The sequence below is a fragment of the Pseudomonas sp. S3(2024) genome, assembly GCF_036861315.1.
Taxonomy (GTDB): domain Bacteria; phylum Pseudomonadota; class Gammaproteobacteria; order Pseudomonadales; family Pseudomonadaceae; genus Aquipseudomonas; species Aquipseudomonas putida_A.
The window spans coordinates 572,840-616,574 of sequence record NZ_JAZAQQ010000002.1 but is presented as its reverse complement, the minus strand read 5'-3'; the positions used below and the strand labels follow the sequence as shown (position 1 = coordinate 616,574).

Annotated in this window: 41 protein-coding genes, 1 tRNA gene and 1 pseudogene (1 of these 43 only partly in view); 17 read left to right on the top strand and 26 right to left on the bottom strand. The window is 59.4% G+C overall.

Annotation, left to right across the window (positions count from 1 at the left end):
- Positions 1 to 182 precede the first annotated feature (182 nt).
- Positions 183 to 650 (bottom strand): TlpA disulfide reductase family protein, encoded by a 468-nt coding sequence (locus tag VLA07_RS07535; protein ID WP_027612297.1) that lies wholly within the window; start codon positions 648 to 650, stop codon positions 183 to 185.
- A gap of 114 nt (positions 651 to 764) precedes the next feature.
- Here VLA07_RS07535 and arsC point away from each other — a divergent pair, with 114 nt between their 5' ends.
- Genes arsC through VLA07_RS07520 form a run of 3 tightly spaced genes read left to right on the top strand, consistent with a single transcriptional unit; the run spans position 765 to position 2,139 of the window.
- A complete protein-coding gene (gene arsC / locus VLA07_RS07530; RefSeq protein ID WP_247269681.1) occupies positions 765 to 1,118 on the top strand; it encodes an arsenate reductase (glutaredoxin) in 354 nt (117 codons plus the stop codon).
- Positions 1,115 to 1,711 (top strand): NAD(P)H:quinone oxidoreductase, encoded by a 597-nt coding sequence (gene wrbA / locus VLA07_RS07525; protein ID WP_115989123.1) that lies wholly within the window; start codon positions 1,115 to 1,117, stop codon positions 1,709 to 1,711. The genes arsC and wrbA overlap by 4 nt, the downstream gene beginning before the upstream one ends.
- Positions 1,712 to 1,713: 2 nt before the next feature.
- A complete protein-coding gene (locus VLA07_RS07520; protein ID WP_333988956.1) occupies positions 1,714 to 2,139 on the top strand; it encodes a DUF2069 domain-containing protein in 426 nt (141 codons plus the stop codon).
- A gap of 113 nt (positions 2,140 to 2,252) precedes the next feature.
- Here VLA07_RS07520 and VLA07_RS07515 read toward each other — a convergent pair whose 3' ends face one another.
- Together VLA07_RS07515 and ttcA are read right to left on the bottom strand one after the other, a co-directional pair.
- Positions 2,253 to 2,927, bottom strand: coding sequence for a DNA-3-methyladenine glycosylase I (locus VLA07_RS07515; protein WP_098965089.1), 675 nt, complete (start codon positions 2,925 to 2,927; stop codon positions 2,253 to 2,255).
- Between the two features lie 132 nt (positions 2,928 to 3,059).
- Positions 3,060 to 3,884, bottom strand: a complete 825-nt coding sequence (gene ttcA / locus VLA07_RS07510; RefSeq protein ID WP_007968702.1) for a tRNA 2-thiocytidine(32) synthetase TtcA — start codon at positions 3,882 to 3,884, stop codon at positions 3,060 to 3,062.
- A gap of 443 nt (positions 3,885 to 4,327) precedes the next feature.
- Between ttcA and VLA07_RS07505 the strand changes: the two genes are divergently transcribed.
- Positions 4,328 to 4,930, top strand: coding sequence for a Yip1 family protein (locus VLA07_RS07505; RefSeq protein ID WP_007917515.1), 603 nt, complete (start codon positions 4,328 to 4,330; stop codon positions 4,928 to 4,930).
- Between the two features lie 148 nt (positions 4,931 to 5,078).
- Positions 5,079 to 5,573 (top strand): SprT family zinc-dependent metalloprotease, encoded by a 495-nt coding sequence (locus VLA07_RS07500; RefSeq protein WP_041067555.1) that lies wholly within the window; start codon positions 5,079 to 5,081, stop codon positions 5,571 to 5,573.
- 110 nt (positions 5,574 to 5,683) lie between these two features.
- Here VLA07_RS07500 and VLA07_RS07495 read toward each other — a convergent pair whose 3' ends face one another.
- Both VLA07_RS07495 and VLA07_RS07490 read right to left on the bottom strand, forming a co-directional pair.
- A complete protein-coding gene (locus VLA07_RS07495) occupies positions 5,684 to 6,865 on the bottom strand; it encodes a CaiB/BaiF CoA transferase family protein (protein ID WP_333988955.1) in 1,182 nt (393 codons plus the stop codon).
- Positions 6,866 to 7,121: 256 nt separating this feature from the next.
- The gene (locus VLA07_RS07490) at positions 7,122 to 8,456 is read right to left on the bottom strand and encodes a dicarboxylate/amino acid:cation symporter (RefSeq protein ID WP_027612291.1); all 1,335 of its coding nucleotides are present in this window, start codon (positions 8,454 to 8,456) and stop codon (positions 7,122 to 7,124) included.
- Between the two features lie 350 nt (positions 8,457 to 8,806).
- Here VLA07_RS07490 and VLA07_RS07485 point away from each other — a divergent pair, with 350 nt between their 5' ends.
- Positions 8,807 to 9,805, top strand: a complete 999-nt coding sequence (locus VLA07_RS07485) for an AraC family transcriptional regulator (protein WP_333988954.1) — start codon at positions 8,807 to 8,809, stop codon at positions 9,803 to 9,805.
- Between the two features lie 111 nt (positions 9,806 to 9,916).
- Here VLA07_RS07485 and VLA07_RS07480 read toward each other — a convergent pair whose 3' ends face one another.
- The 3 genes from VLA07_RS07480 to VLA07_RS07470 all read right to left on the bottom strand — a co-directional run bounded on the left by VLA07_RS07480 (position 9,917) and on the right by VLA07_RS07470 (position 12,694).
- A complete protein-coding gene (locus VLA07_RS07480; protein WP_103368754.1) occupies positions 9,917 to 11,263 on the bottom strand; it encodes an ATP-binding protein in 1,347 nt (448 codons plus the stop codon).
- Entirely contained in the window at positions 11,260 to 11,937 is a 678-nt protein-coding gene (locus VLA07_RS07475) for a response regulator transcription factor (RefSeq protein ID WP_027612288.1), read from the bottom strand. Before VLA07_RS07475 ends, VLA07_RS07480 begins: the two co-directional genes overlap by 4 nt.
- Positions 11,938 to 12,088: 151 nt before the next feature.
- The gene (locus tag VLA07_RS07470) at positions 12,089 to 12,694 is read right to left on the bottom strand and encodes a membrane protein (RefSeq protein ID WP_027612287.1); all 606 of its coding nucleotides are present in this window, start codon (positions 12,692 to 12,694) and stop codon (positions 12,089 to 12,091) included.
- 141 nt (positions 12,695 to 12,835) lie between these two features.
- Between VLA07_RS07470 and VLA07_RS07465 the strand changes: the two genes are divergently transcribed.
- Entirely contained in the window at positions 12,836 to 13,627 is a 792-nt protein-coding gene (locus tag VLA07_RS07465) for a dienelactone hydrolase family protein (RefSeq protein WP_183784364.1), read from the top strand.
- Between the two features lie 139 nt (positions 13,628 to 13,766).
- Positions 13,767 to 14,492 carry a 4'-phosphopantetheinyl transferase family protein gene (locus VLA07_RS07460; RefSeq protein WP_223008286.1) on the top strand — a complete coding sequence of 242 codons (726 nt, stop codon included), beginning with the start codon at positions 13,767 to 13,769 and terminating at the stop codon, positions 14,490 to 14,492.
- Positions 14,493 to 14,609: 117 nt separating this feature from the next.
- On the opposite strand, the gene VLA07_RS07455 is transcribed toward VLA07_RS07460, so the two are convergent.
- The gene (locus VLA07_RS07455; protein WP_333988953.1) at positions 14,610 to 16,220 is read right to left on the bottom strand and encodes an ATP-binding protein; all 1,611 of its coding nucleotides are present in this window, start codon (positions 16,218 to 16,220) and stop codon (positions 14,610 to 14,612) included.
- Complete coding sequence (locus VLA07_RS07450; RefSeq protein ID WP_098965100.1) at positions 16,217 to 16,939, bottom strand: response regulator; 723 nt, start codon at positions 16,937 to 16,939, stop codon at positions 16,217 to 16,219. The genes VLA07_RS07455 and VLA07_RS07450 overlap by 4 nt, the downstream gene beginning before the upstream one ends.
- A gap of 851 nt (positions 16,940 to 17,790) precedes the next feature.
- Between VLA07_RS07450 and VLA07_RS07445 the strand changes: the two genes are divergently transcribed.
- Positions 17,791 to 20,685, top strand: a complete 2,895-nt coding sequence (locus VLA07_RS07445; protein ID WP_095137143.1) for a ribonucleoside-diphosphate reductase subunit alpha — start codon at positions 17,791 to 17,793, stop codon at positions 20,683 to 20,685.
- 756 nt (positions 20,686 to 21,441) lie between these two features.
- Here VLA07_RS07445 and VLA07_RS07440 read toward each other — a convergent pair.
- The 9 genes from VLA07_RS07440 to VLA07_RS07400 form a co-directional block, all read right to left on the bottom strand.
- Positions 21,442 to 22,827 carry an efflux transporter outer membrane subunit gene (locus tag VLA07_RS07440; protein ID WP_247269684.1) on the bottom strand — a complete coding sequence of 462 codons (1,386 nt, stop codon included), beginning with the start codon at positions 22,825 to 22,827 and terminating at the stop codon, positions 21,442 to 21,444.
- Positions 22,824 to 24,842: a MacB family efflux pump subunit gene (locus tag VLA07_RS07435; RefSeq protein WP_442969536.1), complete on the bottom strand. Its 2,019-nt coding sequence runs from the start codon at positions 24,840 to 24,842 to the stop codon at positions 22,824 to 22,826. Before VLA07_RS07435 ends, VLA07_RS07440 begins: the two co-directional genes overlap by 4 nt.
- Positions 24,839 to 25,999 carry an efflux RND transporter periplasmic adaptor subunit gene (locus VLA07_RS07430; protein ID WP_333988952.1) on the bottom strand — a complete coding sequence of 387 codons (1,161 nt, stop codon included), beginning with the start codon at positions 25,997 to 25,999 and terminating at the stop codon, positions 24,839 to 24,841. The genes VLA07_RS07435 and VLA07_RS07430 overlap by 4 nt, the downstream gene beginning before the upstream one ends.
- A gap of 190 nt (positions 26,000 to 26,189) precedes the next feature.
- Positions 26,190 to 27,506 (bottom strand): flagellar hook protein FlgE, encoded by a 1,317-nt coding sequence (gene flgE / locus VLA07_RS07425; protein WP_027612279.1) that lies wholly within the window; start codon positions 27,504 to 27,506, stop codon positions 26,190 to 26,192.
- A gap of 30 nt (positions 27,507 to 27,536) precedes the next feature.
- Positions 27,537 to 28,262 carry a flagellar hook assembly protein FlgD gene (gene flgD / locus VLA07_RS07420; protein ID WP_027612278.1) on the bottom strand — a complete coding sequence of 242 codons (726 nt, stop codon included), beginning with the start codon at positions 28,260 to 28,262 and terminating at the stop codon, positions 27,537 to 27,539.
- A 15-nt stretch (positions 28,263 to 28,277) separates the two neighbouring features.
- A complete protein-coding gene (flgC, locus tag VLA07_RS07415; RefSeq protein WP_003227217.1) occupies positions 28,278 to 28,721 on the bottom strand; it encodes a flagellar basal body rod protein FlgC in 444 nt (147 codons plus the stop codon).
- 3 nt (positions 28,722 to 28,724) lie between these two features.
- On the bottom strand, positions 28,725 to 29,132 hold the full coding sequence (gene flgB, locus VLA07_RS07410) for a flagellar basal body rod protein FlgB (RefSeq protein ID WP_007917581.1): 408 nt from the start codon (positions 29,130 to 29,132) through the stop codon (positions 28,725 to 28,727).
- Positions 29,133 to 29,499: 367 nt separating this feature from the next.
- Positions 29,500 to 30,327: a protein-glutamate O-methyltransferase CheR gene (gene cheR / locus VLA07_RS07405; protein ID WP_333988950.1), complete on the bottom strand. Its 828-nt coding sequence runs from the start codon at positions 30,325 to 30,327 to the stop codon at positions 29,500 to 29,502.
- 46 nt (positions 30,328 to 30,373) lie between these two features.
- Entirely contained in the window at positions 30,374 to 31,306 is a 933-nt protein-coding gene (locus VLA07_RS07400) for a chemotaxis protein CheV (RefSeq protein WP_103368760.1), read from the bottom strand.
- 82 nt (positions 31,307 to 31,388) lie between these two features.
- On the opposite strand from VLA07_RS07400, the gene flgA reads away from it, so the two are divergent.
- The 4 genes from flgA (at position 31,389) to VLA07_RS07380 (ending at position 33,992) form a co-directional block, all read left to right on the top strand.
- On the top strand, positions 31,389 to 32,150 hold the full coding sequence (flgA, locus tag VLA07_RS07395; protein WP_027612276.1) for a flagellar basal body P-ring formation chaperone FlgA: 762 nt from the start codon (positions 31,389 to 31,391) through the stop codon (positions 32,148 to 32,150).
- Between the two features lie 160 nt (positions 32,151 to 32,310).
- Positions 32,311 to 32,637 carry a flagellar biosynthesis anti-sigma factor FlgM gene (gene flgM / locus VLA07_RS07390; RefSeq protein ID WP_007917589.1) on the top strand — a complete coding sequence of 109 codons (327 nt, stop codon included), beginning with the start codon at positions 32,311 to 32,313 and terminating at the stop codon, positions 32,635 to 32,637.
- Between the two features lie 48 nt (positions 32,638 to 32,685).
- Positions 32,686 to 33,153 (top strand): flagella synthesis protein FlgN, encoded by a 468-nt coding sequence (locus VLA07_RS07385; RefSeq protein ID WP_007963060.1) that lies wholly within the window; start codon positions 32,686 to 32,688, stop codon positions 33,151 to 33,153.
- A gap of 92 nt (positions 33,154 to 33,245) precedes the next feature.
- Positions 33,246 to 33,992: a flagellar brake protein gene (locus tag VLA07_RS07380; protein ID WP_027612274.1), complete on the top strand. Its 747-nt coding sequence runs from the start codon at positions 33,246 to 33,248 to the stop codon at positions 33,990 to 33,992.
- Between the two features lie 178 nt (positions 33,993 to 34,170).
- Here the strand turns inward: VLA07_RS07380 and VLA07_RS07375 are convergent, their stop codons facing one another.
- The 4 genes from VLA07_RS07375 to VLA07_RS07360 form a co-directional block, all read right to left on the bottom strand.
- Complete coding sequence (locus VLA07_RS07375; protein WP_333988947.1) at positions 34,171 to 35,547, bottom strand: MFS transporter; 1,377 nt, start codon at positions 35,545 to 35,547, stop codon at positions 34,171 to 34,173.
- Between the two features lie 69 nt (positions 35,548 to 35,616).
- Positions 35,617 to 36,858, bottom strand: a complete 1,242-nt coding sequence (locus tag VLA07_RS07370) for a glutamine synthetase family protein (RefSeq protein ID WP_333989077.1) — start codon at positions 36,856 to 36,858, stop codon at positions 35,617 to 35,619.
- Positions 36,859 to 37,058: 200 nt separating this feature from the next.
- The gene (locus tag VLA07_RS07365; protein ID WP_333988946.1) at positions 37,059 to 37,751 is read right to left on the bottom strand and encodes a sensor histidine kinase; all 693 of its coding nucleotides are present in this window, start codon (positions 37,749 to 37,751) and stop codon (positions 37,059 to 37,061) included.
- Positions 37,748 to 39,352, bottom strand: a complete 1,605-nt coding sequence (locus VLA07_RS07360; protein ID WP_333988945.1) for a response regulator — start codon at positions 39,350 to 39,352, stop codon at positions 37,748 to 37,750. The genes VLA07_RS07365 and VLA07_RS07360 overlap by 4 nt, the downstream gene beginning before the upstream one ends.
- A gap of 114 nt (positions 39,353 to 39,466) precedes the next feature.
- Here VLA07_RS07360 and VLA07_RS07355 point away from each other — a divergent pair, with 114 nt between their 5' ends.
- A complete protein-coding gene (locus VLA07_RS07355) occupies positions 39,467 to 40,936 on the top strand; it encodes a lysozyme inhibitor LprI family protein (RefSeq protein WP_333988944.1) in 1,470 nt (489 codons plus the stop codon).
- An 81-nt stretch (positions 40,937 to 41,017) separates the two neighbouring features.
- On the opposite strand, the gene VLA07_RS07350 is transcribed toward VLA07_RS07355, so the two are convergent.
- Positions 41,018 to 41,094 (bottom strand) — tRNA-Arg (locus VLA07_RS07350).
- 294 nt (positions 41,095 to 41,388) lie between these two features.
- Between VLA07_RS07350 and VLA07_RS07345 the strand changes: the two genes are divergently transcribed.
- The gene (locus tag VLA07_RS07345; protein ID WP_027612268.1) at positions 41,389 to 41,619 is read left to right on the top strand and encodes a hypothetical protein; all 231 of its coding nucleotides are present in this window, start codon (positions 41,389 to 41,391) and stop codon (positions 41,617 to 41,619) included.
- A gap of 20 nt (positions 41,620 to 41,639) precedes the next feature.
- Positions 41,640 to 41,818 (top strand): annotated as a pseudogene (locus tag VLA07_RS07340) (PA3371 family protein).
- Here VLA07_RS07340 and phnN read toward each other — a convergent pair.
- Positions 41,793 to 42,362, bottom strand: coding sequence for a phosphonate metabolism protein/1,5-bisphosphokinase (PRPP-forming) PhnN (gene phnN, locus VLA07_RS07335; protein ID WP_333988943.1), 570 nt, complete (start codon positions 42,360 to 42,362; stop codon positions 41,793 to 41,795). The pseudogene VLA07_RS07340 and the gene phnN overlap by 26 nt on opposite strands.
- A 388-nt stretch (positions 42,363 to 42,750) precedes the next feature.
- On the opposite strand from phnN, the gene VLA07_RS07330 reads away from it, so the two are divergent.
- Entirely contained in the window at positions 42,751 to 43,077 is a 327-nt protein-coding gene (locus tag VLA07_RS07330; RefSeq protein ID WP_003178899.1) for an Arc family DNA-binding protein, read from the top strand.
- Between the two features lie 128 nt (positions 43,078 to 43,205).
- On the opposite strand, the gene mgtE is transcribed toward VLA07_RS07330, so the two are convergent.
- Positions 43,206 to 43,735, bottom strand: the end of a protein-coding gene (gene mgtE, locus VLA07_RS07325; protein ID WP_027612263.1) for a magnesium transporter. It continues 913 nt past the right edge of the window; the window shows 530 of its 1,443 coding nt (coding positions 914-1,443); its start codon lies off the right edge, out of view; its stop codon occupies positions 43,206 to 43,208.

Below are 43,735 nucleotides of genomic sequence, written 5' to 3'. Positions count from 1 at the left end.
CACAGGCTGCGATCTTTTTTCTGAACGCCAGTTACTGTGGCGAGGGAGCTTGCTCCCGCTCGGCTGCGCAGCAGTCGCACAACCGTTAACCGCGCGTTGCCGGAGACACCGAGTCAGCAGGGTTTGGGGCCGCTTCGCGCCCCAGCGGGAGCAAGCTCCCTCGCCACAAAAGCCCATTCAGCTCACTTTGTCGCCTGCAATGCCTCAAGCTTGGCCATCACCCCCGCCGCCGTCTGCTCGCCCATCAACTGCTCACGCACCTTGCCCTTGTTGTCGATGATGTAGGTCACCGGCAAGGCCTCACTGCGCGGCAGGTCGAACAGGTCGGCCGGATCCTGCGCCAGCACGGTGAACTTGATGCCCAGCTTCTCGCTGGCAGATTTCAGGTCTTCACCCTGAACGTTGTCGAAGTTGACCCCGAACACCCCAACATTCTTGCTCTTGAGTTCGTCCGCCAAATGATTGAGTTCAGGAATTTCCGTGCGGCACGGGCCACACCATTCGGCCCAGTAATTGATGACTACCCATTGCTTGTCCAGACGCTCGGACGCAACCTTCTGACCATTCTGGTCAATGCCGTAGTCATTGCCGCAGCCCCCCAGCATCAACGCCCCGATTATCGTCAATGCCGCTGCCAGTCGCCGTGTCATGTCATGTTCCCTGGTCAAAAATTGAAGGCGCCTGCGACCCATCGCCTCTGAAGGTTCTGGATTGCGCGCTGCACAGTTAGAATAGCCGCCACTTTACGCCAGAAGCGACCCGCCATGACCGATCTGACGCTTTATCACAATCCGCGCTGCTCGAAATCCCGCGGCGCGCTGGAACTTCTTGAGGCCCGTGGCCTGACCCCGAACGTAGTGCGTTACCTGGAAACGCCGCTGGACGCCGCGCAGATCAAGGCCTTGCTCGGCAAGCTGAACATCAGCGCGCGACAACTGCTGCGCACTGGAGAAGATGAATACAAAATGCTTCAGCTGGCCGACACGAGCCTCAGCGAAGCGCAACTGATCGCCGCCATCGCCGAACACCCGAAACTGATGGAACGGCCGATTCTCGAAGTCGGCGACAAAGCGATAATCGGCCGTCCACCGGAGCAGATCCTGGAGCTGCTGCCGTGAGCGCGCCGTACATTCTGGTTCTGTATTACAGCCGCAACGGTTCGACCAATGAAATGGCCCGGCAGATTGCCCGCGGCGTCGAACAGGCTGGCCTTGAAGCGCGCCTGCGTACCGTACCGGCGATTTCCAGCGAGTGTGAGGCGGTCGCCCCGGACATCCCGGAAGACGGTGCGCTCTACGCCACCCTCGATGACCTGAAGAACTGCGCCGGCCTCGCCCTTGGCAGCCCGACGCGTTTCGGCAACATGGCCGCGCCGCTCAAGTACTTCCTCGACGGCACCAGCAACCTGTGGCTGACCGGCGCTCTGGTGGGTAAACCGGCCGGCGTCTTCACCTCCACCGCCAGCCTGCACGGTGGCCAGGAAACCACCCTGCTGTCGATGATGCTGCCGCTGTTGCACCACGGCATGCTGATCACCGGCCTGCCGTACAGCGAGTCGGCGCTGCTGGAAACCCAGGGCGGCGGTACGCCGTATGGCGCCAGTCATCATGCCGGGGCCGATGGCAAAAAAGGTCTGGATCAGCACGAGATGGCGCTGTGTCGCGCACTCGGCGCACGCCTGGCCAAGACCGCGCAAAAACTGGAGGGCTAAGGGTGGCGAAGAAGCCGAAAGTCCTGCCCTCCGTCGAGTGGCTCGAACCTCGCGTCAAGGCGATGCGGATCGTCAGCCTGTTGTGCTTCTTCGGCCTCGCCGGGCTGCTCGCCGCTTACTACCTGGTATTCGCCGACCTGCACGGCGCCCGACCTTGGGTGATCCTGCTGGTCGAGCTGATCCCGTGGCTGATCCTTGCGCCGGGGATGCTGATGGGCAACACGCGTGCGCACTCGTGGATGTGCTTTGTGGTGAATCTGTATTTCATCAAGGGCGCACTGGCAGCGTATGACCCGAACCGGCAACTGTTCGGGGTGCTGGAGATGGCCGCGAGCCTGGCGCTGTTCTGCTCCGCGCTGCTGTATGTGCGGTGGCGGTATCAGTTGAATCGCAAACTCGCGGGCGAAGGCGAGATCAGCGTCGCCTGATCTGACGCCTTCGCGAGCAGGCTCGCTCCCACAGGATCCTTGTTGAATCACAATTTTGTGATCGACACAAAAACTGTGGGAGCGGGCTTGCTCGCGAATGGGGCGACGCGGTCTTAATGGTTGACGGTGTACGCGAGCATCATCGAAATCTGGCTCATCGGCCGCCCGCCACTCTGTTCATGCCACTGATTGAACGCGTTCTGCACAATCGCCAGATCGCGCAGACTGGTCGGCGCCTTGTCGACGATCTTCTGTGCATTCAGCGCCGCGACCACGTCGTAGCTCGGCACGAACGTGTCCTTGCCGACCATGCGCAGGAAGCGCGGCGCCGACAGCCCGCCCAACTGACTCCCGTGCTTTTTCAGGTAGGTCCACAGACCGACGATATCGGTCACCGGCCAGTCGGCGATCAGCGCGCCGAAACTGCCCTTGTCCTTTTCCACATCGAGGATGAACTGGGCATTGCGCGGCACGCTCTTGAGCTTGCCCAGGTGGCGGATGATGCGCGCGTCCTGCATCAGGCGTTCGAGGTGTTCGGCGCTCATCAGCACGACTTTTTCCGGGTCGAACCTGAAGAACACTTCTTCGAAGGCCGGCCACTTGGCGTCCACCAGACTGTGCTTGAGACCAGCGCGAAACACGCGCAGGGCCATGGTCGAGAGGTAACGATCGTCGCTGATCTTGCGCAATTGCGCGGGAGTCTTGGGAACGGGCAGATGGGCTTCCAGTTCTGCCGCCGAACCGAAGCGGTTCAGACAGTATTCGTGCAGCCACTTGTAATCGCGCATGCCCTCTCCTATTGAATGAAACAAAAAACCAATGTGGGAGCGGGCTTGCTCGCGAAGACTGAGTGTCAGTCGGCGCATATAGCGACTGATACACCGCCTTCGCGAGCAAGCCCGCTCCCACCTGGAATGGGTTTACAGATTGACGACGTTAACGAAGCGCGAAGCCGCCGTCTCGTCGATCTTCAGGCTGGTGAAGTCGAACAGGTTGCGGTCGGCCAGTTGCGACGGCACCACGTTCTGCAGACTGCGGAAGATGCTTTCAGTTCGGCCCGGAGTCTTGCGCTCCCAGTCCTGAAGCATTTCCTTGACCACCTGACGCTGCAGGTTTTCCTGCGAACCGCAGAGGTTGCACGGGATGATCGGAAATTCCTTGAAGTCCGAGTAAGCCTGGATGTCTTTCTCGTTGCAGTAGGCCAGCGGGCGGATCACCACGTTTCGCCCGTCGTCGGCGCGCAGCTTCGGCGGCATCGCCTTGAGGGTGCCGTTGAAGAACATGTTGAGGAAGAACGTCTCGACGATGTCGTCACGGTGGTGACCGAGGGCCATCTTGGTCGCGCCGATTTCGTCGGCGAAGGTGTACAGCGTGCCGCGACGCAGGCGCGAGCACAGCGAGCAGGTGGTCTTGCCTTCCGGCACCAGTTCCTTGACCACCGAGTAGGTGTCCTTCTCGACGATGTGGTACTCGACGCCCAGCTCTTTCAGGTAGGCCGGCAGTACGTGCTCGGGGAAGCCCGGCTGCTTCTGATCCATGTTCACCGCGACGATTTCGAACTTGATCGGTGCAACCTTCTGCAGGTGCAGCAGCACGTCGAGCATGGTGTAGCTGTCCTTGCCTCCGGACAGGCAGACCATGACCTTGTCGCCGTCTTCGATCATGTTGAAATCGGCGACCGCTTCGCCGGCCAGGCGGCGCAGGCGCTTTTGCAGTTTGTTCTGGTTGACCGTAAGAGTGCCCATGACGCGAAATCCGTGAGGTGTGACGAAAGGCGGGCATTTTACGCAAAAACCCGGGGAGCGCGAAGGGCCGTGGGTCTGTCCCTTTCAACCGATCCCCTGTGGCGAGGGAGCTTGCTCCCGCTGGGGTGCGAAGCGCCCCCAAACCTGCAGCCGCTATTTTCCTGACGCACCGAACCGCAGGGATCGGCGACTGCTGCGCAGCCGAGCGGGAGCAAGCTCCCTCGCCACAGAGATGATCCGGCCTCAAATGCGCAAGATCCTGCCGCGATTACGCCCTGTTTTTACAGCGCAATTTGCTCTAAGCCCCTAGTCCCTGTGCGGTTAAGTCCTTTCTATACTGCGACATAAGGTCGCACACGTCTGAAGACCTGAATTTGCTCGGCCACCTTGGCCCGTAGGCGCTCCGCTGGGGGGCGATGGCAATAACAAGAGGAGTGACTGGCATGATCCATCACGTAGTGGGACTTTTTACCCACCCCGATCAGGAATGGAAGGAAATCCGTGGCGACCAAGAGGAAAGCATCAGCCACATGTACCTGACGCACACGCTGATCCTGGCGGCGATTCCGGCGGTTTCGGCGTTTATCGGCACCACTCAGGTCGGCTGGGTGATCGGCAATCGCGCACCGGTGATGCTCACCGTCGAAAGTGCGATCTGGATGACCGTGATGTCGTACTTGGCGATGCTCGGCGGGGTCGCAGTGATGGGCGCGTTCGTGCACTGGATGGCCCGCACCTATGACGCCAACCCGAGCCTGGCCCGTTGCGTGGCCTTCGCCACCTACACCGCAACACCGTTGTTCGTCGGCGGGCTGGCGGCGCTGTATCCGCACATGTGGCTGGGGATGATCGTCGGCACGGCGGCCATCTGCTACACGGTGTATCTGCTGTACGTGGGGCTGCCAACGTTCATGAACATTCCGTCGGACGAAGGCTTCCTGTTTTCCAGCTCGGTGCTGGCGGTGGGTCTGGTGGTGCTGGTGGCCATCATGGCGTTCACCGTGATTGTCTGGGGCCTCGGCGTGGGGCCGGTGTATACCAACTGACAAGCTTCACCCCAGAGAAAAACAAGATCTGCCAATACAGGCCGCCGCAAGGCGGCCTTCTCGTTTGGCGGATGACCATTCGGCAGGTCAGCGATTCGCAAGTCCCAGAGGTTGCGGCATACTCGACGCCTCTGGAGATCCATCAAGCATGCCCGAGCAACTCAATACCCGCGTCGAAGACTGTTACCAACTCGCTGAAGCCTTTTTCAAACGTCATTTCCAACGCCCCGTCGTCAGCCTCAAGCTGCGCGGGCAAAAAGCCGGTGTCGCGCATCTGCACGAGAACCTGCTGCGCTTCAACCCGCAGCTGTACCGGGAAAACACCGAACACTTCCTCAAGCAGACCGTGGCCCACGAAGTCGCGCACCTGATCGCCCATCAACTGTTCGGCGACCGCATCCAGCCGCATGGCGAGGAGTGGCAACTGATCATGCGCGGGGTTTACGAGCTGCCGCCGGATCGTTGCCACACCTATGCCGTCAAACGCCGCAGCGTGACCCGCTATATCTACAAATGCCCGTGCGCCGACAGTGATTTTCCGTTTTCGGCGCAGCGTCATAGCCTGGTGCGCCAGGGGCGGCGGTATTTGTGCCGGCGTTGTCGCAACACCTTGGTGTTCAGTGGTGAGATGCGGGTGGAATAGGCGGTTTGGTGTTGTCGCCGCCGACGCCTTCGCGAGCAAGCCCGCTCCCACATTTTGAAATGCATTCCCCTGTGGGAGCGGGCTTGCTCGCGAAAGGGCCGGTACAGACGCTAGAGAATCACCTTGGCACGCCGCAACTCGGCAATCCGCTCAGCACCAAACCCCAACTCCCCCAACACCTGCTCCGTATGCTGCCCCAACCCCGAACCAACATGTCGCGGCGCCGGCAGCGCCTCGGTGAATTTCAGCGGACAGGCAATCTGCGCCTGGGTCGTACCGTCGCCACGCGGCACCTGGGTCACCAGCTCCCGCGCCTGCAACTGCGGATGTTGCACCGCCTCGCTCAGGTTCAAGACCGGTTCGACGCAGGCATCGACTCCGGCGAACAATTCACACAACTCGGCAAAGTCGTGCTTCTCGAATTCAACTTTCAGCGCATCCTTCAATAACCGCTGCTGCTCGGGTTTCGGCGACAAGCCCTGCGCCGCCAGCTCCGGCCGGCCCAACGCCGTACACAGTTGCTGCATGAACCCCGGTTCCAGACTGCCCACCGACAACCAGCGCCCGTCGCGGGAACGGTAGTAGTCATAGAAGCTGCCGCCATTGAGCATCTGTTCTTCCCAATGCGGTTCGTCGCCACAGGCCAGATAGCCGGCACCGACCATGGCGTTCAGGCTGAAGGCGCAATCGGTCATGCTCACATCCAGATGCGTGCCCTGCCCGGTCTGCTGCCGGGCGATGACCGCCGCCAGCAGGCCGATCACCCCATGCAGCGAACCACCCGCGATATCCGCCACCTGCATGCCCAGCGGCAACGGCCCGCTGTCGGCGCGGCCGGTGTAACTGGAAAGACCGGCCAGGGCGAGGTAGTTGATGTCATGCCCGGCGCGATCCTTGTACGGCCCGGTCTGGCCATAGCCGGTGATCGACACGTAAATCAGCTTCGGGTTGATCGCTTTCAGCGCCTCATAACCCAGGCCCAGACGCTCCATCACACCGGGGCGGAACTGCTCGAGGACAATGTCGTATTCGCCCAGCAACTGCCTGACCACCTCCAGCGCTTCCGGCTGTTTGAGATCCAGCGCCAGGCTGCGCTTGTTGCGATTGAGGTAAGCGTGGCTGGCTGACACACCTTGATCATGCGGCGGCAGCACCCGCAGCAGATCCATGCGCGTCGGTGATTCAATGCGCAGCACTTCGGCGCCCATGTCCGCCAGCAACAGCGAGGCAAATGGCCCCGGCAGCAGGGTCGAGAAATCCAGAATCTTCAGTGAGGCCAGCGGCGCGGACATGGGCGAACTCCTTGGGCGATGCACTCAGCCTAGGCAGCGCTGCCGCGCACGGCAATCACCGGATGCATCAGCGGCAGTGACCGTAATGCTCAAATCGCAGGCAATAAAAAACCCCTGTAGCGAGGGGATTCATCCCCGATGGACTGCGCAGCAGTCCCCTTCTATCTAAGAAGGGGCCGCTTCGCGACCCATCGGGGATGAATCCCCTCACCACAAGGGCTCTCAGACTCCAGCATTACACTGGAGCCAATTCAGATTACTTGACGTTGCTCGGAGTAGCACCTTCAGCCACACCCAGGTCATCTTCCGGACGGGTATCCGCGATACCGCGACCACCCGAAGCCAGCTCGGATTGCAGCACGTCGGTGTCCAGCTCTTTCACCCACTTGGCAACCACGATGGTCGCGACGGCGTTGCCGACCAGGTTGGTCAGGGCGCGGGCTTCGGACATGAAGCGGTCGATACCGAGGATCAGCGCCAGACCGGCCACCGGCAAGTGACCGACCGCCGACAGGGTGGCGGCCAGCACGATGAAGCCCGAACCGGTCACACCGGCGGCGCCTTTGGACGACAGCAGCAGCACCACCAGCAGGGTGATCTGATGGGTGATGTCCATGTGCGTGTCGGTGGCCTGAGCAATGAACACCGCAGCCATGGTCAGGTAGATCGCAGTACCGTCGAGGTTGAACGAGTAACCGGTCGGGATCACCAGACCCACGACGGATTTCTTCGCGCCCAGACGCTCCATCTTGATCAGCATGCGTGGCAGTACCGATTCCGACGAGGAAGTACCGAGTACGATCAGCAGCTCTTCACGGATGTAGCGGATCATCTTCAGCACGCTAAAGCCGTGCATGCGGGCGATGGCACCCAGCACGATCAGGATGAAGGCCAGGCAGGTGATGTAGAAGCAGGCCATCAGTTGACCCAGTTGCACCAGCGAACCGACACCGTAAGCACCGATGGTGAACGCCATCGCACCGAAGGCACCGATTGGCGCGAGCTTCATGATCATGTTGATGATGTTGAACATCACGTGGGCGAAGCGATCGATGAAGTCGAGGATCGGACGGCCATAGTCACCCAGGCGATGCAGGGCGAAACCGAAGATCACCGAGAACATCAGCACTTGCAGGATGTCACCGGTAGCGAACGCGCCGACGATGGTGGTCGGGATCACGTTGAGCAGGAAGCCGACTACGCTCTGGTCTGCACCTTGCTGCACGTAGGTCGCGACTTTCGAGGCGTCCAGGGTGCTGACGTCGATGTGCATGCCGTTGCCCGGCTGCACGATGTTGACCACGATCAGGCCCACCAGCAGGGCGATGGTAGAAACGATTTCGAAGTACAGGAGTGCATAACCGCCGGTCTTGCCGACCGACTTCATGCTTTGCATGCCAGCGATGCCGCTGACCACGGTGCAGAAGATGATCGGGGCGATGATCATTTTGATCAGCTTGATGAATCCGTCACCCAGTGGCTTTACCGCCACACCGAACTGCGGGTAGTAGTGACCAAGGGCAATACCGATGATGATCGCGACGATCACCTGGAAATACAGGGATTTGTACAGTGGCTGACGAGTCGTCATTGCAAGTGTCCTCAAGCGTCCCGCGGGCAACATCCATCTGTTGGGCGCAGAACCTGAATTGCGAACCCTCCTGCACTGGAGGGATTTGTTGTTGGAGCGGCGCTATTCCAGCGGAATAGACGCACACTTCTGTCGCTCTTATCGCAAACGCCGTGCCACTTTGGTGCAATTCGCTGCAAGCCTTTTGATATCAGGGGATGCAGGCTAATTTTTGTCACTGCCCGGTGACGCCAGTGTGGCGGATTTCCGCCAAGTCAGCGGATCTCGTCCTACAATTTGGCGGAAATCCGCCTTGTTGCCCTGCGCATGCCCCGGCTACCATCCAGCGCCTGAGGAAGGATCTGCCGCTTATGCGCGAACGTACCATCGCCAGTCATTTCGCCCGTGCCGCCCTCGGTGGCGCACGCCGTTCGGGGTTCGACTATGCGCCGCTGCTGCAGCAACTTGGGATCAGCCCCGAGTTGCTCGATGAACCTCGGGCGCGCATCGCCCCGGAGCAATTCACCCAGTTGATCCAGAGTCTGTGGCTGGCGCTGGATGACGAATACCTGGGCTTTGGCAACGCGCCGAGCAAGCCCGGCAGCTTCGCGATGATGTGCCACGCGCTGATCCACTGCCGCAATCTGGAGAAGGCACTGCAACGCGGTTTATTGTTTTATAGCCTATTCCCCGAGGCTCCGCGTCTGAGCCTGAGCCGCGAAGACGAATGGGTGCGCCTGAGCCTTGATGACTCGCAGTTATGGGACCCGGATCACTTTCTCAGCGAGAGCCTGCTGGTGATCTGGCATCGCCTCGGCAGTTGGCTGATTGGCCAGCGGATTCGTCTGGAGCAGGCCACCTTCAGTTATCCGAAACCGGCGCACGGTGCCGAGTACGACCTGTTATTCCCCTGCCCTTTGGTGTTTTGCGCCCAGCAAAGCAGCCTGTTGTACCACAGTCGCTATCTGTCGATGCCGCTGTTGCAGGACGAACGCACCCTCAAGCACTTTCTCGAACGCTCACCCGCCGACCTGCTATCGCGCCCGGACGACGGTGACAGCCTCAGCAGTCGCCTGCGCCGCTTGCTCAGCCGCGACAGTGCGCAGTGGCCGGATCTCGAAGCGGTGGCCGCGCAGCTGCACATCAGCCCGCAAACCCTGCGTCGGCATTTGCGTGAGGAAGGCAGCAGTTTTCAGGAATTGAAGGATCAGTTGCGCCGCGACATCGCGATCTATCATCTGGGACGGGCGGATCTGTCGTTGCAACAGATTGCCGAGCAGTTGGGATTTTCCGAACCGTCGGCGTTTCACCGGGCGTTCAAGAAATGGACCGGGCTGACGCCGGGGGCGTATCGGGCGCAGGAGCAGTAAGACCCGCGCTGAACTGACTGGCGCTATCGCGAGCAGGCTCACTCCTACATTTGAAATGCATTCCCCTTGTAGGAGTGAGCCTGCTCGCGATGACGTCAGAACAGCCAACACCTAAACCGCAGGAAACTGAATCCTGAACGCCGCCCCGCCCATCGGTGAATCCCCAAGCATCAGCTTGGCGTTGTAGCTTTCGATGATGTCCTTGACCACCGCCAGCCCGATGCCCTGCCCCGGATGCTGACGATCCAGACGCTCACCACGCTCGAGAATCCGCGCGCGCTGATTCGGCGGCACACCGGGGCCGTCGTCTTCGATGCACAACTCGATGCCGGCGAGGGTGTCGCGCACGCTGATGCGCACTTCGCCCAGGCACAGGCGATAGGCGTTCTCCAGCAGGTTGCCCATCATCTCCAACAGCGCGCCCTGTTCGATCGGCACGTAGCAGTGCTCCGGCAGATCAAACGCCACCCGCACGTGTTTGTCGCGGTAGACCTTGTCCAGCGTGTCGCACAGGCTTTTGAGCACCGGTTGCAGTCGCACTTGATGGCGCACCAGACCACTTTTGCGCAGGCTGGCCCGCTGCAGTTGATAGCTGATCTGCTGACTCATGCGCTCGATCTGGGTTTGCAGCACCCAGGCCTGATCGCGATCCTCCGGGCGTTGGGCCATGTCTTCACTGACCCCTTGCAGTACCGCCAACGGGGTTTTCAGGCTGTGCGCCAGATCATCGAGGGAGTCACGGTAGCGGCTGCGCTGCTGGCGCTCACTGTGCAGCAAACGGTTGAGCGAGCCGGTCAGGCGCAGCAGTTCGCGCGGGTGCTGTTCGGTGAGACTTTCGCGGGTGCCGCTTTCGATCTCGTCGAGTTCCTGACTGAGCCGACGCAGCGCCTTGAGACCCCAGGTCAGGCCGATCCACAACAGCGCCAGCAGCACCAGCAATGCGGCGCCGAAGCCCAGGTAGAGATTTTCGCGCAGGCCTTCGAGGGTATTTTCGTATTCGCGCACCGGTTGCAGAGCGACGATGCTGAACGCGGCACTTTTACCGCCGAGCAGTTTGACTTCGACGTCGTAGACGAAGAACTCCTGGCCATTGCTCTCGCGGATCCGCGCGAACTCGTTGCCCATGCCGTCGTAACGCGGCTTGTAGTTGATCTGCTCTTCCTGCGTGCCTTTCGAGCGCCAGACCAGTTTGCCTTCGCGGTCGTAGATGTAGCCGAGCAGGCGGTTGTCGGTGAGATTGAAGCGCTCATCCGGCAGCTGCGCCGGCATCACCAGATGGCCACTGTCGACGCGTGCCGCCGAGATCAGCGTGGTGACGTCCGAGGCCAGGCGCTGCTCGATCGAGTCCTGCAGCGCCAGGCTGAACGCGCCCTGCATGGCCGGCAGCAAGCCGAGCATGAACAACACCGCCAACGTGGTGGCAGCGAGCATCAAACGAACGCGAAGAGAACGAATCAAGTGCAGCGCTCATTGAACAGGTAGCCGAGACCGCGCACGGTGTCGATCGGCTTGAACCCGCCCGGTCCTTCGAGCTTGCGGCGCAGACGGCCGACCAGCACTTCGATCACGTTCGGATCACGCTCGTCATCATCCGGATAGAGCTGTTCCATCAGGCGATCCTTGGGCACCACTTGCTGGTGGTGGCGCATCAGGTATTCGAGGATGCGGTATTCGTAGGCGGTCAGCGCCAGCGGCTCTTCATCCAGCGACGCCTGCTTGCGATTGAGATCAAGCAACAACGGCCCGGCGACGATGGTCGACTGGGTGAAGCCGCTGGAGCGACGCAGCAAGGCATTCAGGCGCGCGTCGAGTTCCTCGAACTGGAACGGCTTGACCACGTAGTCGTCGGCACCGGCGGCGAGGCCTTCGACCTTGTCCTGCCAATTGCCGCGCGCGGTGAGGATCAGGATCGGAAACGTCTTGCCGCTCGAGCGCAACTGCCGGATCAGGTCCAGACCGCCCATGCCCGGCAGACCGAGGTCAATCACCGCCAGATCGAAGTTGAACTGCCCGGTCTGGTACAGCGCCTCTTCGGCATTGGCCACGGACTCGACCACATGACCGCTCTCCGTCAGGCGGGTTTGCAGGTGATGGCGCAACAGCGCTTCATCTTCGACGACCAACAGTTTCATAACGCTCTCCCGGGTAAATCAAAAACTCCAACAACGCACCTGTGGGAGCGGGCTTGCTCGCGAAGGCGATGTATCAGCCAACATTGTTATCGACTGATAGAAGGCTTTCGCGAGCAAGCTCGCTCCCACAGGGTCTAGAGCGAACCGCGCTTTAGAAAGCGTAGTTCGCCGACAGGTAAGTCTGGGCGCTGCTGGTCAAGTCCAGCGAGCCTTGCTTGCTGCCACCGCTTTCTTTCATTTCGGTGCTGGCGTTGCTCATCAGGTAACGGTAACCGAGTTCCACCGAAACGTTCTGCGCCACTTGTTGCAGCACACCGAACTGGCCACCGACGGCGTAACCGATGTCGCTGTCACGGCTATAGCCCGGCGAGTCCTGAGTCAGCTTGGTCAAACCGGCCGTTGCACCACCGAACAGTTTGGTGCTGCCGCCCACTGGATAGAACAGATCGTAGCTGCCCAGCAGGTTTTCCTGGCGCAGTTTAATGCCATTGTGCGAACCGGACACGTTGTCGTAGGTCGCGTAGTAACGACCTTGCGAGTTTTGCTGACCGAGGCGCACGCCGTAGGTGTTGTTGCCGTCGATTGCGCCGCTGGCGTCAGGGTGGCCAAGGTTGTCGTTCAGCGCGTGGGATTTTTTAACCTTGTCACTGGTCTGGCCAAAGGTCAGGCCGGCGAAGTTGCTGGTGTCATCGGCATGTGCCGCAAGGCTGGAGCCCAACAAGGTAAAAGCCAGCAGCAGTTTGTTTAGACGATTCATCGCGTTTCCTCTTTCACAGTGCTGTTTGGGTATGGCGCAAGGTTACTGACCCGCCCCTGTACCTGCCCTGAACACTCTCTGAACCTGCACTGAATCAAATCGACTAGGCTGTCCTGACCACTTTCGATAAGGAGACCGACCATGCGCCTGTTCCTCGCCCTCGTCTTGCTCGCCGCCAGCAGTCTGGCCAACGCCGCGATCAAGACTCAGGAGATTCCCTACCAGAGTGCCGACGGCACCAAGCTGATCGGCTACTACGCCTATGACGACGCGATCAAGGGCAAACGCCCGGGAGTCGTCGTGGTGCATGAATGGTGGGGCCTTAACGATTACGCCAAACGTCGCGCCCGCGACCTCGCCGAACTGGGCTACAGCGCGCTGGCGATCGACATGTATGGCGAAGGCAAGAACACCGAACATCCCAAGGATGCGATGGCGTTCATGCAGGCCGCGACCCAGGATGCTGCGGCCTCCAGCAAACGTTTCGAGGCCGGGTTGAACCTGCTGAAAAAGCAGCCGCAGACCGACGTCAATAAAATCGCCGCCATCGGTTACTGCTTCGGCGGTGGCGTGGTGCTCAACGCCGCGCGTCAGGGCGAGCCGCTGGCGGGCGTGGTGAGTTTCCACGGTGCGCTGGCGACCACCACCCCGGCGACGCCCGGCAGTGTGAAGGCGAAGATTCTGGTCGAGCACGGTGCGCTGGATAGCATGGTCACCCCGGACAACGTCACCGCGTTCAAATCTGAAATGGACAAGGCCGGCGCCGACTATAAGTTCGTCAGCCTCGACGGCGCCAAACATGGCTTCACCAATCCGGATGCCGATCGCTTGAGCCATGGTGAACACGGTGGCCCGGATATCGGTTACAACAAGGCGGCCGATGAAAAATCCTGGGCGGACATGAAGGCGTTCTTCCAGAAAATCTTTGGCTGATCAGATAGATTGCAGCGCGGCCTTCGCGAGCAGGCTCGCTCCCACATGGGAATGCGTTCCAAATGTGGGAGCGAGCCTGCTCGCGAAAGCCGCACCGCCGATCTCGACCTTGCCCCTGCGAATCGGCAAAATGCCCGCCATGAATTCCAGCCCGCCCCTCCCCGCCTGCTGCACCCCGCTCGACGCCCATTGGCCGTTGCCCAACGTGTTGCCCGAGACCGTGCTGCTCAGCACCCGTTTCGACCCGAAGCAACTGCTGGGCGATGACTTCCAGCGCAGCGCCATCGAGCCGCCGCCGAGCATTCAGCGCTCGGTGGCCAAACGGCAGGCCGAGTTTCTTGCCGGGCGAATCTGCGCCCGGGCTGCGCTGCAGCAACTGGAAGGCTCAAACGTGATTCCGGCGATTGGCGAAGACCGCGCACCGGTGTGGCCGGCGCACATCTGCGGCTCGATCACTCACAGCACCGGACACGCGGCGGCGATTGTCGCCAACAAGCGGCACTGGCGCGGCTTGGGCATGGATCTGGAAAACCTGCTCGAGACCGAGCGCGCCGAACGCCTGGCCGGGGAGATTCTGACGCCGCCGGAGCTGCAGCGCATGGCCGCCGGTGCGCGGGAACAACTGGCGCTGTGCGTGACCCTGACGTTTTCGGTGAAAGAGAGCCTGTTCAAGGCGCTGTACCCGATTGTGCAGAAGCGTTTCTACTTCGAGCACGCCGAGGTGCTGGAGTGGACGGAGCAGGGTCAGGTCCGGTTGCGTTTGCTGACTGACTTGTCTGGCGAATGGCGTCATGGCACCGAGCTGGAGGCGCAATTTGGTGTGCAGGATGGGCAGTTGTTGAGTCTGGTCAGCATTCCTGCCTGAGGATTTTTCGGCGACTGTTGCACCGCCTTCGCGAGCAAGCCCGCTCCCACCCTTGAAATACATTCCCCTGTGGGAGCGGGCTTGCTCGCGAAGGCGTCATTTCTGCTGACACAAAACTCAACGGCGCTCCTGATTCCTCGGCCAACTCAGACTGAAACAAGCCCCACCCAGACTTTTGCTCTTGTTGATCAGCGCCCGACCGTCATGCCAGTGAATGATCCGCCGCACAATCGACAGCCCCAGCCCATGCCCACCAGAGGCCCGGGTGCGGCTGTCATCCAGACGCAGGAACGGCGTGAAGATCCGTTCCCACGCCGACTCCGGCACGCCCGGCCCGTCATCCTCGACATCGACCCGACAGCGCAACTGCCCGACCTGATAACTCACCGTGACGTTAGAGCGCGCATGGCGCATCGCGTTGCTCACCAGATTCTGCAACGCCCGATGCAGGAAGCGCGGCTCGGCTTCGACCCAGGCGCCATCGTTGTCCGCCGCTGACAGGCACAACCCGCGCTGCACCGTGACCTCGGCACGCAACGGCGCCAGTTCTGCGATCACCTGATTGACCAGCGCATCGAGGTCAATGCGCTGAAAGGTCAACGCTGGCGAACCCTGTTCCAGCCGCGCGTAAGTGAGCATTTCGTCGACCAGCTTATCGAGATCCTCGATGTCGTGATCCATGCCCTCGCGGTATTTTTCCAGCGCCTGCGGGGTGGTGGCCGAGCCGATCATCTCCAGCCCGAAACGCAGGCGCGCCACCGGCGTGCGCAGTTCGTGGGACACCGCACGCACCAGCTCGCGCTGGATCGCCAGCAACTGCTGCAGATGCTCGGCCATGCCGTTGAACGCCGCCGCCAGTCGCCCGACCGAGTCAGCTCCGCGGGCCGGCACGCGGGTTTCCAGGCTGCCCTTGGCGATGCGCGTGGCCGCGGCTTCAAGTCCGCGCAGACGTCGTTCGAGCTGACGCACCAGCAGATATACGATCAGACCGATCAAGGTCAGGCCCAGGGCAGCGATCAACACCAGCCATTGCGGCGGATACGGATTCATCTGATACAGCGGGCCGATCTCCAGCACCCACGGCGTACCGACCATGCCGGCAAACACCCGGATCGAATCCCCGCCCTTGCCCAGCGCCATCACCGTATCGCCCTCGGACACGCGACGGCTCTGGTCTTCGTCCATGTCGGCCTCGTTGACCGTGACCAGCCGCAGATCAAAACCGAAGCCTTTCTCTTCCTTTAACTGCGCCAGTCGTTTGGGCTGTTCGCCGACCGGCACCCGTACCAGTTCATCGGCCAACAGATAAATAGTCGCGCGGGCCAATTGCTCGCTGATCTGTTGTACGTCACCGGTCAGCAGCAGCTGTTCCTTGTCGCTGACCAGCCGATAGACCCGCGCCGCATGCGGGCCGGTCTGCTCCACCAAGGCCTGACCGTGCTGCACCCGGGCGCGCTGAGAGAGATCCAGATCGGTCTCGGAAAACTTCTTCAGCGCCAGCGGAATCCCCAGCAGACGCTCCCAGACCAACAACGCCCGGTGGCGCTCGGTTTCGTTCATCGGTTGCAGGTTGTCGGCCATCAGCGAGAACGTGCCGTGGGCCAGGCGCTCGCGGTATTGCTCGCTGCGCACCTGATTGAGCAGGTGCAGTGCCAGCACACCGAGCACCGCCACCAGAATCAGCGCCGCGCACATGCCGCCATAGATGCGCAGGAAGATCGAGTTCACAGCGCCAGATCCACACACGCTTCAGGGACGAACAGATAGCCTTTGCTGCGGATGGTCTTGATCAGGCGCGGGTGATCCGGGTCGTCACCGATTTTCGGGCGGATGCGCGAGATGCGCACATCGATCGAGCGATCCTGGCCGTCATAGCCGATGCCGCGCAACGCAGTGAAGATTTCTTCGCGAGAGAGGATTCGCCCGGCGTTCGACACCAACAGCCAGAGCAGGTCGAATTCGGCGCTGGTCAGTTCGATGCCGCTGTCGCTGAGCCAGGCTTCGCGCAAGGCGTTGTCCACCACCAGCGGGCCGAATTGCAGGCGACGGCTTTTTTCCGCGATCGGTTCGGCGCTGTCACTGCGTCGCAGCAAGGCCTGAATGCGCGCGAGCAACAGCCGTGGACGCACCGGTTTGCACACGTAATCGTCAGCGCCTAGGTCGAGACCCTGAATCTGGTCAGCGTCGTCAGTGCGCGCGGTGAGCATCAGGATCGGCCCGTCGTAACGGTCGCGCACCTTGCGGCAAATGCTCAGGCCGTCTTCGCCGGGCAGCATCAGGTCGAGGATCACCAGATCCGGCTGCTCCTTGATGATCCGCGCCGCCGCCAGCGCGCCGTTGCCTTCGATCTCCACGCGCAATCCATTGGCTTGCAGGTATTCGCGGGTGAGTTCGGCCAGACGCTGGTCGTCCTCGACTATCAATACCTGCCAGGCTTCTTGCTCCACCGGTGACCTCTGCTTGCTGTTTTTATTAATAAGGAAGAATGCTCGGCCTGACTCAATTCCCCTGTGGGAGCGGGCTTGCTCGCGAAGACGGCGGCATGGTCAACATGGAAATTGCCTGACCCACCGCTTTCGCGAGCAAGCCCGCTCCCACATTTCTCCCGTCTTTTTGTCATCTTTCGGGAGGATAAGAATGGGTAAATACTGCCCGATTGTATAAACGGCGTACAACCAGAACACAAGTCGGCAAATGCGTTCGGACAAGGCGGTTTTTTGTGATAGGGTTCGCGCCCTTAAAAATCCGCTGAAGCGTTTTTCCCGAGTGAAAAACAGTGACAAACGGTCTAGCTCAGCAGGTTCGCGGCCTACACGGGAATCAGCCCTTTCGCACACAATTTACGCACAGGTTTATCCACAGGCTATACGTTGCAATACTCCCCCGAAACGCATTATCTTGTAGCCCGTGCGCAAAAAAACCCTACATGTAGGGGTTAGCGCTAAAAAACCAAACACAAACCGGACAGTGAATTCAAGGCTTTTTATTGCCATTGTCGGGTTGAACCAAACGTATTTTCGAAAGCCCAAACCGCGCCTGCGGATGGCTACCGTTTTTCGGTCGACCACGACGATAACGGTACGGGTGTTGCAGTGACGAATCTGCTCCCCGAAAGGAATGCGGTTTCACGCGTAAAGCGCGAACCGAAGACTTCGGCATGGAAGCGGCGCCCACAAGGCCCCCTTCCTGAACTGTCCCGAAGTCGTTATGCCCGGCGCGTGCCGGTTGTAGTGCTTCAGGACGGAACGGTGGGCACCTTCATGGTGCCCAAACAAACATAGAGAACGTGGAGACACCCATGCAAACCGACACAACTCGCGAGAACCCGCAGGGCACCTTGCCGCAGGCCGCCGATTCGAATTCGGATCTGGCCGCCACCGCGCCTGGTCAACTGCGCGTGATCAAGCGCAATGGCACTGTCGTTCCTTACACCGATGACAAGATCACCGTCGCTATCACCAAAGCGTTTCTCGCAGTTGAGGGCGGCACCGCTGCCGCTTCGTCGCGAATCCACGACACCGTTGCGCGCCTGACCGAACAGGTCACCGCGACCTTCAAGCGTCGCATGCCGTCGGGCGGCACCATCCACATCGAAGAAATCCAGGACCAGGTCGAACTGGCCCTGATGCGTGCCGGCGAGCAGAAAGTCGCTCGTGACTACGTGATCTACCGTGACGGCCGTTCGAAAGAACGCGCTGCCCACGCGCCGGTCGAAGCTGCGGTCGACGCGCACCCGTCGATCCGTATCACCCGCGCCGACGGCAGCCTCGCGCCGCTGGACATGGGCCGCTTGAACACCATCGTCACCGAAGCCTGCGAAGGCCTGGCTGAAGTCGACGGCGACCTGATCCAGCGCGAAACCCTGAAAAACCTGTACGACGGCGTGGCCCTGAACGACGTCAACACCGCGCTGGTGATGACCGCGCGTACCCTGGTTGAACGTGAGCCGAACTACTCGTTCGTCACCGCTCGCCTGCTGATGGACACCCTGCGTGCCGAAGGTCTGGGTTTCCTGGGTGTGGCCGAGAGCGCCACTCACCACGAAATGGCCGACCTGTACGCCAAGGCGCTGCCGGCTTACATCGCCAAAGGTATCGAGTTCGAACTGCTGAACCCTGTGCTGGCCACCTTCGACCTGGAAAAACTGGGCAAGGCGATCAACCACGAGCGCGATCAGCAATTCACCTACCTGGGCCTGCAGACCCTGTACGACCGTTACTTCATCCACAAGGATGGCGTGCGTTTCGAACTGCCGCAGATCTTCTTCATGCGTGTGGCCATGGGCCTGGCGATCGAAGAGAAGCAGAAAGAAGACCGTGCGATCGAGTTCTACAACCTGCTGTCCTCGTTCGACTACATGGCTTCGACCCCGACTCTGTTCAACGCCGGCACCCTGCGTCCACAGCTGTCGAGCTGCTACCTGACCACCGTTCCGGACGATCTGTCGGGCATCTACCACGCGATCCACGACAACGCCATGCTGTCGAAATTCGCTGGCGGCCTGGGCAACGACTGGACCCCTGTGCGTGCCCTGGGTTCGTACATCAAAGGCACCAACGGCAAGTCGCAAGGCGTGGTTCCGTTCCTGAAAGTAGTGAACGACACCGCCGTAGCCGTTAACCAGGGTGGCAAGCGCAAAGGCGCTGTGTGTGCCTACCTGGAAACCTGGCACATGGACATCGAAGAGTTCATCGAACTGCGCAAGAACACCGGTGATGATCGTCGTCGTACCCACGACATGAACACCGCCAACTGGATCCCTGACCTGTTCATGAAGCGCGTCTTCGATGACGGCAAGTGGACCCTGTTCTCGCCATCCGAAGTTCCTGACCTGCACGACCTGACCGGTAAAGCCTTCGAAGAGCGTTACGAGTACTACGAAGCCCTGACCGAGTACCCGGGCAAGGTCAAGCTGTTCAAGACCATCCAGGCCAAAGACCTGTGGCGCAAAATGCTCTCCATGCTGTTCGAAACCGGCCACCCATGGCTGACTTTCAAAGACCCGTGCAACCTGCGTAGCCCGCAGCAGCACGTCGGCGTGGTTCACAGCTCGAACCTGTGCACCGAGATCACCTTGAACACCAACAAGGACGAGATCGCCGTTTGCAACCTGGGCTCGATCAACCTGCCGAACCACATCGTCGACGGCAAGCTGGACACCGCCAAGCTGCAACGCACCGTGAACACCGCCGTGCGCATGCTCGACAACGTGATCGACATCAACTACTACTCGGTGCCGCAAGCGAAGAACTCCAACTTCCGCCACCGTCCGGTCGGTCTGGGCATCATGGGCTTCCAGGACGCGCTGTACCTGCAGCACATCCCTTACGGTTCCGACGCTGCCGTCGAGTTCGCCGACAAGTCGATGGAAGCGGTCAGCTACTACGCGATCCAGGCGTCCTGCGACCTGGCCGATGAGCGTGGCGCGTACGAGACCTTCAACGGTTCGCTGTGGTCCAAAGGCATCCTGCCGCTGGATTCGCAACAGATCCTGATCGAGCAACGTGGCCAGAAGTACATCGACGTTGACCTGAACGAAACCCTGGACTGGGCACCGGTTCGCGCCCGTGTACAGAAAGGCATTCGTAACTCCAACATCATGGCCATCGCACCGACCGCAACCATCGCCAACATCACCGGCGTATCGCAGTCGATCGAACCGACCTACCAGAACCTGTATGTGAAATCGAACCTGTCGGGCGAATTCACCGTGATCAACCCGTACCTGGTTCGCGACCTCAAGGCTCGCGGTCTGTGGGACTCGGTCATGATCAACGACCTGAAGTACTACGACGGTTCGGTTCAGCAGATCGAGCGCATCCCGCAAGAACTCAAAGAGCTCTACGCGACCGCGTTCGAAGTGGACACCAAGTGGATCGTTGACGCCGCCAGCCGTCGTCAGAAGTGGATCGACCAGGCCCAGTCGCTGAACCTGTACATCGCCGGCGCATCGGGCAAGAAGCTCGACGTGACCTACCGCATGGCCTGGTACCGTGGTCTGAAAACCACCTACTACCTCCGTGCCCTGGCTGCGACCAGCACCGAGAAGTCGACCATCAACACCGGCAAGCTGAACGCTGTTTCCAGCGGCGGCAACCACGGCGACGATTCGGTTCTGGCCGCTCCAGCCGGCCCAGCGCCAGTGCCAAAGGCTTGCGCGATCGACGAGCCGGATTGCGAAGCTTGCCAATAAGCTGAGCCGGGTCAGGCGTCGCGAGACGCCTGATGCTTCCAGGCAAAAGAAAACCCCCGACAGACTTCTGGTTTGTCGGGGGTTTTCTTTTGTCTGCCAAACACCAAGGCTCTAATGAACAGGGTTCAGCCGATACAAAAAAGGCCCCTTCACAGAAGGAGCCTCCTTATTGGTGCTTACTATCGGCAGCCGCCGTTATTGTAAGGACCGGCAACACGAACCCAGCCACTGGCTTGTGGAACGTTGCTGCACATAGTACGGCCGGTCGAAGCCGACTGATAAAGCCACCAGGAAGCCGGTGCAGCTTGAACGACGACTGCACCCAACAGCAAACTTGCGGCCAAAGTCAGACCAAAACCCATACGCAGCGACATAACGATCTCCATTTCAAATAAACGTCTCAAACGGTCGTCAGCGCAATAACTTCATAGATCATCATCTTGCCGACACAACCAGAGACAGCAGTAAGAGTGTTGCAAACCGAACACCCATCATTCATCAAGGCCCTGACGAAAGAGCGCGCACCTTACATTGCGAAACAACTAAAAACAATAAATAAAACCCCCACAACCAAAACTATTTATTAATTAAATCAACTCAAAAAAAATCAACAACCAGGCAAAGACCTACAACATTAATTGCATACAAACCACTGACCTAAATCAAAAAATACGCTAACTAAAACCAGACACGCGGCACAATCTTCCTTAATTAAAAACAACATCCCAATAAGTTAACGTTTGTCTGCGCAATAAATTAACGCGCGAAGCCTCCGCCCAGCGCCAGGTACAGTCCCATTTGCGCCTGCAGTCGCTCGAAGCGATTCTGCGCCAGTGAAATTTGCGCGGCACGCCGGCTCTCTTGCAGATCCAGCCACTCCTTGATACCCGTTTGCCCGCTGCGATAACGAATTTCGGCCAACCCTTCGGCTTTCATTGCGGCGACCAGAGCCTGCTCTCGCCGTCCCCCCTGATCAGCCAACTGCACTTGCGCCGACAGGGCGTCTTCAACTTCCGCCAGCGCGATATAAAGGCTCTGACGAAAGTCGATTATCGCCGCCTCATAGTCCACCGCCGATATACCCACTGTGTACTTGCGAACATTCCATTGCACAAACGGCAGACTGATACCAACACCCAATAGACCGACAGGGTTATTGAGCACTTGGCTTAACTCTCGACTACCGCCAGTAGCCAGACCGCCCGTCAGGGTGAACGAGGGATAGAAACTGGCACGCGTTGCGTCATAGTTCGACAGCGCCTGGCGCAATCGCCATTCAGCCGCCTGCAAATCCGGACGTCGATCAACCAGATCAGCCGGCAAGCCTGCCGGCACACTCGCCAATGCCGTCGAAGGTAATTGCACAAGTTCTGCAAACCGATGCTCGGGTGCCTGATCAAAGACAATGGCCAGTGCGTTGCGCGCCACTTCAAGTTGCTGCAAATAGTCACTCAATACAGCACGCTGCGTGGCCAACACCTGCTCGGCTTGTGCCTCTTCAAGACCCGTCGCCGCACCCGCCAGATGTTGAGACTGCACCAGTTGCAACGTCTGCTCGGCGTACCCGATACTTTCCCGCGCAGACCGGACCAGTTCGTTGAACAGGCCGATCTGCCAATACAGGCGCGCCGTCGTACCCACCAGGCTCAGCGCGCTGGCACGCCGGTCAAAGTCGGTCGCCAACAGCGACCATTGCCCGGCATCGCGCGTACTCGCCAGTTTCCCCCACAAATCGACTTCGTAACGCACCGTCGCGCTCGTGGAAAATCGACGCTGGCTTGAATTGTCTCGATGTAGATTCCTGCTCCAGTCCGCCCCCGCCCCCACGTCCAGATCGGGCGTGATATTGGTGCCGGTGAGCCCTGCCTGAAGCGCTGCCCGACGCACTCTGAGCGCAGCAACTGCAAGATCGTTATTGCGCGCCAGGGCGTCGTCGACCAAGGCGTTCAGACGTGGATCATCAAACGTTTCCCACCATCGCTCTCGCACACTCAATGAGCGCTCACGGGATGCGTCGCCAAACCAGAAGGCCGGCGTCTTCACTTGCGGTTGACGATATTCGCTGTGCAGCAGAGCGCTGCAGCCGCCCAACAACAAAGGCAATGGCAATGCCCAGATCCACTTGCGCTTGGTGTACTTCATTCTCTGGACAACGCCTGAATGGGATCAAGCCGGGCGGCATTGCGCGCCGGGATATAACCGAACAACACGCCGACCAGCAGCGAACACAAACACGCTGAAATCATGGCCAAAGCCGTGAATTCCATAACGATTGTCTGCACGAAATAGCCGAACACCTGGCTGATCAACAACGAAAGCAGGACACCCAACAAGCCCCCCAGCAGACAGACCAGCACCGCCTCGATCAAAAACTGCTGCAGGATGTCCGTGCGCCGCGCGCCGACCGCCATGCGGATGCCAATCTCCCGGGTGCGCTCGGTGACCGACACCAGCATGATATTCATCACGCCGATACCACCAACCAACAGTGAAATGAGCGCCACCGCAGAAATCAGCAGGGTCAGTGTGTCTGTGGTTTTCTGTACGATTTTAAGGATGCTGTCGCTGGAGCTGAGGAAAAAATCCGCGCGCCCATGACGTGCCACCAACAATGTTTGCAGTGCTTGCTCTGCTGCTGGACTGGCAACCTGCTCCCTGAGCCGAACCTTGATCGAATTGAAATGGCTCTGCCCCAACAAGCGCCCCATCACCGTCGTATAAGGCAGATAGACCTGCAGGCTTGGCCCTGAAAAACCGTCATCGCGACTTTCCATGACCCCTACCACCGTGCAAGGCAGGCCGCCCACCAGGATGACTTTGCCCAGTGGCTGCTCCCACTCCTTGAACAGCCGTTGTCGAGTATTGTGATCAATGATCAGGGTCTGGCCGCGGCGCATTACATCGCTGGCACTGAACACCGCCCCCTTGCTCATGCGGATGCCCATCACCTGGAAGTAATCGTGGCCGACACCATTGACGGTGGCACTGACATGCAGATTGCGATAGCGAATCGTTCGGCTGCCATTGACCATCGCCGAGACACTGTCGACCCAGGACTGCCCCTGGATGATCCGCAGATCCACAGGTTGCAGGGTGCGGATCGAGGCGGCCTGCTCATCCCCCCAGTCCTTGCCAGGATAAACATCGATGGTATTGGTGCCCATGGCGCTGATATCGCGCAGTACTCGGGTCTGCGCGCCCTGCCCCAAAGCGACCACCGACACCACTGAGGCGATGCCGATGATGATCCCCAGCATGGTCAGCAATGTACGCATACGATGGCTGCAGAGGGAAACCCAGGCCATCTTGAAAGCCTCGCTGAAGCGACGCCACTGCACCGCCGCTACTTCGCGCCCCTGATCTTGCGTACTTTCACCAGCCTCGGCGACCTGCGCCGCAGGCACTTTTCGGCTGGCATTCGATTGATCCGCGACGATCTCTCCGTCATGAATCTCGATAATTCGGTCAGCGTGCTGCGCCACCTGCACGTCATGGGTCACGATAATAATGGTGTGGCCGCTACGGTGCAGTTCACGCAGGATGGCCATTACCTCTTCACCACTGCGTGAGTCCAGCGAGCCAGTAGGTTCGTCAGCCAGGATCACCGCGCCACCATTGATCAGCGCACGGGCAATACTGACCCGCTGCTGCTGACCACCGGAAAGCTGCCCCGGCCGATGCTGCAGGCGCTGCCCCAGCCCCAGGCGTTGCAACAATGCCCTGGCCTGTTGCTGACATTCGATAAACGACTGGTCGGCGTAAATGGCCGGCACCTGGACGTTGGCCTCGGCGCTCAAATGCGACAGCAAATGAAAGCGCTGGAAAATGAACCCGAAATGCTCACGACGCAATGTCGCCAGCTCATCGCTGCTCATACCGGCCATGTCGAGACCGTTGATGCAGTAGCGACCGGCGGAGGGACGATCCAGACAGCCGAGGATATTCATCAGGCTGGATTTTCCGGAGCCGGACGGACCGATAATCGCCACCATTTCTCCGGCGCCAATGGTCAGATTCACGTCCCGCAACACTTGCGTTCTGGCCTCGCCATCAGCGAACCAACGCTGCACACCTTCAAGGGACAATAGCGGCTTGGCCGGCAACACGTCGTTCATCGCATCCGGCGTCAAGCCGCGAAGATCGTTCGCGCTGCTCATTGAGGCTCCGGCTCTTCGCCGAGGACAACTTCGTCATGCTCCTTGAGACCGTCCAATACCTGAACATTAAGGTCATTGCGCAAACCGGTTTTGACCAGCACCGTCTGCAACTGACCATCAACCAGTCGACGCACTTCATAGCGGCCATCCGCGGCACGCTTGCCCAACGCAGCCACCGACACCATTGTGGCTTTTGGCGCAGAAGCGAGCAGCACACTGACCTGCGCCGTCATTGATGTGCGCAACGAACGATCGTCATTGGGCACGTCAAACAGAGCGTTGTAGTACACCGCTGCGTCGGCACCGCCAGCAGTCGAGCCACCGCTACCCTGCATCGTGTCCTGCCGGGCAATGGACTCTGGCGCCGGTTCTACCGCCCGAATATGACTTTCAAAGCGCCGATCCGGATCGCCCAGGATACTGAAGGACACCGCCTGGCCTGGCTTGACTCGAACCACGTCAGCTTCGGATATCCGCGCCTCGACCGTCATCCGGTCCAGTCGGGCCAGGATCAGCAAAGTCGGGACACTTTGCGCGGAAACGACGGTCTGCCCCTGCCTCGTCACCACGGCAATGACTTCCCCGTCCATCGGCGCACTGATACGCGTATAGCCAAGGTTGACTTCGGCGATGCGGATTTCTATCTCCGCCTGGGAAATCTGCGCAGCCAGGGAAGCCAGTTCGGCACGTGAGCTTTGCAATTGCGCTTCGGCTATTTCCAGATCAGCCCGCGAACCGGCCTCACTGGCAACCAGACTTTGCTTGCGACGAAAATCAAGTTCGTACTGGCGAATCAGCGCCTGTCGAGCCTTATATTGTGCCCGGACACTGAGCAATGCTGCCCGTGACTTGAGCAATTCGTTCTGTGGCAACAACGGGTCAATCTCGGCCAGCAGCTGACCTTGGCGCACCGTATCGCCCAACCCGGCCTTCAGGCTCTGGAGTTGCCCGTTGACCTGTGCGCCAACACTGACTTGCTGGAAAGGCTTGACCGTACCACTGGCCAATACGGTTTCTTCAAGATCCTCGACGGTGACGGTCGTGGTCAGATATTTCCTTGGCGTGGCGCCCCAGCCCTGCCCCCCTATAAACCAGACCAGCAATGCACTGACGAACAACGTCCCGAGGACGATTCGGGAGCGAGAGAAAAAAACCATGGAGTGATCGTTACATCCCTGTCTGTGGTTGGGCGAACCGTTCATTGGCGCCCGGGTGTTGCCTGAGCAAGCGCATGAATACGCCGGCACAAATACGATGCCGCAGACGAGTGGCCCCCGGCGCGCGCATTAAACAAGAAAGCCCCTCAAAGAGGGGCTTTCCGTTACAGCTTTTTACAAAACATCGATATCAGGTCATCTGAATGATGGTTTGCATGATGGTGCTCTGGGTCGAAATGGTCTTCGCGTTCGCCTGATAGTTGCTCTGGCCCTTGATCAGGTCTACCAGCTCGTTGGTCAGGTTAACGTTCGACTCTTCCAGCGAGTTGGACTGGATGGAACCCAGGGTACCGGTTTGCGGAGCGTCATAACCCGGGATACCCGAGGCGAACGTTTCCTTCCAGCTCGTTCCACCGATCGCTTGCAGGCCCTGCTCGTTAGTGAAGCTGGCCAGCGCAACCTGGCCGATGGCCTTGTTCTGGTTGTTGCTGAAGTTGGCGAACAGGGTACCGGTACCGTCGATGGTCAGGTTAGTGATCTGGCCAGTAGCATAGCCGTCCTGGGTCGGGATCGAACGGGCGGTATCGGCGTTGTACTGGGTAGTCTGCGCCATCGAAATGGTAATGCCGGCCGTGTTCGCGGCGGCACCGTTAGGTTTGAAGGTACCGTTGACCACGTTACCCGGAACCCAGCCGCTGAGCTTCAAGTCGCTGCTGATCACCGGACCAGGCAGGGTGCTGACCTGAGTCAGTTTGCCAGCGGAGTCAAACGTCATGGTCGAAGGTGTCGGCGCGGTGACCTTCGGATCGCTACCGGTAGCGTCCGGGTTACGCCCGTCTACCAGGGTGTAGACCTTCCAGGTGTTGGCACCGGTCTTGACCACGTACTGATCCATCGGGTGCATGTTGCCCTGGCTGTCATAGATCGGCGTGCTGAACGATTTGGTGTAGGTCGCGAGGTTGGTCGGGTCGAATTTGCCGGCCGGCGCTGTGTCGTCGATCACCGGAGCGGTCGAGTCCAGGTTGATAGTCGACGTCACCAACGAGGTGGACTTTGGCGCCAGGTTCGAAGTGTCGATCTTCAGGTCGGTCAGTACGCCGTTGATGACCTTGCCGTTGGCATCCACACCGTAACCCTGCAGACGCGAGGTGTAGTCGGTGTTGGTGATGTAGCCTTTATCGTCGACCTTGAACGTACCGGCCCGGGTGTAAGAGATCGAGCCGTTGTTGCTCATGGTGAAGAAGCCCGAACCGTTGATGCCCATGTCCAGCACGTTACCGGTGTTGTTGATGTCACCCTGGGTGAACTGCTGGGATACGTTGGCCAGACGCACACCGTTGCCGATGACCTTACTGCCGGTACCCAGGCGAGTGGCCGAGTAGACGTCTGCAAATTCTGCACGGGACGATTTGAAACCGGCGGTCGCGACGTTGGCGATGTTGTTGCCGGTCACGTCCAGTTGTTTGTTGGCTGCATAGAGACCGCTAAGGCCGATATTGAAAGACATATTCCACTCCTTTGTGCCGGTTAGTCGGCTCTATATACCAATGGTTTGTACTTTGGACAGGGCGACGGTGCCCTTGCCGGACAGGTTGAGCATCAGCTCGCCGCCGGTCTGGCTGATGGTCACGCTGTTGACCGTGGCTGGCAGGTACGTTGCCAGGTCGGTCGCGGTGCCATTGATCGATGCGTTGGCTTTGACGGTGTAGGTTCCGGCCTTCACCAGATTGCCGTCTTTGTCCTTGCCGTCCCAGGTGAAGCTCGCGCTGCCTGCGGCGCGACTGCCCAGATCAATGGTTCGCACGATCGCGCCGCTGCTGTCGGTGATGGTGACCGTGCCGCCGGCAATCGACGACGGCACGGTGGCCGAACCGGTCATGCCCTTGCTCGGGTCGTCCATCTGCACGCTGTTGGTCTGCACGATCACGTTGCGACCGACCAGCGACGACGCCTGCAGCGCCTGTGACGAGTTGTAGTTGCCGGCCAGCGAGCTGACGGTGCTGTTGAGGGTGGTAATGCCCTCAAGGCTGCTGAACTGCGCCAACTGCGCCACGAAGGCACTGTTGTCCTGCGGATCGAGCGGGTTCTGGTTTTTCAGCTGGGTGACCAGCAGTTGCAGGAACGCATCCTTGCCCAGCGCCTGGCCGCCGGTGGCGCTGTTGGTGGCCGAAGCAATGCCACCGGTGGTCGAACTGGTCTTTTTCGACGAGTTCGCCAGGATGTCATTCATGCTCAGGCTGCTGGTGGTATCGGTAACGCTCATGGCAGTCGCCCCTTATTACTGACCGAGGGTCAGTACCTTCTGCATCATGGTTTTGGCGGTGTTCATCATTTCGGCGTTGGTCTGGAATGAACGGCTCGCGGAAATCATGTCAGCCATTTCTTCCACCACGTTGACGTTCGGGTAGTAGACGTAGCCTTTGGCGTCAGCGGCCGGATGGTTCGGCTCGTAACGCGCTTCGAGGTTGCTCTGGTCTTCGACCACGCCAAGTACCTGCACGCCCTGCCCTGCGGCGTCCTGGCTCTGGAACAGCGAGTTGCTGCCACTGTTCTGGCCGCCCTGGAACATGGTGGCAAACACCGGGTGACGGGCGCGGTAGGTCTGGTCGATGCTCGACGAAACGGTTTCGGCGTTGGCGATGTTCGAAGCCACGGTGTTCAGACGCGTGGTTTGTGCGCTCATGCCGCTGCCGGCAATGTTGAAAACGCTGGACAGGGACATGGATTACTCTCCGCGCAGGGCTGACACCAGCCCTTTGAATTTGCTGTTGAGCAGGGTGAAGCTGGCCTGGAAGCCGACCGCGTTTTCCGCGTAGTTCGACTGTTCAAGCTGAGCGTCCACGGTGTTCTGGTCGATCGAAGGCTGCATCGGCGTGCGATACATCAGCGACTCGTCGCCATTGCCCAGGCCTTCAGCTTCGATGTGACGGCTGTTGGTCATGTTCAGGGCGATGGTGCCGTTGGCGTTCTTCTGGGTCTGTGCTTCAAGCACTTTGGAGAAGTCCAGATCCCGAGCCTTGTAGTTCGGGGTATCGGCGTTGGCGATGTTGTTGGCCAACACTTCGGCACGCTGGGCGCGGAAGCCCAGTGCCTTTTCGTGAATGCCGAGCGCTTTATCGAAGCTGATGCTCATGTCGGGAACCTTCGGGTGACCGGTTTTTCGTACCTGAGCTTTAGCAAGCGCCGTGCCAAACAGAACAACCCCCATAAACCGGGGCTTTGCGAGGAGTCGGCAAAGCGGCAATGCCAGAAAAGCGGCAAACGGTTTCCGCTGGCTGCCGCTTTTCTGCCGCCTGTCCCCCCCCACCGACACCGTACGACTGTGGGAGCGGGCTTGCTCGCGAAGGCGTCATCTCAGTCAATATTTGTTTTCCTGACACACCGCCTTCGCGAGCAAGCCCGCTCCCACAGGGGATTTGTGGTGTGTGAGGGAGATAATTCAGGCACAAAAAAACGGCAGGCCTTTGCGGGCCCGCCGTTTTTTCGTATTGCCGGTGCAATCACTTCGCCTGGTAAATGATCCCCGGGCTGCACTGGACCATCTGGTAATGATCCGGCAAACCGTTCAGCGCTTCGGACGCGCCAAGGAACAGATACCCGCCCGGCTTCAATGTGCTGTGAATGCGCAACAGGATGTCTTTCTTCACCTCGGCGGAGAAGTAGATCAGCACGTTGCGGCAGAACACGATGTCGAACTTGCCCAGACTCGCGTAGCTGTCGAGCAGGTTGAACGAACGGAATTCCACCCGGTTCTTGATCGGCGCCTTGATCACCCAGCGCCCCGGCCCTTTCGGGTCGAAGTAGCGCTGCAGACGATCGGCGGACAAACCGCGGCCGATCGCCAGGCTGTCGTACTCGCCGGTCTTGCAGTTGGTCAGCATGCTGCCGGACAAGTCCGTGGCAACAATCTGCACGCCCATCTTCAACTGACCGAGGTTGCTGCGCTCGAACTCGTCGATCGACATCGACAGCGAATACGGTTCCTGACCCGATGAGCACGCCGCCGACCAGATCCGCAGACGCTGGTTGGGACTGGCCTTGATCGCCTCGGGTAGCACCTTGTTCTTCAAGACTTCAAACGGATAGGTGTCCCGAAACCATAGGGTTTCGTTGGTCGTCATGGCATCGACCACCTGCTCGCGCAAACCGCTGCGCGGCTGGGCCTGGATGCGCTGTACCAGCTCACCCAAGGACTTGATGCCTTGCTGCTCCATCAGTTTGTTGAGACGGCTCGAGACCAGGTACTGCTTGTTTTCACCGAGCAAAATGCCACAGGCTTTTTCCAGGAAGACCCGGAACTGTTCGAAATCCAAATTACCCGTAGACAATGATGCCGCCTCTTAAATCGTGTTGACCGCCAGGGACAAAAGGTCCCTAGCTGATATCTGCTGCTTTGATCCGGTCGACTACCCGGGATGCCAGGTCATCAGGACGGAATTTGGCCAGGAAGTCATCGGCACCGACTTTCTTGACCATCGCCTGATTGAATACCCCCGACAACGAAGTATGCAGGATGATATGAAGCTTTTGCATGCGCGGGTCGCTGCGGATCTCCGCCGTCAGGGTGTACCCGTCCATCTCCGGCATCTCGATGTCGGAAATCATCATCAGGAACTCTTCTTCCGGCTTCTTGCCCTCTTCGACCAGCTTGCGCAGGTAATCCAGCGCCTGCTTGCCGTCGTTCAGCGCCACCACTTCGACCCCGACCGTCTGCAGGCAACGCGTGACCTGCTTGCGCGCCACTGACGAGTCATCGACCGTCAGCACCCGCAGCGACAACGCCTTGCTCTGGGTTTCGACATCGACCACACCGACCGAAATCGCCTCGGGCGTCGGCGCCACTTCCGCCAGCACCTTCTCGACATCGATGATTTCGACTAACTGATTGTCGACCCGAGTCACAGCGGTCAGGTAGTGATCGCGACCCGTGCCCTTGGGCGGCGGATGGATCTCTTCCCAGTTCATGTTGACGATGCGCTCCACCGAGCGAACCAGGAAACCCTGGGTCTTGGTGTTGTACTCCGTGATGATCACGAACGGACTGTTCTTGTCTTTCAACGCCCCGGAACCGGTCGCCATTGCCAGATCAAGGATCGGAATGGTCGCCCCCCGGATATTCGCCACCCCGCACACGACAGGACTGGACTTGGGCATCAACGTCAGCGACGGGCATTGCAGCACTTCCCGCACCTTGAACACGTTGATGCCGTAGAGCTGCTGACCGTCAAGACGGAACAACAACAGCTCCAGGCGATTCTGCCCTACCAGTTGCGTGCGCTGGTTCACCGAATCCATTACACCAGCCATGCCCAGACTCCTACACCAACGCCAAGTGTTGTTGCGACGCACATTCATTGCTAAACGGCACGGCGCTTGCTTTTTAACTCTTATGAACGCTCAAACGACATTTTTCCGACGCCTGACCTCCCGCACCCGCAAAGCGCTGTGCGCGGTGTCTGCCGTCTGCTTCTTCTTCGCTGGCAGCCCTGCCGGTGCTGATACGGTTACCTTGCCTGACATGCTTATCGGCGTCACCCAGGGCTTTCTTGAGTTCACCGTAGAAGACTATCTGGCTACCAGTCAAACGGAAGGCCGCTACGAAATCGAGGTCAACCAGCTCGACCCGCGTATGCGCATGCCTATGTGCGACAAGGAATTGACAGCGTCGCTGGAGAGTCCGGCCCGTCCGCTGGGCCGGGTTACGGTCAAGGTCCGGTGCGAGGGAAGCTCGCCGTGGACGGTGTTCGTGCCCGCTCAAGTCCGCCTGTTTCGCGAGATTGTCACCACCACTCGCCCGCTGAAACGCGCCGGAATTATCGAGCCGCAGGATGTGACCTTGCGTGAACGCGACATCAGCCAGATCAATCAGGGTTTCCTGACGTCGGTGGATGAAGCCATCGGGCAGAAATTGACCCGACCAACGGTCGCCGATCAGGTGATTACCCTGGTGCATCTGGAACAGGCTGAAGTGGTGCGCAAGGGTGATCAGGTGGTCATCATCGCCCGCAGCGGTACGCTCGCCGTGCGCATGCCCGGCGAAGCCCTGGCCAATGGCGGTTTGAAAGAACAGATCCGGGTGAAAAACCTCAATTCCAACCGGGTGATCAAGGCGCAGGTCATCGCGCCGGGCCAAGTGGAAGTGGCCATGTAAAACGCTCAGGCAGAAAACTGGCGCCGGCCTCGATGCTTCCCTAAACTGTGCCGCAGCAGAACACGCTTCGGCACATGCAGCTCATTGCAAAGTGAGCCTAAAGTTTTCCAGGGAATGGCCGAGAACATGGCAAGCGTCCAAATTCCCAGAGGTTTTTAACATGGTCATCGATTTCAGCCGTTTGAACAGCTCCTCGTCACTTACGGGCAGTACACGTACCAGCAACGCCAAGGAAACCGCCGAATCCGGCACCTCCGCGCCGCTGAATACCCAGGCCGAAACGGCCAGTACCGCAAAAAGCGGGGAATCGGTACACCTCAGCAATGAGGCTCAACAGTTGCAGAAGGTCACTGACAAGCTGCGCGATCAGCCTGCCGTCGACAAAGCCCGGGTGGCCGAGTTGAAAGCAGCGATTGCCGATGGCAGCTATAAAGTCGACAGCAACCGTGTAGCCAGCAAACTGCTCAACTTCGAAGCCCAGCGCTAGGCTTTTGCCGGCGCCAGGCTTTTGGACGCTTAAAACCCAAGGCCAGCCATGCACGACACTAATTTATTGCAACTGATCACCGACGACTTTGCTCCAGCTCAACAATTGCTGGAGTTGCTGCAAACCGAGTCCCTCGCTTTGCACGGTCGCGACATGCCTTTGCTCGAAGATATTCTGGCGCGCAAACAGGCATTGATCATTTTGCTTGAACAGCATGGCCGCAAGCGCAGCGAAATCCTCGCCAGCCTCAACCTGCCGCTCGACCGTCAGGGCCTGGAGCAACTGGCCAGCCACTCGAGCATTGGCGACCAGCTGCTGGCCCAGAGCGACGTGTTGACCGACCTGATTGCCCAGTGCCAGGCGGCGAACGTCAAGAACGGCCAGTCGATCCAGATTCAGCAGGCCGCCACGGCCAATCAACTGAAAATCCTCACCGGGGGCGAGCCGCCAGCGTTGTATGACGCCTCGGGCACTTTCGCCAAACCCACCAAGCCGCGTACGCTCAGCCAGGCGTGAGCCATTCGATGTGCCTGCACTATCAACCCGCGAAACATGCTGGCAAAATGCTGGCTAGTCGTAGTCAAATTTTGTCTGGAGATTGAGAAAACGTGCCAAACGCCCTAAGCGCGGATGATAGTCCGCAGCCACCAAAGGTGCTGACCACGCCCCTGGAAATCTCCAGCAACCTGCGCCAGCTGCAAGAAAGCCACGATCCGCTGATCATCACGTTCCACGAGCGCAGCCAGCGCTTTCAGAGCTACCTGATCAAGGTCGACCGCGAAACCGCAACGATTGCCCTGGACGAAATGATCCCGCGCGATGGCGAGCGCTTTCTGCAGGCGGGCGAACCGTTCAAGGTCGAAGGCTTCCACGAGGGCGTGCGCATCGCCTGGGAATGCACCGGTAAGCTGAACATTGAAGAGTCCGAGGGCGATCGCTTCTACACCGGTGAACTGCCGACCGAAGTCGTTTACCACCAGCGCCGCAACGCCTTTCGTGCAGCCCTGAAGCTGACTGACCTGGTCAGCGTCGAACTCGGCGGCGAAAAGCTCAAGGCGCCGATCAACGGCAAACTGCTGGATATTTCCGCCACCGGTTGCAAGCTGCGCTTTGAAGGCGACATCACCGACCGCCTGCAACTGGGTCAGGTCTACGACCGCATGATCGCCACCCCGCTGTTTGGCAATCAACCGATCTCGGTCGAACTGCGTTATCTGCACTTCGAAGAAAAGCTCAACATCACCTTCGCCGGCCTGCGTTTCCACAACATCAGCGGCCAGGCGGCGCGCAACGTCGAACGCTTCGTCTATCAGTTGCAGCGTGAAGCACGCCGGTTCGATAAAGACGATCTGTAATTCCTACAGGCAAATAGAAAGGGCAGTCCTTGGCGGGACTGCCCTTTTTTATGCGCGATTTAATCTCGCGGCGACTGGAGATCCATTGTGGGAGCGGGTTTGCTCGCGAATACGGCCCGACATTAAAAATTGATGCTGGCTGACACGCCGCCTTCGCGAGCAAGCCCGCTCCCACATTTCAGGGTCTGGCCCCACTGATGTCCGGTGCTGGTTTATCCCCCTCATCAGCCGGATCAGCTTCCACCGCCGCTTCAGGCTGCACTTCGGGTTCTGGCTCCGGTTCTGGCGTAACCGTGGTCTGCATCTGCTCCTGCACCACCTGCTCATCCACTCGCGGATCGAGTGCTGCCACCAACGGCGAGCTGGACATGCTGTCCGGCATCGCCACGTGATGCAGCGGTGCGTCGTCGACCTGATGCAGATTGGTCACCGCTTTCGGGCGGATGCGCCACACCAGCACCAGCGCGAAGAAACTGAAAAACGCGTACAGACTCTGGCTGCCAAACAGCTTCATCAGCACACCGGCCAGTAACGGCCCGATACTGGCGCCGACACCGTAAGTCACCAGCAGCATCGCCGTCAGCGACACCCGGCGATCGCCCTCGACGTGGTCGTTGGAGAACGCCACTGCCAACGGATACAGGCAGAACTGCACCAGCGAACACATGAACCCGACGACAAACAGAACTTCCAGCGGCACCTGCGGCAGGATCGCCAACGGCAACGCCGCCACCGCGAGGAACCCGGCGAAGCAGCGGATCAGCAGCGCCCGGTCATAACGGTCGGACAACCAGCCCAACGGCCACTGCACCAGCAGCCCGGCAAAAATGCAGCTACCCATGAACAGACCGACCTGCTCGGTCGACAGCCCCTGCTGCGACGCATACAGCGGCGCCAGACCGTAGAACGAGCCGATGATCAGACCAGCACCGAGCACCGTGCTCAACGACTGCGGCACCCGCTTGATGAAGAAGCGCGGTTCCATCGGTGCCGGATGCAGCGGCGCCGGGTGAATTCGTCGGGTCAGCGCCACCGGCACCAGACACAGGGCAAAACACAGCGCGACCAGCATCAGCAGCTCCAGGCCGAGGCCCGGATGCATGACCAGAATCAACTGACCGAGCACCAGCCCCAGATACGAAGCGATCATGTAGCCGCTGAACACCAGCCCACGCTGGTTGGCGTCGGCCTGCTCGTTGAGCCAGCTCTCGATCACCATGTATTGGCACATCATGCCCAGACCGACGATGGTTCGCAGCACCAGCCACGCCGGCAGCCAGTCGACCAGGCCATGCCCGAGCACCGCCGCGCCGACGATCCCGGCACACGCCGAATAAGCGCGAATGTGGCCGACCCGGGCAATCAAGCGGTGACCGATCTTGCCGCCCAGCACCAGGCCGAAATAGTTGGCCGCCATCAGCGCACCGACCCACAGCCCGTCGACATTGTCAGCGGCCAGGCGCAATGCCAGGTAAGTAGATAGAAGACCCGAGCCGATCAACATCATCAGCGAGGCGAAATACAGCGCTCGAAAGGATTTCCAGATTTGGCGCATCGGCGTTCCGAGCGGCTCCTTGCAGTGAGTATCGGACTTTCAAGACGATAGCCCGACGGCGACAGTTAGTCAGGCCTGGGCTGCTAGAACACGCCGTTCCCAGGGAGTGATTTCATCAAAGAAGCTGGTCAACTCCATGGTCTTCGAAGCGATGTAGCCTTCGATGAACTCCTGTCCGAACAGTTCCCTGGCCAATTGGCTACGTTTCAGACGTTCGAGTGCGGCATGCAAGGTACACGGCAGCGAAAGATTGTCCGGCACTTCGAATTCACCCTGAATAGCCGCAGTCGGTTCCAGCTCATGCTCGATCCCATGCAAGCCGGCGGCCAGACTCGCGGCAATCGCCAGATACGGGTTGGCATCGGCGCCAGGCAAACGGTTTTCCACGCGTCGAGCCACCGGCGAACTGGCCGGAATCCGCAACCCTGCGGCGCGGTTGTCATGGGACCAGCAGGCATTGTTCGGCGACGCATACGGGTGACACAGACGCTGATAGGAGTTCACGTTCGGCGCGAACAGCGCTGTGAAATCAGCCATGCCCGCCTGCTGCCCACCGATGAAATGGCGGAACATCGCCGTCGGCTGGCCATTCTCGTCACTGAACACGTTGTTGCCGGTGGCGATCTCGACCAGGCTCTGGTGAATGTGCATCGAACTGCCCGGCGTGTGCGCCAGCGGCTTGGCCATGCACACCACGCTCAGACCATGCTTGAGCGCGACTTCCTTGAGCAGGTGTTTGAACAGGAAGGTCTGGTCGGCCAGCAACAGCGGATCACCGTGCAGCAGATTGATCTCGAACTGGCTGACGCCCATTTCATGCATGAAGGTATCGCGCGGCAGGCCGAGGGCGGCCATGCATTTATAGACTTCACTGAAGAACGGCCGCAGACCGTTATTGGAACTGACGCTGAAGGCCGACTGCCCATCCTCGCGACGTCCGTCGAGGCCGACTGGCGGACGGAACGGCTGGGTCGGATCAGTGTTCGGCGCGAAGACGAAGAATTCCAGCTCGGTCGCCACTACCGGCGCCAGACCGCGTGCGGCGTACCGGGCAATGACTTTCTTCAATTGACCGCGGGTCGACAGGTTGGAGCTTTCGCCGCTCAGTTCGTCGGCATCGCAGATGGCCAGGGCACGTGGCTCGTCGCTCCATGGCAGGGGATGGATCATGCTCGGCTCGGCCACCAGCGCCAGATCGCCGTCATCACTGCCGTAAAACCGCGCCGGCGGATAACCGCCCATGATGCATTGCAGCAGCACACCCCGCGCCATCTGCAAACGCCGCCCTTCGAGAAAACCCTCGGCGGTCATCACCTTGCCGCGCGGCACGCCGTTCAAATCCGGCGTGACACATTCAATCTCATCAATGCCGGTCAGTCGCTGCGCGAGTGAACGCTGGCCATCGGTTGTCATGACGCAATCCTTGTTATTGTGCGAGCCGCAAGCGGCGACCCGTACAAAATAGGCTCCGGCTGTTCGGAATATCAAGCAGCGTCAAACAAAAACCCGAGTCACGGTAAATAAAGGCTGAACACCCCGCCACCCAACGGTCCGCCATTGCGGATTTCGGTGTGCCCGACCACGCCATTGCGCTGATGCAACGCAGCAATGCGGTTGGCGAAATACAGGCCCAGGCCGGTGCTGCCGCTGCTGTGATTGATGCCCTGCACGTAGTCGGCCTGACGCTCGAGCATCTCGGCCGGGTAACCGTCGCCGTCATCGTTGATGCTCAACACCAGTTGCCCGGCCTCGTCGCTGACGGTAATCAGCAGCGACTCGCGGGCATAACGAATCGCGTTGTTGATGCAGTTACCCAGCACTGACGCAACCAATTCGCGATCGAAGAAACCCAGCGGGCTCAGCGGATCGACTTCGTAGGTAGCAATGATCCCGCGACTGGCGAACACCTCTTGATGCGCGGCCAGTTGCGCCTCGATGAAATCATCCAGCTCGTGATACGCCGGTTGCAGCGGCAACTGGTTGACGCCGAGTTTGTACAGCCCGAGCAACTGCACCAGCATGCCGTTGAGGTGGGCGAACTCAAAGTCGATCACGCCCTGCTCCGCCCCGCTACGCTGCTCTTGAGGCAAACGCGCCAGCCACTGGCTGTGGGCCTGCATCAGCATCGCAAGCGAGTTCTTCATGTCGTGAACGGTGGAGGCGATCACCGTGGAGAAATCCAGCGCCTGCTCGTCTTGGTTCATTCGCCAAACGCCTTGCTTTTCAGCTTCTGATAACGCGCAAAACGCGCGTCGGTGTCGGGCATCAGGCCGACCATTTTCAGGCAGGCCCGACATTCTTCCAGCTCCGCCGACGGCACACTGGTGTCGGTGCCGTGCAGCAGCGACTGGGCCATGTTCAGCGCGATACTGATGTTCTTCGGTTGCATCTTCAGCGCCTTGCGGAACACCTCGCGGGCCTCCACCAGGTTGCCGGTCTTGTACACACGCACGCCCTGCCGGTTGAGGTCGGCCGCGGCGTTGCTCGAACTGAGGATAGTCGGGTCGTCAGTAAGCTTGGCGATGTCTTTCATCACCGCCGGATCGTCGCCGTAGATCTCCGCACAGCTCTTGAGCATCGACGTGCCCGCCTCGGCCTGACCGAGCATCTGCAATTGCTTGGCGACCAGCAGCGCCGCCTCGGGACTCATGAACTGCTCCATGCCGTCGAGGCGCATCAGCGCTTGTTCGGTGAGCTTGTCGGCGGTCTCGGCATCGTTGAGCAGCAGACTGGTGGCCTTCATCAGCCGCGCACGAATCTGCAGGCCGGGGTCAGACGGATTCTCTTTGGCGACGGCGCTGAGCGTGGTGTTGATCTCCAGCCGGGTGCGCGTATCGAGCCCGCGCTCACTGCCCTTGCTGATCAAGGCATGGGCCAGGCCGAGGTTGCTTTCCGGGTCCTTGAAACGCGACTGCGCGCCCTGCGCCACCGCCTGACGATAGGCCCGGGACGCGGTGTCGAAGTCTTCGTTGGCCATCGCCAGTTTGCCAAGCAACGCCTGCCGGCGCACCGCCAGCGGCGACAAACGAATCGCCTCCTCCAGCACCCGCTGCGCGCCTTTGGTATCGCCCTCGGCGACCAGCACATCGGCCATGCCGTCGTACAACGCCGGCATCATCGGGAACACTTTCAGCGCCTTTTCGTAAACATCCTTGGCCTGCGCCACTTGTCCACGCTTGAACAGCAACTTGCCCAGCCCGGCAAACGCCCACGGCAACGGCCGGTCAGCGATGATGCTGTCGTAGAGGCGTTCAAGCGCTTCGTTCTGGTTCATGTCGCGCAGCGCATCGGCGCGATAACGCAGGCACAGCGGCGAATAACGGATGTCCTGCTTGCACAGCGCAATACAGGCATTGAGCACCTCGACCGGTTTACCGCGATCAAGGGCTTGCAGAATCGGTTTGAGCAACGTCTTGCGCTGCTCCAGACGCTCCAGGCGCTGCGCCAGGCCGGAGCGGTTGAACGGCTTGGTCAGGTAGGCATCCGGCTCATGCTCCAGGGCACTGAGCACCATCGCCTGACTGGTCTCGGCCGTGACCATGACAAACACCGCTTCATGGCTGATGAGCTTTTCCGACATCAGATCTTCCAGCACCTGCTGGCCGTTCTTCTTGCCGTCGCCGAGGTGGAAATCCTGCAGGATGAAATCATAGGACTTCTGCGCACACATCTTCAGCGCCTGCTCGCCGGTATCGGCGGTATCCACATCCTTGACCCCCAGTTCGCGCAGCATCGAGCGTACGGAACTGCGGAAATCCGAGAAATCATCGACGATCAGAAAACTCTTTTGGTGATACGACAGCATCGAGGATTTCCAGGCAATTGAAGTAGGTGAACCGGGGGCGTTTTCACAGGCGCGCAGATGATAGCTGGAGGCTAAATGCTATCAAGCGATTTCGCGCGAGTCTGAGGTCGCCGAATGAGTTATCGGCAAGGAGTGGGGTTCTCTGAAGTGGAGGGGTTCAAGATTCCTTGTGCAGCGATTACCCTGCGCGCCGGGTCATCTTTTCACTACAGGGTTTATCTCGTGTACATCAAAGGACGTTGCATCGTGTCCGCCTGTGCGCTGCTGTTTTTCCAGCAGGCAATGGCGGGAGGAATGGATTGTGCGAAAGCGGCGAGTGCCGTGGAGAAGGCTGTTTGTGCGGATAAAGGATTGTATGAGCTGGATGCGCAGATGGGTGCTGCATACAGCAAACTCATGAAGTCAGCGCCAGATAAAACGACCGAGCTTAAAGGCGCTCAGCGCCTTTGGCTAAAGACCCGCAATCAATGCGTTGAAAATGTCATTTGCCTTAATCAGCGCTATCGCGAACGGCTCGAATCATTGCAAACGCAATGGATCGATACGCTGGCGTACTTGCCCGACGAGATAGACAGACAGGCGATGGTCGAGCTGCAGCAACGTATCGGGGCGGCGAGCAAGGTTGATCCCGAGTTTGCTCTGGAAAAGACTCTAGGTGCATTCACGGTAAGCCTTGATAAAACTTCGTTTGCCGGTGTTCCCGATGATGATGAGCAAACACACTTTCCCGAAACGATCCCGAAAGAAGTGAGCCAGGATGAATGGAAGGCATTGAATGCATCCAACATCACAGGTGCCTCTGAAATGGGTCAAACGACTTACATCCTTACCGATCTGGATGGCGATGGATTGCGCGACCTGATCGTTGAAACATACTCAGGCGGCACCGGGTTGTTCTGGTACACCGAAACCTGGCGCGGCACAGGAAGCAGGTTCACCAGACGAGGTGCCGAAGCTGCTACCGAACCCAACGCCGAGACCACCCTTTTCTACACCAATGATCGCGGCGCCAACCAAGCGGTCAACTGGATCAAGGTGCATGACAGAATTTACGCCGCCTATCGAGATGGCGCTTACGGTGTTGATAAGGTCTATCTGCTCAACCCCCTGCGGATCAACCATCACGTCCCCACGATAACGGTGGAGTATGGTTATGAACTGAACGTGCCTCGCACTCAGGCGAATCAGGACAATCCGACAGCCTATGAACTGGACCCCACCGTACAAAAGGCACTCATTCAAGGCTTATCCAAGATAAGAAATACGGAGGCGAAGAACTCGACCCCCATCTGCCCAATCCCCCCATCAGGCCCGGGGGACGATGACTATTACAGTTACGGCGCAAGTTATTACGCGGTTGAACCCGTCGCCGATTTCCCGGTGATCATCGGCGACGACTGCTTTATCGCCAGACTAATCAATTGGTTTGGTAGCTACGATGAAAAAGTCGGGCTGTTTGCGCAACTGGCGTTGCGAAAGCCGGGATCAGAAAAGCAGGCACAAAGCTATACGGTTAACGGGCGCCGCCACATAACTCAAGTAAGCATCTCAATAGGCAAAGCCGAGGGTGGCGCGGCAAACTAGCCAGCAGCAATGAAACGAAAAAGCCCCGTCAGATCATTCTGTGCGGGGCTTTTTTGCGAGCCTTGGCGAGGCTCTGAATAATGGTGTCCCAGGGCAGGTTCGAACTGCCAACCTTCCCCTTAGGAGGGGGATGCTCTATCCAATTGAGCTACTGAGACACTGAGTTATCGCGGCCGGACGCGGCGCGACGGACGGCGTGCATGTTAACGGCCAGCCCCTGATTTGTCATGTCGTCCGTGGGCTTTTTAAGTGTAGGCAGGCGCCTTGCAATGCTGCGAGAACATTTACCGTGCAATTTGCACTACCTCAAAAAGCCATCATTGCAGATTGCAACCCGCGACTTATGAAAAACCCTTGCAAATCCTTGTATTTAAAGGACTTCACAGCGGTTAGACTGTTGGCACGACGGCTGCTTTGTCTGTTCTCATAACAGCACAAACGGAGTCCGCCCCATGAACAGCACTCTCCTGCTCGCAAACGCTATCGCACTGGCGGTTTTGGTTGGCTTTCATTTTGTTCCAGAGAGTGCTGAACCGGTGGCTCAGCGTATGCCGCATTATTTGCAGGTGCAGAAAGCGCCGCAGTTGGCGGTGCTGAGCGATCAGAGCGACTACGCGGCGCAGGCAGTCAATGAGCCTGAGCAAGCAATGCCGACGCGCGACACCGAACGTCTGGTTTTTTGAAATATCTTCAGGAGTACAGCATGTCCAGATCAGCCGCAGGATTCTGATCCTCGCCTTATTGAGTGGCGTTGTGCATTTTTCGCTGTTCGAGGAAACCTCAGTCACCCTGCCCCTGATTGGCTGCGGCGTGTTTGCGGTGTTGTTTGTGCTGGCCCTGGTGGCCGGGCGCAGGATCAAGTTTGATCCGGTGCTGCGTTAAGACGGATCAAGCCCAGCAGTTGCTTGATGGCGTCCGCCAGGTCGCCCGAGTTGTCGATCAGATGCACGGGCAAGTCAGTTGCCCTTCTGTCCTTGAACAGCGCATTGCGCGCCAGCCTCGCGTCAATCTGCTCAGGCGTCTCCCGCCCTCGTCTGAGCAGGCGTTCACGCAAGACCTCATCCTTGACCGTCAGCAGCACCGGCAGCAGCGTCGGATAGCGCTCAAGCGCCTGACGCAGGTTGCCGCGTGAGCCGTTCACCAGCACAGATCGTCCAGCGCGCAACCATTCGTCGATTTCTGCCGGGATACCATAAGCCAGCCCATTGGCCTGCCAGGACAGCGAGAAATCCCCGGCTTGCTGGCGTCGCTCAAACTCTTCGGGCGTCACGCTGATGGCATCCTCACCCACCGATTCCGCTGATCGGGTAATCACTCTGCGGATGATTTCGCAGTTCAACTCGCGCAAAGGCTCTCGCGCAGCCTCGATCAGGCTGTCCTTGCCTGAGCCGGAAGGTCCCATTAGATAAATAAGCCTGCCATCCATCCTGAAAACGCCCTCCAACGGGTGTTTGCCCTAGTAAATCGGCAAATTGCCACTATCCTGTACAGGTAAGGAACAAGGATTGAAAGCCGCATAGCATGCACGTTCTGACGTCTTCGGACATCAACAGATGTGCACCCGGAAGCGGTCATTGATGCGGACCAAGGCAAAGTTTTCAAACCAGTCCGCATTTCTGATAATTGGTGCTGGCATTACGCCTTTACCCAGCTCAATATTTGTCACAGAATTGACGCCAATGATCTGGCAATTTTGAGGCATGATGCGGGCCTCTTAACAATTCAGGTTGAACCATTTGGCGCGGATGCTTGTCCTACCACACATCCTGCGGCCAATCCCGAGAACCGCTCCCCTGAACTAACCGGTTAAATATATGCGCCCATTGAAACAGGCAATTTATTCCAGCCGTACGGCTGACAAGTTCGTCGTACGTCTGCCAGACGGGATGCGTGAACGCATTGCCGAGGTGGCTCGCAATCATCATCGCAGCATGAACTCCGAAATCATTGCGCGCCTTGAGCAGAGTCTTATTCAGGAAGGTGCACTGGGCGAAGAGTTGAGCATGCGCCTGGACAGCCCTGAGCTTTCGCTGCACGAGCGTGAGCTGCTGCAACGCTTCCGTCAGCTGTCGCACCGTCAACAGAACGCCCTGGTGTCGCTGATCGCTCACGACGCCGAAATGGCCGCAGACGCGTCCTGAGCCACACCGAACATCTCAAGCCAGCTTAAGTGCTGGCTTTTTTTTGTTTGAAATCTGACCCTCACCACAAATAAAGACACAGGCACAAAAAAGCCCGCCATTTCGGCGGGCTTTTGTATGGCAGCGAATCAGAGCAGGAAGATCGTCGCCAACCCCAGAAAGATGAAGAAGCCACCACTGTCGGTCATGGCCGTGATCATCACGCTGGCGCCCATCGCCGGGTCGCGGCCCATTTTGGCCAGCGTCATCGGGATCAACACCCCCATCAGCGCCGCGAGCAGCAGGTTGAGGGTCATCGCCGCCGTCATCACCACGCCCAGCGACCAACTGCCGTAAAGCAGGTAGGCGACCACACCGATCACCCCACCCCAGACCAGACCATTGATCAACGCCACCGCCAGCTCCTTGCGCATCAGACGCGAGGTGTTGCCGGTGCTGACCTGGTCGAGCGCCATGGCACGCACGATCATGGTGATCGTCTGGTTACCGGAGTTACCGCCGATACCCGCCACGATCGGCATCAGCGCCGCCAGCGCCACCAGCTTCTCGATCGAACCTTCGAACAGACCGATCACCCGCGACGCGACAAAGGCCGTGATGAGGTTGATCGCCAACCACGCCCAACGGTTGCGCAGGGATTTCCAGACGGAGGCGAAGA

Coding starts and splice junctions, on each gene's coding strand:
- VLA07_RS07515 (WP_098965089.1), bottom strand. CDS start 2,927: ATGCGCGATTACAAGTGGCTGCACGAATACTGTCTGAACCGCTTCGGT.
- VLA07_RS07470 (WP_027612287.1), bottom strand. CDS start 12,694: ATGAATCGTCTAAACAAACTGCTGCTGGCTTTTACCTTGTTGGGCTCC.
- VLA07_RS07355 (WP_333988944.1), top strand. CDS start 39,467: ATGAGTTATCGGCAAGGAGTGGGGTTCTCTGAAGTGGAGGGGTTCAAG.
- VLA07_RS07460 (WP_223008286.1), top strand. CDS start 13,767: ATGAATTCCAGCCCGCCCCTCCCCGCCTGCTGCACCCCGCTCGACGCC.
- arsC (WP_247269681.1), top strand. CDS start 765: ATGACCGATCTGACGCTTTATCACAATCCGCGCTGCTCGAAATCCCGC.
- VLA07_RS07435 (WP_442969536.1), bottom strand. CDS start 24,842: ATGAGCAGCGCGAACGATCTTCGCGGCTTGACGCCGGATGCGATGAAC.
- VLA07_RS07490 (WP_027612291.1), bottom strand. CDS start 8,456: ATGACGACTCGTCAGCCACTGTACAAATCCCTGTATTTCCAGGTGATC.
- VLA07_RS07365 (WP_333988946.1), bottom strand. CDS start 37,751: ATGAACCAAGACGAGCAGGCGCTGGATTTCTCCACGGTGATCGCCTCC.
- VLA07_RS07465 (WP_183784364.1), top strand. CDS start 12,836: ATGCGCCTGTTCCTCGCCCTCGTCTTGCTCGCCGCCAGCAGTCTGGCC.
- flgM (WP_007917589.1), top strand. CDS start 32,311: ATGGTCATCGATTTCAGCCGTTTGAACAGCTCCTCGTCACTTACGGGC.
- VLA07_RS07505 (WP_007917515.1), top strand. CDS start 4,328: ATGATCCATCACGTAGTGGGACTTTTTACCCACCCCGATCAGGAATGG.
- VLA07_RS07385 (WP_007963060.1), top strand. CDS start 32,686: ATGCACGACACTAATTTATTGCAACTGATCACCGACGACTTTGCTCCA.
- flgA (WP_027612276.1), top strand. CDS start 31,389: ATGAACGCTCAAACGACATTTTTCCGACGCCTGACCTCCCGCACCCGC.
- VLA07_RS07440 (WP_247269684.1), bottom strand. CDS start 22,827: ATGAAGTACACCAAGCGCAAGTGGATCTGGGCATTGCCATTGCCTTTG.
- ttcA (WP_007968702.1), bottom strand. CDS start 3,884: ATGGGCACTCTTACGGTCAACCAGAACAAACTGCAAAAGCGCCTGCGC.
- VLA07_RS07485 (WP_333988954.1), top strand. CDS start 8,807: ATGCGCGAACGTACCATCGCCAGTCATTTCGCCCGTGCCGCCCTCGGT.
- VLA07_RS07345 (WP_027612268.1), top strand. CDS start 41,389: ATGAACAGCACTCTCCTGCTCGCAAACGCTATCGCACTGGCGGTTTTG.
- VLA07_RS07430 (WP_333988952.1), bottom strand. CDS start 25,999: ATGGTTTTTTTCTCTCGCTCCCGAATCGTCCTCGGGACGTTGTTCGTC.
- VLA07_RS07400 (WP_103368760.1), bottom strand. CDS start 31,306: ATGGCTGGTGTAATGGATTCGGTGAACCAGCGCACGCAACTGGTAGGG.
- flgD (WP_027612278.1), bottom strand. CDS start 28,262: ATGAGCGTTACCGATACCACCAGCAGCCTGAGCATGAATGACATCCTG.
- VLA07_RS07360 (WP_333988945.1), bottom strand. CDS start 39,352: ATGCTGTCGTATCACCAAAAGAGTTTTCTGATCGTCGATGATTTCTCG.
- VLA07_RS07370 (WP_333989077.1), bottom strand. CDS start 36,858: ATGACCGCCGAGGGTTTTCTCGAAGGGCGGCGTTTGCAGATGGCGCGG.
- VLA07_RS07330 (WP_003178899.1), top strand. CDS start 42,751: ATGCGCCCATTGAAACAGGCAATTTATTCCAGCCGTACGGCTGACAAG.
- phnN (WP_333988943.1), bottom strand. CDS start 42,362: ATGGATGGCAGGCTTATTTATCTAATGGGACCTTCCGGCTCAGGCAAG.
- flgC (WP_003227217.1), bottom strand. CDS start 28,721: ATGTCCCTGTCCAGCGTTTTCAACATTGCCGGCAGCGGCATGAGCGCA.
- VLA07_RS07535 (WP_027612297.1), bottom strand. CDS start 650: ATGACACGGCGACTGGCAGCGGCATTGACGATAATCGGGGCGTTGATG.
- VLA07_RS07500 (WP_041067555.1), top strand. CDS start 5,079: ATGCCCGAGCAACTCAATACCCGCGTCGAAGACTGTTACCAACTCGCT.
- VLA07_RS07375 (WP_333988947.1), bottom strand. CDS start 35,547: ATGCGCCAAATCTGGAAATCCTTTCGAGCGCTGTATTTCGCCTCGCTG.
- flgE (WP_027612279.1), bottom strand. CDS start 27,506: ATGTCTTTCAATATCGGCCTTAGCGGTCTCTATGCAGCCAACAAACAA.
- VLA07_RS07495 (WP_333988955.1), bottom strand. CDS start 6,865: ATGTCCGCGCCGCTGGCCTCACTGAAGATTCTGGATTTCTCGACCCTG.
- VLA07_RS07475 (WP_027612288.1), bottom strand. CDS start 11,937: ATGAAACTGTTGGTCGTCGAAGATGAAGCGCTGTTGCGCCATCACCTG.
- flgB (WP_007917581.1), bottom strand. CDS start 29,132: ATGAGCATCAGCTTCGATAAAGCGCTCGGCATTCACGAAAAGGCACTG.
- VLA07_RS07445 (WP_095137143.1), top strand. CDS start 17,791: ATGCAAACCGACACAACTCGCGAGAACCCGCAGGGCACCTTGCCGCAG.